Raw genomic sequence first — 56,157 nt, 5'->3', positions numbered from 1 at the left:
CCGTACTCCTTCGGCCAGCCGACGCAGGTCCAGCCGTGGGCGGCCATGTGCCTTTCCCAGGCGAGGCGTTCGGCGAAGGCCTCGTGTTCGCGGCCGGGTCCGCCGCGGCCCTTGAGGTCGGCGAAGGAGCCGCTGAGGTGGGTCCTCAGCCAGCCCCGTGCCGCGGCCCGGAACTCCTCGACGCTGCTCATGGCCGTACGTTAACCTACCAAACACTTGTTAGGGAACGGGTGAGGGCGGGGTGACCGATGGATCTCTCGTACACACGGACCGAGGAGGCCTTCCGGGCGGAGGCGCGCGCCTGGCTGCGCGCCCACGTCCCCCCGGCGCCGCTGCCCTCCCTGGAGACCGAGCGGGGTTTCGCCGCCCACCGGGCCTGGGAGGCCGAACTCGCCGCCGACCGCTGGTCGGTGGTCTCCTGGCCCGAGCCGTACGGCGGCCGGGGCGTCGACCTCGCCCGCTGGCTGGTCTTCGAGGAGGAGTACTGGGCGGCCGGCGCCCCCGGCCGGGTCTCGCAGAACGGCATCCAGCTCCTCGCCCCCACCCTCTTCGACCACGGCACCGAGGAGCAGCGGGCCCGCGTCCTGCCGTCGATGGCGACCGGCGCGACGATCTGGGCCCAGGCGTGGTCCGAGCCCGAGGCCGGCTCCGACCTGGCCTCCCTCACCTCCCGGGCCGTCCGGACGGACGGCGGCTGGCTGCTCTCCGGGCAGAAGACCTGGTCCTCCCGGGCCGCCTTCGCCGACCGCGCCTTCGGCATCTTCCGCAGCGACCCGGCCGCCGACCGGCCCCACCGCGGCCTCACCTACCTCATGTTCGACCTGCGCGCGCCCGGCGTGACCGTCCGGCCGATCGCCCGCCTCGACGGCAAGCCCGCCTTCGCCGAGCTCTTCCTCGACGAGGTCTTCGTCCCCGACGAGGACGTGATCGGCGAGCCGGGCCAGGGCTGGCGGATCGCCATGTCCACCACCGGCAACGAACGCGGCCTGATGCTCCGCTCCCCCGGCCGGTTCCTCGCCGCCGCCGACCGGCTCGTACGGCTCTGGCGGAGGGAGGGCGACCCCGGGGACACCGCGCTGCGCGACCGGGTGGCGGACGCGGTCATCGGGGCCCGCGCCTACCGCCTCTTCACGGCCGGCGCCGCGGCCCGCCTCGCCGCCGGCACGCCCTCGGGGGCCGAGTCCAGCCTCAACAAGGTCTTCTGGTCGGAGTACGACCTCGCCCTGCACGAGACCGCGCTCGACCTCCTCGGCGCCGACGGCGAGCTGGCGGACACCGACTGGGCCGAGGGACACGTCTTCTCCCTCGCCGGCCCCCTCTACGCGGGCACCAACGAGATCCAGCGCGACATCATCGCCGAGCGGCTGCTCGGCCTCCCGAAGGGCCGCCGCTGATGAGCTTCCTGCCCACCGCCGAACAGCGCGCCTTCGCCGGTTCCCTGGACGCCATGCTCACCGCCGCGGACACCCCGGCGGCCGCCCGCGCCTGGGCCGCCGGCGACCCCGCGCCGGGCCGGGCCGTGTGGGGGCGGCTCGCCGAGGCGGGCGTCTTCGCGCTCGCCGCCCCCGAGGGGTACGACGGACTCGGCCCCCTGCCCGTGGAACTCGCCCACGCCTTCGTCGCGCTGGGCCGCCACGCGGTGCCCGGCCCCGCGGTCGAGACCGTCGCGGCCGCCGCCCTGCTGACCGAGCTCGCCCGCCTCGGCGACGAGGACCCCGCGAAGCGCCTGCTCCCCGCCCTCGCCTCCGGCGCCACCGCGGCCACCCTGGCGCTCGCCGAGTCCCCCGATCCCGCCGGCCGGCCCCCCGTACCGCGGGCGCTCGACGCCGACCGGGCCGACGCCGTCCTCGTCGTCCGCGGCGACCGGCTGTGGCGGACGCCCGGGCACGGGCCCGTCCGCGTCTCCGCCGACCCCGCCCGCCGCCTCGCCCGCCCCGCCCCCGGCGGCGAACTCCTCGCCGCCGGACCCACCGTGGCCGCGGCGGCCGCGCACGCCCGCCGGTGGGCCATGCTCGCGACCGCCGCCCAGTCCCTCGGCGTCGGCCTCGCCCTCCTCGACGCCACCGTCGCCCACGCCCGCCGCCGCAGCCAGTTCGGCACCCCCGTCGGCGCCTTCCAGGCGGTCAAGCACCGGCTCGCCGACACGCTGCTGGGCCTGGAGTTCGCCCGCCCACTCCTCTTCGGCGCCGCCCTCACGCTCACCGACGCCGACGTCGCCGCCGCCAAGGTCGCCACCGGCGAGGCCGCCTACGCCGCCGCCCGCACCGCCCTCCAGATCCACGGCGCCGTCGGCTACACCGACGAACTCCCCCTCGCCCTCTGGCTCCGCAAGGCCCGCCCCCTCCGCGACGCCTGGGGCACCCCCGACCACTGCCGGGCCCTCGTCCTGGCCGCGGAGGACTGAACCCCGGGCCGCGGCGCCGGCCGCGAAGGGCCCGGGACCACGGCCTGGGCCAGGGGTCCGCCGCCAGGGCCTGGGCCGAGGGGGCGCGGCCACGGCCTGGGCCAGGGGCCGTGCCCAGGCCCGGGGGCAGGGGCCCTCAGGGGTCCTGCCGCGGCGGGCTGTCGTCGTTGCCGCGGCGCAGCGTCCGCGCCGGCCGGCCGGGGGACCACGTCCGGAAGACGATCTCGTCGCCCTCCACCCAGGTCCGCACGACCTCGGCCGGCTCCGCCCGGAAGAGGTGGAACGGCTGCGGCGCGCCCGCCTCCTCGGCGTACCGTGCGACCGTCTCCGGGTCGGTCACCTCGACCGCCCGGCCGGAGACCCGGACGTCGCCGCCTCCCATGCCGGTGCCCGCCCCGGGGTTGGCCATCAGCGCGAACCGGGCGTCCCGCCGCAGGTCCAGCGCCTTCCGCGAGTTCGGCATCATGCCGAACCACAGCTCGCCGAAGCGGAAGTCCGCCTCGATGCCGCTGAGCCGCGGCGAGCCGTCCTTCCGCACGGTGGCCAGGGCGTGGTGCGTGTGCTGTCCGAACCGCTCCCGCACGACGGCGGCGAAGTCGGGCTCGGCGGCCTCGAAGGCCGCCCAGGTGTCTCCGGTGTCTCCCATCCGTCCAGGAAACACCGGATACCCGACAGCTACTGTCCGGATTACTCCGGACGCCCGGCGGGTCCGCGCCGGACGCGGGCGCGCGGGCGGACGCGAAGGCGCGGGTGGCTCGACAGTGCGGCGGCCCGGGCCGGCCGGGCTGCTCGGGCGGCGCGGCGGTCACGACGGAGCGCCGGCGCGGGCGGTCACGCGGTCGCGTCGCGCTCCGCCCTGCTGCGCTCGACGCAGAACTCGTTGCCCTCGGGGTCGCCGAGGGTGGCCCAGCCGGTGCCGTCGGCGTTGCGGCGGTCGTCGAGGAGGGTGGCGCCGAGGGCGAGGAGGCGGTCGACCTCCTCGTCACGGGTGCGGTCCTGGGGCTGGAGGTCGAGGTGGACGCGGTTCTTCACGGCCTTGGCCTCGGGGACCTGGATGAAGAGGAGGGAGGCGCCGGGCGACACGACGGTCGCCTCCGGGTCGCCGGGGAAGTCGTCCTCGGCGAGCTTCGCGTCCAGGACCTCGGCCCAGAAGGTCGCGAGGGCGTAGGCGTCGGCGCAGTCGATGGTCACGTGGCGTACGAGAGAACTCATGCCGCCATGATCCGCCCGGCATGCGTCCGGAGGCCACCGCATTGCGGGCCACCGCCCCTTGTCCGGTGGCCGGTTGTCGGCCCCGACGGGGAGGGCGCGGCGGGAGGGCCGGGCCGCGCCCGGCCGCTCCGTCAGGACCGGACGATGCCCTGGGCCCGGGCCGCGGCGAGCCACGCCGGGAACTCGGCGACGATCCGGTCGTACAGCTCCGCGTCCGGCACCCGGCTCGGGTCCTGGCCGGCGTGGAAGAACCCCGCGTTGTCGACCGGGCGCTTCCCCGGCACGTCCAGCTCGTCGAGCTTCCGCAGGAACTCGAACTGGCGGCTCCCCGGGTCGCCGAAGCCGATGAACTGCCAGAAGAGCGGCAGCCGGGCCGCCTTGCACACGTAGCGCTCCGCCGCCGGCTTGTTGATCGGACCGCCGTCGGTCTGGAAGACGACGAGGGCGGGGGCGGTCGCGCCGCTGTCCAGGTAGTGGTCGATGACGGCGTCCATCGCGAGGTGGTAGCTCGTCTTGCCCATGTGCCCCAGGCCCGCCACGATCCGGTCGATCCGCCCGGCGTGGTCGTCCAGCCGGATGTCCGTCTCCGCGTCGATGTCCGTCGAGAAGAACACCACCGGCACCCGTCCGTCGTCGTCGAAGTGCGCCGCCAGCCCCAGCACCCGGTCCGCCAGCGCCTGCACGCTGCCGTCCGCGTAGTAGGGCTTCATCGACCCCGAGTAGTCCACGACCAGGTAGACGGCGACCCGCTGTCCGCTCATGCCGTGCCGGCGGACCGAGTCGCCCGCCGACTTGTACAGGTTCACGAGTGCGGGCGCGGTCTCCTCGACCTTCCGCAGGCTCATCGCCATGGGCGCTTCCCCTCCCCTTCCTCGATGTCCGCGAGCATGGCGTCGGCCAGATCGCGTTCGGCCGCGTGGTACCGCTCCGCCCAGGTCAGGGGGAGCCGCGGGTAGGCCCGTGCCTCGTCGGCGGCCGCGTCCGCCACGTCGGCCTCGGCGCGCAGGCGCATGGTCTCGGCGTACTCCCGGTGTCCGGTGAGGATCTCCCGCATCCGGTCGGGTTCGACGAGGTGGCCGAGCCAGAGCCGCAGCATCGGTCCGTGCTTCAGGACCGGGGGGTCGAGCGGCGTGGTGCGGGCCCAGGTGCGGACGGCGGCGACAGCAGTCCGAGCACCGCCCAGCTGGTCGCGGGTAGGTCCGGCACGGTCTCGTCGTCCACCACGGGGGAAGTCTACGGGCCTCCCCTCCTCTCTTTGTGCCTGCTGGAAGTATTTCGGTGAGGCACATCGTCCTGACCGTTCCGGGAGGGGCTCCCCGTGACGTTCTCGATGATCTTCGAAGCACAGCTCGTCGACGCACAGCTCGTCGACCCCGCGCCCGCCGCCTCTCCGCCGCCGCCCTCAGCAGCGCGGCGGCCTGGCCGACGACCACCACCGGCTGACCTGCTTCACCCCAACTGCCCTTGTGGGCCGGCGCCGTTCTGGGATCATGGCCGCGGGCGGGAAGCGTGCTCCGGACCGGCCCGGGCGGTCCGCCCGACCGCTCGCTCCCGTTCTTCGCCGCGACGGCAGGAGGCCCGCACCCATGAGCCCGACCGTTCCCTACCGCGTCACGGACCGGCCGCTGACCGCGCCCGTCGCCGCCTTCCTCTGGGAGGTCAGGGCGGCCGGCGGAGTGGTGGCCACCGGCGAGTGCCCCGAGTGCCGGTGTGTGACGGCGCGGCTCTGGGAGGACGTGCAGTACGTGACCAAGGGACCCGGCGGGGCGGGACGACGGGTGTTCGACGACGGGGCCCCGAAGTACGCGCGGTGCGCGTGCGGGTCCCGGCACGCGGACCGGCCGGCCGGGGTGGAGCAGGGGTGCGGGGCGTCGTTCTGGATCGCGCTGCCGCCGGGGGGACTGACGCGGTGAACGAGTTCACGCCCGCGGAGCTGCGGGACGCCGACGAGCGGGTGCTGGCCATGGCGCGGCCGCCGGAGCAGCTGCGGGCGGCCCTCCAGCAGGCGGAGGGGTACCGGAACTTCCTCGCCACGCTCACCGGGCTGCTGACGGTGGTCTTCGTGCTGAAGGGCCAGGAGAACCTGAGCCGGATGACCACCGGTCCGCGCTGGTGGGTCATCGGGCTGCTTGCGGGGGCGTTCCTGCTGCTCCTGCTGGCGTCCTGGCTGATGGTGACGGCCGTGCACGAACGGCCGGGACGGACGCTCCCCTCGGGCGCGGAGCACCTGCTGCGCTACGAGCGTGCCCGGGCCGCGAAGGTCCGGCGGACGACCGGCTGGGCGCGGTGGATGGGACTGGTCGGGGTGGTGGCGGTGTCGGCGGCCTCGCTGGTCACGTGGATCTTCCCCGGGCCGGTGGGCTGAGGGGGCGGGGACGCGCATCGGCGCCCTCCCAGTCGTCCGGTCGGGGACATTCGGGGGGCGCCGCGCTCAGTTCCGTACGTCGTTGTACGGGACGTCTTGGGGGTGATCCGGCGGGATCAGACCACGAGGGAGCGGTCCGTCGGGCGGATCGGGGCCGGCAGGGAGCTGGCTCCGGTCAGGAAGCGGTCGACTCCGCGGGCGGCGGAGCGGCCCTCGGCGATGGCCCAGACGATGAGGGACTGGCCGCGGCCGGCGTCGCCGGCGACGAAGACGCCATCGACGTTGGTGGCGAAGTCCGCGTCACGGGCGATGTTACCCCGCTCGTCGAGGTCCAGACCAAACTGGGCGACCAGGCCGTTCTCCACGTCGGTGCCGGTGAAGCCCATGGCGAGGGTGACCAGCTGGGCGGGGATCTTCCGCTCCGTGCCCGGCTTCTGGGTCAGCCTGCCGTCGACGAACTCGACCTCGATGAGGTGGAGGAACTGGACGTTGCCGTCCTCGTCGCCCTCGAAGTGGGTGGTGGAGACGGAGTAGACCCGCTCGCCGCCCTCCTCGTGCGCCGAGGTGACCTTGTAGAGCATGGGGAAGGTCGGCCAGGGCTGGCCCGGGTTCCGCTCCTCGCCCGGCTTGGGCATGATCTCCAGCTGCGTGACCGAGGCCGCGCCCTGGCGGTGGGCCGTGCCGACGCAGTCGGCGCCGGTGTCGCCGCCGCCGATGACCACGACGTGCTTGCCCTCGGCGGTGATCGGCGGGGCCACGAAGTCGCCCTCGACGACCTTGTTGGCGAGCGGCAGGTACTCCATCGCCTGGTGGATGCCGGCCAGCTCGCGGCCCGGGACGGGCAGGTCGCGGGCGGTGGTGGCGCCGGCGGCGATGACGACCGCGTCGTACCGGTTGCGGAGCGCCGTCGCGGGCATGTCGCGGCCGATCTCGACACCGGTGCGGAACTTGGTGCCCTCCGCGCGCATCTGCTCGATGCGGCGGTTGATGTGCCGCTTCTCCATCTTGAACTCGGGGATGCCGTAGCGCAGGAGGCCGCCGATGCGGTCCGCGCGCTCGTAGACGGCGACGGTGTGACCGGCCCGGGTCAGCTGCTGGGCGGCGGCCAGACCGGCCGGACCGGAGCCGATGACGGCGACGGTCTTGCCGGAGAGGCGGTCGGGCGCCTGCGGCGTGACGTCGTTGGCGTCCCACGCCTTGTCGATGATGGAGACTTCGACGTTCTTGATGGTGACGGCCGGCTGGTTGATGCCGAGCACGCACGCGGACTCGCACGGAGCCGGGCACAGGCGGCCGGTGAACTCCGGGAAGTTGTTCGTGGCGTGCAGCCGCTCCGACGCCGCCGCCCAGTCCTCGCGGTAGGCGTAGTCGTTCCACTCGGGGATCAGGTTCCCGAGGGGGCAGCCGTTGTGGCAGAAGGGGATGCCGCAGTCCATGCAGCGTCCGGCCTGCTTGCTGATGATCGGGAGCAGGGAGCCGGGAACGTAGACCTCGTTCCAGTCCCTGACGCGCTCGCCCACCGGCCGGGTCTGGGCGACTTCGCGCCCGGTGGTCAGGAAGCCCTTGGGGTCAGCCATGGGACGCAGCCTCCATCATCTTCTCGGTGGTCTCGGTCTCGGAGAGACCGGCGAGCTCAGCGGCGTCCTTGGCGGCGAGCACGGCCTTGTACGTGGTGGGGATGATCTTGCTGAACCGGGCCGCCGCGGCGTCCCAGTCGGCGAGGAGCTTCTCGGCGACCGTGGAACCGGTCTCCTCGAAGTGACGGCGCACGACGTCGTGCAGCCAGGTCTTGTCGGCGTCCGACGGGGCCTCGATCGCGCCCAGGTTGCCGGAGTTGACGTTGTCCCGGTCGAGGTCGACGACGTAGGCGACGCCACCGGACATGCCGGCCGCGAAGTTGCGGCCCGTCTCGCCGAGGACGACGGCCGTGCCGCCGGTCATGTACTCGCAGCCGTGGTCGCCCACGCCCTCCGAGACGACCAGCGCGCCGGAGTTGCGGACGCAGAAGCGTTCGCCGGTGCGGCCGCGGAGGAAGAGCTCGCCGCCCGTCGCGCCGTAGCCGATGGTGTTGCCCGCGATGGTCGAGTACTCGGCGAGGTGCTCGGCACCCCGGTCCGGGCGGACGACGACGCGGCCGCCGGAGAGGCCCTTGCCGACGTAGTCGTTGGCGTCGCCCTCCAGGCGGAGGGTGACACCGGCCGGCAGGAAGGCGCCGAACGACTGACCCGCGGAGCCGGTGAAGGTGATGTCGATGGTGTCGGCCGGGAGGCCGGCGCCGCCGAACTTCTTCGTGACCTGGTGGCCGAGCATGGTGCCGACCGTGCGGTTGATGTTGCGGATCGCGACCTGGGCGCGGACCGGCTGGGCCTCCTCGGCGGTGGCCGCGTTCAGGGCCTCGGCGGCGAGCTGGATCAGCTCGTTGTCGAGGGCCTTCTCCAGACCGTGGTCCTGCTCGATCCGGGCGTGGCGGACCGCGCCCTCGGGCAGCTCCGGCACGTGGAAGAGCGGCTGCAGGTCGAGACCCTGCGCCTTCCAGTGGGTGACGGCGCGGCTGGTGTCGAGCAGCTCGGCGTGGCCGACGGCCTCTTCGAGGGTGCGGAAGCCCAGCTCGGCGAGGAGCTCGCGGACCTCCTCGGCGATGAACTCGAAGAAGTTGACGACGAACTCGGCCTTGCCGGAGAAGCGGTCGCGCAGGACCGGGTTCTGGGTGGCGATGCCGACGGGGCAGGTGTCCAGGTGGCAGACGCGCATCATGACGCAGCCGGAGACGACGAGCGGCGCGGTCGCGAAACCGAACTCCTCGGCGCCGAGCAGCGCGGCGATGACCACGTCGCGGCCGGTCTTCAGCTGACCGTCGGTCTGGACGACGATGCGGTCGCGCAGGCCGTTGAGCAGCAGGGTCTGCTGGGTCTCGGCGAGGCCGAGCTCCCAGGGGCCGCCCGCGTGCTTGAGCGAGGTGAGCGGCGAGGCGCCCGTTCCGCCGTCGTGGCCGGAGATGAGGACGACGTCCGCGTGGGCCTTGGAGACACCGGCGGCGACCGTGCCGACGCCGACCTCGGAGACCAGCTTCACGTGGATGCGGGCGACCGGGTTGGCGTTCTTGAGGTCGTGGATCAGCTGGGCCAGATCCTCGATGGAGTAGATGTCGTGGTGCGGCGGCGGCGAGATGAGGCCGACGCCGGGCGTCGAGTGACGCGTCTTGGCGACCCACGGGTAGACCTTGTGGCCGGGCAGCTGGCCGCCCTCGCCGGGCTTGGCGCCCTGGGCCATCTTGATCTGGATGTCGTCGGCGTTGACCAGGTACTCGCTGGTGACGCCGAAGCGGCCGGAGGCGACCTGCTTGATCGCGGAGCGGCGCGCCGGGTCGTACAGGCGCTCCGGGTCCTCGCCGCCCTCACCGGTGTTGGACTTGGCGCCCAGCTGGTTCATGGCGACGGCGAGCGTCTCGTGCGCCTCCTTGGAGATGGAGCCGTACGACATGGCGCCGGTGGAGAAGCGCTTGACGATCGCGGAGACCGGCTCGACCTCGTCGAGCGGGATCGCCTCCCGCTCCGTGGAGAAGCCGAAGAGGCCGCGGAGCGTCATGAGGCGCTCGGACTGCTCGTTCACCCGCTCGGTGTACTGCTTGAAGATGTCGTACCGCTTGTTGCGCGTGGCGTGCTGCAGGCGGAAGACGGTCTCCGGGTCGAACAGGTGCGGCTCGCCCTCGCGGCGCCACTGGTACTCGCCGCCGATCTCCAGGGCGCGGTGCGCCGAGGCGACGCCGGAGACGGGGTACGCCTTGGCGTGGCGGGCGGCGACCTCCTTGGCGACGACGTCGAGGCCGGCGCCGCCGATCTTGGTGGCCGTGCCGTTGAAGTAGGTGGCGACGAAGGTCTCGTCGAGGCCGACGGCCTCGAAGACCTGGGCGCCGCGGTAGGAGGCGACGGTGGAGATGCCCATCTTGGACATGACCTTGAGGACGCCCTTGCCGAGCGCGTAGATCAGGTTCCGGATGGCCTGCTCGGGCTCCAGGCCCTCGATGAAGGTGCCGGCGCGGACCAGGTCCTCGACGGACTCCATGGCGAGGTAGGGGTTGACCGCGGCGGCGCCGTAGCCGATGAGCAGGGCGACGTGGTGGACCTCGCGGACGTCGCCGGCCTCGACCAGCAGGCCCACCTTGGTGCGCTGCTTGGTGCGGATGAGGTGGTGGTGGACGGCCGCGGTGAGCAGCAGCGACGGGATCGGCGCGTGCTCGGCGTCGGAGTGCCGGTCGGAGAGCACGATGAGGCGGGCGCCGCCCTCGATGGCGGTGTCGGCCTCGGCGCAGATGGCGTCGATGCGGGCGGCGAGGGACTCGCCGCCGCCGGAGACGCGGTAGAGGCCGGAGAGCGTCGCGGCCTTCATGCCGGGCATGTCGCCGTCGGCGTTGATGTGGATGAGCTTGGCCAGCTCGTCGTTGTCGATCACCGGGAACGGCAGGGTGACGCTGCGACACGACCCGGCGGTGGGGTCGAGCAGGTTGCTGCCGGGGCCGAGGGAGGAGCGCAGCGAGGTGACGAGCTCCTCGCGGATGGCGTCCAGCGGCGGGTTGGTGACCTGCGCGAAGAGCTGGGTGAAGTAGTCGAAGAGCAGCCGCGGGCGGGAGGACAGGGCCGCGATGGGCGAGTCGGTGCCCATGGAGCCGAGGGGCTCGCCGGCGGTGCGGGCCATCGGCGCGAGGATGACGCGGAGCTCTTCCTCGGTGTAGCCGAAGGTCTGCTGGCGGCGGGTGACCGAGGCGTGGGTGTGCACGATGTGCTCGCGCTCGGGGAGGTCGGAGAGCTCGATCTCCCCGGTCTCCAGCCACTCCTCGTAGGGGTTCTCGGCGGCGAGGCCGGCCTTGATCTCGTCGTCCTCGACGATGCGGTGCTCGGCGGTGTCGACGAGGAACATCTTGCCGGGCTGGAGGCGGCCCTTGCGGACGACCTTGGCGGGGTCGATGTCGAGGACGCCGACCTCGGAGGAGAGGACGACGAGGCCCTCGTCGGTGACCCAGTAGCGGCCGGGGCGCAGACCGTTGCGGTCGAGGACCGCGCCGACCTGGACGCCGTCGGTGAAGGTGACGCAGGCCGGGCCGTCCCAGGGCTCCATCAGGGTGGAGTGGTACTGGTAGAAGGCGCGGCGGGACGGGTCCATGGTCTCGTGGTTCTCCCACGCCTCCGGGACCATCATCAGGACCGCGTGCGGCAGCGAGCGGCCGCCGAGGTGGAGCAGCTCCAGGACCTCGTCGAAGGAGGCCGAGTCGGAGGCGTCCGGGGTGCAGATCGGGAAGATCCGGGAGAGGTCCTTGCCCTCGCCGAAGACCTTGGAGTCGAGCTGGGCCTCGCGGGCGGTCATCCAGTTCCGGTTGCCCTTGACGGTGTTGATCTCACCGTTGTGGGCGACGAAGCGGTACGGGTGGGCCAGCGGCCAGCTCGGGAAGGTGTTGGTGGAGAACCGGGAGTGGACGAGGGCCACGGCGGTGGCGCAGCGGCGGTCCGACAGGTCCGGGAAGAAGGGCTCCAGCTGGCCGGTGGTCAGCATGCCCTTGTAGACGAGGGTGCGGGCGGAGAGCGACGGGAAGTACGTCGCGGCCTCGCGCTCGGCGCGCTTGCGCAGCACGAACGCCTTGCGGTCCAGCGCGATGCCCTGGTTCTCGCCGTCGGCCACGAAGAGCTGGCGGAAGACCGGCATGGTGGCGCGGGCGGAGGCGCCGAGCAGCTCGGGGGCGACGGGGACCTCGCGCCAGCCGAGGACGGTGAGGCCCTCTTCGGCGGCGATCGTCTCGATCTTCGCGACGGTCTCGGCCGTGCCGTCCTCGGGGAGGAAGGCGATGCCGACGGCGTACGCGCCGGCCTCGGGGAGCTCGAATCCGGCGACCTCGCGCAGGAAGGCGTCCGGGACCTGGAGCAGGATGCCGGCGCCGTCACCGGAGTCGGGCTCGGAGCCGGTGGCGCCGCGGTGCTCGAGGTTGCGCAGTACGGTCAGCGCCTGCTCGACCAGCGCGTGGCTGGCAACACCGGTGAGGGTGGCCACGAACCCGACACCACAGGCGTCGTGTTCGTTACGGGGGTCGTACATCCCCTGCGGAGCGGGGCGACCGTCCATGGGCGACCAGGCGTCGGAACGCATCGGCTCTCCCGTCGTCGTCGTGGCATATGCAACTGCCGAGGGACGACGTTGGCCCTCCGCGAAATTTCGTGCAGGTTACATGATGGCTGGCTTCTCGCGAAGTGGATAGCTCGTTCCAGCATGCGGACACCGCCGATACGCAGCGGTGGCGTGGGTTCACCTGTGGGGTGCGGTGGCAGAGGCTGCTCCGCGGGGACGGATCCAGGGGTTCCGGACGATCTCCGGAATCCGCCGGTCCGTCGCTGATCGGGCTTCGTTGCCCGTGGCGCTCAGGCCTCATTCCCGTTGGTCACGAGTTCGAAACCGCCGGGTAACCGGCTACATATGTGGCGTCCTGCATAGTGTCTCATCGCCGCGACGAATCCGGTCAGGGATATACGTCACAGCCGATCAGGGCGCTATGCGGGGAAATGTCGCCCCGAAATGACGAGAAGGCCCCTTCTGGGGCCTCTCGGTCTTCTGTGGCGGTACGCAATCCGTTCCGGCGCGGACGCGGATTCCGCACCACCACGGGGCGCGCGACGCCACGGGTCCCGCGGTGCGGGTGGTGCCGTCGGTGCCGCGGACGCGCGCTCCGCTGCCGCCGGTTTCCCGGCGCGGCTAGAGCGCCGCTCCGAGGAGCATGCCGAGCCCGTACGTGACGGCCGCGGCGGCGCCGCCCAGGACGAGCTGGCGCAGGCCGCTGAAGAGCCAGCCTCGGGCGGTCACCCGGGCCACCAGCACACCGCAGGCGAAGAGCCCGACGAGCGCGAGCAGGACGGCCGGCCAGAGCGCGGTCGCGCCGAGCAGGTAGGGCAGGACGGGGAGCAGCGCGCCGAGCGCGAAGGAGCCGAAGGAGGAGACCGCAGCGACCACCGGGGACGGCAGGTCGTCCGGGTCGATGCCCAGCTCCTCGCGGGCGTGGATCTCCAGCGCCTGCTCGGGGTCCTTGGACAGCTGCATCGCGACCTCGCGGGCGAGGGTGGGCTCGACGCCGCGGGAGACGTAGAGCGCGGCGAGCTCCTCCATCTCGTCGATGGGGTGCTTGCGCAACTGGCGTCGCTCGACGTCCAGTTCCGCCTGGACGAGCTCGCGCTGCGAGGCGACGGAGGTGTACTCGCCGGCGGCCATCGAGAAGGCGCCGGCCGCGAGGCCCGCGAGACCGGTGACGACGACGGTCTGGGTGGAGACCGCACCGCCCGCGACACCGGTCATCAGGGCGAGGTTGGAGACGAGGCCGTCCATCGCGCCGAAGACCGCCGGACGCAGCCAACCTCCGTTGACGTCGCGGTGCGTGTGGTTGTCGCGGTGGGCCTCGTGCAGTGGCGCCTGAGCTTCGATGATGGACATGGCTCTCCCCTCGTTCCGGCGGGCCGGGTCGCACCCGCCGCCCCCAACACCCTCGAAAATACAAGCGATGTAAGGGGTCCGCCAGCAAGGCAGGCCGTACTTACTAAGGCCCGCCTCACCGGAGCGCGCGACGCCTGGCGGGGTGTCAGCCGGGTGACAGAGACGTTTCTTCGGCGAGTTCCCGGCGCGCGGTGGCACAGATCCAGGCATCGGGGGCGCCACCGGTGCGCCCCACCCGAGGAAGGGGCCGCGACATGGTGACCACCACGGCACGCGACACGCGTGAACGGGCGAGGGGGGCGCTCCTCGGCCTCGCCGTCGGCGACGCGCTCGGCGCGCCCGCCGAGAACATGCGGCCCTCCGAGATCCGCCGCCGCTGGGGCCGCATCGAGGGGTTCGTGACGGACAGCCCGGCCGGCACGGACGACACCGAGTACGCCGTCTTCTCCGCGCTCCTCCTGGCCCGGCACGGCTCGGCCCTCACCGTCCGGCACGTGGAGCAGGCGTGGCACCACTGGATCGCCGACCTCGACGAAGGACCGTTCCGCGGCGCGGGCTTCTCCGAGCGCGGCACCCTGGAGAACCTCCGCCGCGGACTCGCCGCCCCCATCTCCGCCCAGCACCGGCACGCCTGGAGCGACGGGCTGGCCATGCGCGCCGCGCCGTTCGGGGTCTTCGCCGCGGGCCGGCCGGCCGAGGCCGCCCGGCTGGTGGCGATCGACGGCAGCGTGAGCCACGACGGCGAGGGCATCTACGGCGGCCAGGCGGTCGCGGCGGGCGTCGCCGCGGCGATGGGCGGCGCGGGCGTCACCTCGGTCATCGCGGCGGCCCTCTCCGTCGTCCCGATGGACTCCTGGACCGCCCGGTCGCTGCGCCGCGCGGTCGTCGCCGCCCAGCGCGTCCAGCCCGACCCGCTGACCCGCGAACGGCAGGTCCGCTCCGCCGTGGTCATCGGCGGCTATCCCTGGACGGACCTCGCCCCCGAGGCCGTCGGCCTCGCCTTCGGCGCCTTCGCGGCCGCCCGCGGCGACTTCCGCACGGCCGTCCTCACCGCCGTGAACATGGGCCGCGACGCCGACACCACCGCCGCCGTGGCCGGCGCCCTCGCCGGCGCGATGTCCGGCGTCTCCGCCATCCCCGAGGAGTGGGCCACCGCCATCTCCCCCGTGACGGGCAGCTGCCTCCCCTCGATGCGCGGCTACCACGTCCTCGACATCGCCGACCTGCTCACCCCGGAGGAGAACGCCACATGACCGCCAACCCCACGCCCACGGCCGCCCACGCCTCCACGCCCGCCGCCCCCGACGCGCCGCCCGCGGACGACCGCCCCCCTGTCCCGGACGACCGTCCCCCCGTGCGGGAGGGCCGGAGGCGGCGCCCGGCGCCGGAGACCGCCCGTGTCCTCCTGGACGCCCCGCAGGACCCCCCGCCGCTCCCGGTCCCCGGCGCGCCGGAGCCCGCCCCCGTCCGCGGCACCGGCTCCTGGGGCGGCGAGGCCCCGGAGGCGGACGAGGCGGACGCGCCCCGCAGGGCGGGGCGGGACGCGGTCGAAGGACTGCTGCTCGGCCTCGCCGCGGGCGACGCCGCGGGGTGGCCCGCGGCCCGGCACCGCGCGGCGCGGATGCCGGAGTGGACCCGCCGCCTGACGCGGGAGCTGGACACGTTCGCGGAGCAGAACGCGACGACGACGCTCCCCGTCCCCATCGCCCTCAACCAGCCGCCCGAGCCGCTGCGCCTGGGGCCCTCCGACGACGCGGAGTGGGCGGTGTTCACCGCGGAGGCGGTGCTCGCGGCCTCCGGTCCGGTGTTCGCCGGGCTGCCCCCGGAGCGGCGGCTGCGCGCGGCGGTCGACCTCGCCTGGAACGCCCTCGCGGGGCAGGTGGCCGCCGCGGCGGACCGCGCGCCGGAGATCGAGTCGGCGGTGCTGCCGCTGCGCGCCCGGATCTCGGTCCGGGCCGGTCTGGGCAATCTGGCCACCGGTCTGCGCCCGCCCGCCACGGGCCACGACAACCCGCACTTCTTCGACGACGCCGCCTGTGTGCGGGCGGCCGTCCTGGCGGTGGTCCACCCGGGTGACCCGCGCGCCGCCGCAGGACTCGCCGAGTTCGACGCCCGGTACACACAGGACGGCGACGGGGTGCACGGCGCGCGGGCGACGGCGGCGGCGGTCGCCGCGGCGCTCGGCGGGGCGACGGTGGACGAGGCGGTGGGGGCGGCGCTCGCCGAACTCCCGCCGGCCACCGAGATCGGCCGCAACGCGCGCTACGCGGTGGAGCTGGCGCGGACGGCCGGTTCGGCGTTCGAGCTGGTGCCGCTCCTGGAGCACCGGATCGTGGACCACGTGTACAGCTACGGCATCGCCGCCGCCGAGACCGTCCCGGTCGCGCTGGCCCTCGCGATCGCCGCGCGGGGCGAGATGACGGCCGCGGTGCCGGCCGCCGCCTGTCTCTCCCGGGTCGCCGACTCGGCGCCGGCGCTGGCCGGCGCGCTCACCGGCGCTCTGGGCGGCGGGCGTTCGGTGCCGGGCAGCTGGCGGGACGCCTGCCGGACGCTGGCGGGGTGCGCGCTGCCGCGGCTGGCGGGGACGGACCTGGTGGAACTCGCCGGGCTGCTGGGAGCCACGGAACCGGCCGCCCCAGGTGGACAATTCCGGCATGACTCCCACACTGGACGTCCCCACGGCGAAGCTGCCCCCGCTGGACGTGCCCACACTGGATGACCGGATCACCGGAAGTCTCCTCGGGGCCGCCGTCGGCGACGCGCTGGGCGGCCCCGTCGAGGGCTACACCCCCGAACAGATCCTGGAGCGCCACGGGGGCCGGGTCACCGGCGTCGTCGGCCCCTGGAACGGCGGCGACTGGCGCACCGCCCGCCCCATCGCGCCGTACCACAAGGGCGACGGGCACGTCACCGACGACACCCTGATGACCCACGCCCTGATCAGGGTGTACGAGAAGGTGCGCGGCCACCTCGACGCGTACGCGGTCGCGGACCACCTCGTGCCCGAACTCATGGGCTCCCCCGTCTGGATCCCGGAGCTGGAGGCCGAGGCCCTCCCCCTCCAGCGCCTCTTCCTCGCCGAGAAGTGGATCGTGGCCCGGCTCCACTACGGCCACGTCGACCCCCGCGAGGCGGGCAGCGGGAACATCGTCAACTGCGGTGCGGCGATGTACATGGCGCCGGTCGGCCTGGTCAACGCCGCGCACCCGGCGGCCGCCTACGCCGAGGCGGTCGACGTCGCCGGCGCCCACCAGTCCTCCTACGGCCGGGAGGCCGCGGGCGTCTTCGCGGCGGCGGTCGCGGCGGCCTGCGCGCCGGGGGCGACCCCGGAGTCGGTGGTGGACACGGCCCTGGCGCTGGCGAAGGACGGGACGCGGGCGGCGATCGAGGCGGTCGCCGAAGTCGCTTCCGCGCACACGGACTTCGAGACCGCGCTCGCCCCCCTGCGCCGGGCGGTCGCGCCCTTCGACTCGGTCGGCCCGGACTACCGCTCCCCCTCGCTCGGCGCCCGACGGCCCTCCCGGCTGCACGCGATCGAGGAGCTGCCCGTCGCCCTCGGCATGCTGCTCGTCGGCGGCGGCGACTTCCGGCGTACGGTCCTCGGCGCCGTCAACTACGGCCGGGACTGCGACTCGATCGCCACCATGGCCGGGGCGATCGTGGGCGCCCTGCGCGGCGCGTCCGCCGTGCCCGCCGAGTGGGCGGAGCAGGTCGCCGAGGCCAGCCGCCTCGACCTGCACGCCCCGGCCGCGGCCCTGACCGCCGTCGCCCGGGAGGTCTTCGCCCATGACACCGCGGCGCGCCGGACGCACGAGGCGGCCTTCACGACCCTGACGGGCACGGACCGGTGACCCTCCGCCTCACCTGGGTCCAGCCGGAGGACCTCGTGGGCCACGAACTGCGCCAGGCCGCGGAGGACGGCCGCGACGCCCGCGCCCTCGCGGCCCGCTGGTCGGCGGCGGGCGGCCCGCCCGCCCCGCCGGCCGCGGGCGCCTCCGGCACCCCCCGCCCGGAGCTGCGGGCCCTGGCGGAGGAGCTCCTGGACGCCCTGGCCGCCCTCCCCTCCCCCCTGGCGGAGCGGGAACCGGCCTCCCTCGCCGGCATCCGGGCCCTGACGGAGGCCGACCGCGCCACCGGTGCCGATCGCGGCCCCCGTGCCGACCGCGCCACCGGTGCCGGCCCCCGTCCGGCGGGGAGGGACGCCGGGCTCCTCGACCGGCTGCACGCCGCCTGGCTGGGGCGGGCCGCCGGGTGCCTGCTCGGCAAGCCCGTCGAGAAGCTGCCCCTGCCGGCGATCCGGGCGCTCGCCCGCGCCTCGGGCAACTGGCCGCTCACCGGCTGGTTCACCGCGCGCGGCGTCCCCCGGCAGCTGCTGGACGAGCACCCGTGGAACCGCCGCTCGGCCGCGACCTCGCTCGCCGAGAACATCGACGGGATGCCCGAGGACGACGACCTCAACTACCCCCTCCTCAACCTGCTGCTGCTCCGCCGGTACGGCCGCGGCTTCACCACCGCCGACGTGGCCCGCCTCTGGCTGGACGAACTCCCGGCCGGCCGGACGTTCACGGCCGAGCGCGTCGCCTACCGCAACCTCCTCGACGGCGTCGAACCGCCGCTGACCGCCCTGCGCCGCAACCCGTTCCGGGAGTGGATCGGCGCCCAGATCAGAGCCGACGTGCACGGCTGGACCCACCCGGGCGACCCGGACGGCGCGGCCGCGCAGGCGTACCGGGACGCGGCCCTCACCCACACGGCCAACGGGGTCTACGGCGCCATGTTCGTCGCCGCCGCCGTGGCCGCCGCGGCGGCCGGCAGCGCCGACGTCCACCAGGCGCTCGCCGCCGGCCTCGCCGTGGTCCCCCCGCGCTCGCGCCTCGCCGAGGCCGTCCGGCTGGGCATCGCGGCCGCCCGCGCCACCCCCGACTTCGACGCCGTCGTCGACCGGCTGCACGCCGCACTCGGCGGGTACCACTGGGTCCATGCCGTCCCCAACGCCGCGCTGCTCGCCGCCGCCCTCACCCACGCCGACGGGGACTTCTCCCGCTCGGTGTGCGCAGCGGTCTCGGGCGGCTGGGACACCGACTCCAACGGGGCCACCGCCGGCTCGGTCGCCGGGCTGCTCGCCGGGCACCCCGACCGGCTGCCCGAGCGCTGGACCGCCCCCCTCAAGAACCGCCTGGCGACGTCGGTGCCGTCCTTCGACGGCATCGGCTTCGACACCCTGGCCGAACTGACACACACGGAGGCAGTACGCCCATGACCAGCATCGTCGTGCTCGGCAGCACGAACATGGACCTCGTGGCCTACGTGCCGAGGGCCCCGGCCCTCGGCGAGACGGTCACCGGCCGCTCGTTCCGCACCATCCCGGGCGGCAAGGGCGCCAACCAGGCCGTCGCCGCCGCCCGGGCCGGCGGCGAGGTGGCGATGATCGGCGCGGTCGGCGCGGACGACTTCGGCGGCCGGCTGCGGGCCACGCTGGAGCACTGCGCGGTCGACACCGATCTGCTCCGCACCTCCGAGGGCTCCTCCGGCACCGCCCACATCGTCGTCGACGACGAGGGCGGCAACGCGATCGTCGTCGTCCCCGGCGCCAACGGCACCGTCACCTCCCTCACCCACGGCGACGAGGCCCTCATCGGCACCGCCGACACCCTGCTCCTCCAGCTCGAACTCCCTCTCTCCGTCGTCGTCGAGGGCGCCGAGGCGGCCCGCCGGCTCGGCGTCCGCACGATCCTCACCCCCGCGCCCGCCCAGCCCCTGCCGCCCGCGCTCCTCGCCGCCACCGACCTGCTGGTGCCCAACGAGCACGAGGCCGCCGCCCTCACCGGTCTCACCGACCCCCGCGCGGCCGCCCTGGCCCTCCTGCGCGACGTCCCCGAGGTGGTGATCACCCTGGGGGCCGCCGGCAGCCTGTACGCGGCGCGCGGCGCCGACCCGGTCGCCGTGCCCGCCCCCCGCGTCCGGGCCGTGGACACCACCGGGGCCGGCGACACCCTGGTCGGCGCCCTCGCGGTCGCCCTCGGCGACGGCCGGCCCGCCCCGGAGGCGCTCGCCTGGGCGCACACCGCGGCCGCGCTCTCCGTCCAGCGGGAGGGCGCGTCGACCTCGATGCCGTACCGCGTCGAGATCGAGGCGGCCTTCCACTCCCCCCACACCCTGGAGGCCGACGCCGTATGACCGCCCACGCCCCGGCTCCCGCGCCCACGCCCCCCGCCGCGCCGCTCGACGGGCTGCGCGTCCTGGATCTCGCCACCCTCTTCGCCGGTCCGCTCGCGGCCATGATGCTGGGCGACTTCGGCGCCGACGTCGTCAAGGTCGAGCACCCCCGCAAGCCCGACCCGTCCCGGGGCCACGGGCCCGCCAAGGACGGCGTCGGCCTCTGGTGGAAGGTCCTCGGCCGCAACAAGCGGGCGATCACCCTGGACCTGTCCACGCCGGGCGGCCGCGACACCCTGCTCGCGCTCGCCGCCGAGGCCGACGTGATCGTGGAGAACTTCCGGCCCGGCACCCTCGAACGCTGGGGGCTGGGCTGGGAGGAGCTCTCCGCCGTCAACCCGCGGCTGGTGCTCGCCCGCGTCACCGGCTTCGGCCAGTTCGGCCCGTACGCCCACCGCCCCGGCTTCGGCACCCTCGCCGAGGCGATGAGCGGGTTCGCCGCCATCACCGGCGAGCCCGACGGCCCGCCCACGCTGCCCCCCTTCGGCCTGGCCGACTCGATCGCCGCCCTCGCCACCGCCTACGCCGTGATGACCGCGCTGACCGCCAGGACCACGACCGGCCGCGGCCAGGTCGTCGACATGGCGATCATCGAGCCGATGCTCTCCGTCATCGGCCCCCACGCCCTCTGGTACGACCAGCTCGGCTACGTCCAGCCGAGGACCGGCAACCGCTCCCGCAACAACGCCCCGCGCAACACCTACCGGACGGCCGACGGCTCCTGGGTCGCCGTCTCCACCTCCGCCCAGTCGATCGCCGAGCGGGTCATGACGCTGGTCGGCCGCCCGGAGCTGATCGACGAGCCGTGGTTCGCCGACGGCGCGGGCCGGGCCGCGCACGCGGACGAACTGGACGAGGCGGTCGGCTCCTGGATCGCCCGCCACACGCGCGACGACGCGATGGCCGCGTTCGAGAAGGCGGAGGCCGCGATCGCCCCGGTCTACGACATCCGGGACGTCGTCGCCGATCCGCAGTACCAGGCGCTCGGCACCGTCACCGAGGTGCGGGACCCCGAGCTCGGCCCGATCAGGATGCAGAACGTCCTCTTCCGGCTCTCCGAGACCCCCGGGGCCATCCGCTGGCCCGGCCGCCCCCACGGCGCCGACACCACCGCCGTCCTCACCGAACTCGGCCTCACCCCCGCCGAGATCGAGGACCTGCGCGACCGGGGCGCGGTATGAGCACCCTGACCGGTGCTCCGGGCGCCGTCGGTCTCGTCCCGGCCCGCACCCCCCTCACCTGGCTGTACGCGCCCGGCGACCGGCCCGCGGTCGTCGCCAAGGCCCTGGCCTCGGGGGCCGACGTCGTCATCGTCGACCTGGAGGACGCGGTGGCCCCGCACCGCAAGGCGTACGCCCTCGACGCCACGGCCGATCTGCTCGCCGACGTCCATCCCGTCCCGGTGCACGTCCGCGTCCACTCCCCGCACGACATCCCCGTCCTGGCCCTGCTGCCCGGCCTCCGCGGCCTGCGGGTGCCGAAGGTGACGCACGCCTCCGACATCCACCGGATCTCCGCGATCGCCCCGGGCCTCCCCCTCTACCCGCTCCTGGAGAACGCCCTCGCGGTGGAGCACGCCTTCGCCATCGCCACCGCCGACCCCGCGGTGCGCGGCCTCGCGCTCGGGGAGGCGGACCTCCGCGCCGACCTGGGCGTACGGGAGGACCGGGCGCTCGACTGGCCGCGCAGCCGGGTGGTGGTCGCGGCCCGTGCGGCCGCCCTGCCGCCCCCGGCGCAGTCGGTCCATCCCGACATCGGCGACCTGGAGGCCCTGGCCGCCGGCTGCGCCCGGGGCCGGGCCCTGGGGTTCCTCGGCCGGGCGGCGATCCACCCGCGTCAGTTGCCGGTCATCGAGCGGGCCTATCTGCCGACGGCCGAGGAGGTCGACGCGGCGCGGGAGGTCGTCGAGGCGGCGGCCGGCGAGCCCGGCGCGCTGGCCCTGCCCGACGGCCGTTTCGTCGACGCCGCGGTCGTGGCGGGCGCCCACCGGGTCCTCTCCCTCGCGTCCCGCGCGGTCTGAGCCGGGCGTGGCGGGAGGCCGCGGGCATGCGAAGGGGCCGCCGGCACCTCTCGGTCCCGGCGGCCCCCGACAGCGGCGGATCAGCTCTTGGCGGCCGATCCCGCGCCGTTGTCGGCGCCGTGCTCCTCGTTCCCGGCGGCGTCCTCCGGGCCGGCGTCCCCGGAGGCGGCCGTCGGCTCGTCCCCGTCGGCGTCGTCCTTCCCGGGCGCGTCGTCCTGCGCGGCCCCGTCCTCGGACTTCTCCGTCTTGTCCGCCTCGTCGGCCTTCTCCGACTTCGGCTCGACGATCTCCTCGCGGCCCGGCCGCACCCGCGACGAGACCACGATGTAGACCACCGCGAGCAGGAAGACGACGATCGCCGTCCAGACGTTCAGCCGCAGGCCGAGCACGTGGTGGGCCTCGTCGACCCGCATGTACTCGATCCAGGCGCGGCCGGTGCAGTAGGCGGCGACGTACAGGGCGAAGGCCCGCCCGTGGCCGAGCTTGAAGCGGCGGTCGGCCCAGATGACGAGGAAGCCGACGCCGACGCACCAGAGCGACTCGTAGAGGAAGGTCGGGTGGTACAGCCCGGCCTCGCGGTTGGCGCTCTCGGTGATCTTCAGGGCCCAGGGGACGTCGGTCGGGCGGCCGTAGAGCTCCTGGTTGAACCAGTTGCCCCAGCGGCCGATGGCCTGGGCGAAGGCGATGCCGGGCGCGATGGCGTCCGCGTAGGCCGGGAGCGGGATGCCCCGGCGGCGGCAGCCGATCCAGGCACCGACCGCGCCGAGCGCGATGGCGCCCCAGATGCCGAGGCCGCCCTCCCAGATCTTGAAGGCGTCGACCCAGTTCTCACCCTCGCTGAAGTACAGCTGGTAGTCGGTGATCACGTGGTAGAGGCGTCCGCCGACGAGGCCGAAGGGCACCGCCCAGACGGCGATGTCGGCCACGGTGCCGGCGGTGCCGCCCCGGGCGATCCAGCGCTTGTTGCCGTACCAGACGGCGACGAAGACACCGATGATGATGCAGAAGGCATAGCCGCGCAGCGGGATCGGTCCGAGGTTGATCACGCCGGTCGACGGGCTGGGAATGTAGGCAAGGTCCATGGCAGGACCGACGCTACCCTGCCGGGCGGGCGGGACGGCAGCCCGCCCGGCAACGTCTGGGTAACTAACCCGGCCGGAGGCGGCTCAGCCCGCCGAGGGCGAGGCCGAGCCGGCCGTCCTGCCCTTGCCGGCCTCGGCCACCCACTTCTTCAGGTTCTCCGGGGAGATCTGCTCGTTCCCCTTCGTCGGGAAGATCGACTCGCCGTTGAGGAGGACCGTGGGCGTGCCGCGGAAGCCGCCGTTCTGGAAGGCCTCGTTGGACTTCACGACCCAGCTGTCGTGCGTGCCGTCCTGGACGCAGCTGCGGAAGGCCGGTGTGTCGAGCCCGGGCACCTTCGCCGCCAGCTCGATCAGCTTGTCGTTGTTCCCGAAGGCGTCGTCCGTCTCCGGGGGCTGGTTGGTGTAGAGCGTGTCGTGGTACGCGGTGAACTTCCCGGCGTCCTGGGCGCACGCGGCCGCGTTCGCCGCGCGCAGCGAGCCGCTGCCGCCCATGTTCCCGTCGATGAGGGTGGCGAGGTGGTACTCGGCCTTGAGGGCGCCGGACGCCTCCAGCTCGTGGATGGTGTCCCGCATGACGTTCTCGAACTGGGCGCACGCCGGGCAGCGGAAGTCCTCCCAGATCGCCAGCGTCGACGGGGCGCCGCTCTTCCCCGTCGGGATGGCGGGCTTGTCGCCCTCGATCGATCCGGTGGGCGCGACCACCGGGCCGGCCTTGTCGGAGCCGCCGTCCTTGTCGCCGCTCGCGGCGATCACCCCGACGACCGCGGCGAGGCCGAGGACCCCGACCACCGCCGCCGACACGATCAGGACGCGCCGCTGCTTCTCGCGGGCCTTGTCACGCTCGCGCTGCTGCTGGAGGCGCTCCCGCGCGCTCCGGTTACCGTCACCACGGTTCTTCTCGCTCACGCCTCAGGAACGAACCGGGGAGGCACCTACGTGCCTCCCCGGTCGCAGATCCACCCCAACGGGTTACCGGACGCGCCGGACGCCCTCCGCGAGTTCGCCCGCCAGTTCCCTTACGGCGGCGAGACCGGCGGCCTCGTCGCCGTCGGCGTCGAGGATGCGCTGCACGAAGGCGGAGCCGACGATGACGCCGTCGGCGAAGCCGGCGACCTCCTTGGCCTGGGCGGCGTCGGAGACGCCGAGGCCGACGCAGACCGGCAGCTCGGAGGTGGCCCGGGTGCGGCGGACCAGGTCCGCGGCCTGCTCGCCGACCGACGCGCGGGTGCCGGTGACGCCCATGAGCGAGGCGGCGTAGACGAAGCCGGAGCCGACCGACGTGATGGTCGCGAGCCGCTCGTCCTTGCTGCTGGGGGCGACGACGAAGACGGTGGCGAGACCGCGCTTGTCGGCGTGCTCGCGCCAGACCGCGGACTCCTGGACCGGCAGGTCGGGCAGGATGCAGCCCGCGCCGCCGGCCGCGGCGAGCTCCTCGGTGAAGCGCTCGATGCCGTACCGGTCGATCGGGTTCCAGTACGTCATGACGAGGACCGGCTTCCCGGTGGCCTCGTGGGCCTCGCGGACCGTCCGCATGACGTCGGCGATCTTGACGCCGCCGCGCAGGGCGATGTCGTCGGCGGTCTGGATGACCGGTCCGTCGAGGACGGGGTCGCTGTGCGGGAGACCGACCTCGACCACGTCGGCGCCGCCGTCGAAGACGGCCTTGATCGCCGCGATGCCGCCGTCGACGGTCGGGAACCCGGCCGGCAGGTAGGCGATCAGCGCGGCGCGGTCCTCGGCCTTCGCCTTGGCGAGGGTGTCGCCGAGCAGCTGGATGTTCCCGGTCGTCACTTCGAGCCCTCCCCGTCGTACAGCCCGAAGTAGCGGGCGGCCGTGTCCATGTCCTTGTCCCCGCGCCCCGAGAGGTTGACGAGCAGCAGGGCGTCCTTGCCCAGCTCCTTGCCGACCTCCAGGGCCCCCGCGAGGGCGTGCGCCGACTCGATGGCCGGGATGATGCCCTCGGTACGGGAGAGCAGCCGCAGCGCCTGCATGGCGGCGTCGTCGGTGACGGCGCGGTACTCGCCGCGTCCGCTGTCCTTGAGGTAGGCGTGCTCGGGGCCGATGCCCGGGTAGTCGAGGCCGGCCGAGATCGAGTAGGGCTCGGTGATCTGGCCCTCCTCGTCCTGGAGGACGTAGCTGCGCGAGCCGTGCAGGATGCCGGGCTCGCCCGCGGTCAGGGTGGCCGCGTGCTCGCCGGTCTCGACGCCGTGGCCGGCCGGCTCGCAGCCGATCAGGCGGACGCCCGCGTCGGGGACGAAGGCGTGGAAGAGGCCGATGGCGTTGGAGCCGCCGCCGACGCAGGCGATCGCCGCGTCGGGCAGCCGCCCGGCGCGCTCCAGGAGCTGGCGGCGGGCCTCGACGCCGATGACCCGGTGGAAGTCGCGGACCATGGCCGGGAAGGGGTGCGGGCCGGCCACGGTGCCGAACAGGTAGTGCGTCCGGTCGACGTTCGCGACCCAGTCGCGGAACGCCTCGTTGATGGCGTCCTTGAGGGTGCGGCTGCCGGACGTCACCGCGATGACCTCGGCGCCGAGCATCCGCATCCGGGCCACGTTGAGGGCCTGGCGCTGGGTGTCGACCTCGCCCATGTAGATGGTGCAGTCGAGGCCGAAGAGGGCGCAGGCGGTGGCCGTGGCGACGCCGTGCTGGCCGGCGCCGGTCTCGGCGATGACGCGCGTCTTGCCCATGCGCTTGGTCAGCAGCGCCTGGCCGAGCACGTTGTTGATCTTGTGGGAGCCGGTGTGGTTCAGATCCTCGCGCTTGAGGAAGATCCGGGCGCCGCCCGCGTGCTCGGCGAACCGGGGCACCTCGGTCAGGGCGCTCGGGCGGCCCGTGTAGTTGACCATCAGGTCGTTGAGCTCGCGCGCGAACTCCGGGTCGGCCTTGGCCTTGTCGTACTCGACGGCGACCTCGTCCACGGCGGCGACGAGCGCCTCCGGGATGAACTTGCCGCCGAAATCGCCGAAGTAGCCCTCGACGTCGGGGACCTGGCCCTCCAGGTCGGGAATGAAGAACTCGCTGGACATGCGGATGCTCCTCGCGGGGCGGGTGCCCCGGGTGACGTGTGGTTGATGGTCACGTTATGCGCGCGCCACGCCGACTCACCGCGACACGGACGCCTGTGGCTCCGCCCGTTGGGGGCCATCGTCCGCCAGGGGCGGAACGGGTGGGCACAACGGACGGCGCTCCCTGCCGGGCCCGGGCTTCCGGGCCGGGACCCGAACCCTGAACGCGGCACTGCGTCGGTGCGGGTCGGGGCACGGGGGCGGAGGCACCGCCGAGGGCGCCGTCCCGTGTGCCCACCCGTCCCGCCCCGCGGGACTGCCCCCACGGGGCCCTGCGCGCGACGGGGGTCAGGCGTCGTGTGTGAAGGTGCGCGGCGCGCGCGGGCGCCATCGCATGCCGTTGACCTGGCCCGGCTCGGAACCGATGACGTACCGGACCCGGCGGCCGTGGACTCGGCGGGCGGGCGCGCGGCAGCCGCGCGGCCGGCAGCCCCGGGCGAGCGGGGCGTGCTTGGAGACGGGGGCGGCGGCGGTACGGAGCCGGCCGCGGCGCCCCGAGGTGCCCGCGGTCACGGCCGAGCCGCCCGGGGCGGTGCCCAGGGCGGTCGGCGTGGCGCGGACGGGGGTCACGGCGGGGTCAGCTCCGGCCGTGGCGGAGGGCGGGGTGGGCGCCCGCGGCGACCAGATCGGCGACGGCGGCCTTCGGGTCGCGGCCGGTGACCAGGGACTCGCCGACCAGGACCGCGTCGGCGCCGGCGTTGGCGTACGCGATGAGGTCGTGCGGGCCGCGGACACCGGACTCGGCGACCTTGACGATGTGCGCCGGGATCTCCGGGGCGACGCGCTCGAAGGTGGAGCGGTCGACCTTGAGGGTCTTGAGGTTGCGGGCGTTGACGCCGATGATCCGGGCGCCCGCGTCGACGGCGCGCTCGACCTCCTCCTCGTCGTGGACCTCGACCAGCGGGGTCAGCCCGATGGACTCGGCACGCTCGATGAGGGAGACCAGCGCCTCCTGCTCCAGGGCGGCGACGATGAGGAGCGCGAGGTCCGCTCCGTACGCCCGGGCCTCCCAGAGCTGGTACGCGGTGACGATGAAGTCCTTGCGCAGCACCGGGATGTCGACCCGGGCCCGGACGGCCTCCAGGTCGGCGAGCGAGCCGCCGAAGCGGCGCTGCTCGGTGAGGACGGAGATGACGGCGGCGCCGCCCGCCTCGTAGTCGGCGGCGAGACCGGCCGGATCGGCGATCGCGGCGAGTGCGCCCTTGGACGGGCTGGAGCGCTTGACCTCGCAGATCACCGTGACGCCGTCGCCGCGCAGCGCGGCGACCCCGTCCTTGGCCTGCGGCGCCTTGGCGGCGCGCTCCTTGAGCTCGTCGAGGGTGACCCGCGCCTGTCGCTCTGCGAGGTCGGCGCGCACGCCTTCGATGATCTCGTCGAGCACACTCACGCGAGGGGCCCCCTTCCGGGACGGTGATGAGGAAACAGGTTCAGCCACTTCGATCCTATCCGCAGGACGGCCCCGGACCCGCATCGGCCGGAGCGGCGTCCCATCTGCTGGGACTCCCGTCGGGGTTCCCGCGGGCCCGCATCCGGCCCTCAGGGGGCCAATGCGGAGCCGAAGGGAAGGTTCCGGACCAGGGTGAAGAGGGCGAGGACGGCCCCGATCCCCCACCACCAGACCGGGGAGACCGCGAGGCGCATCGGCGTCCCGCGGGCGGCGCGAATCAGCCAGAGGACGGTGACGACGGCGAAGACGCCGTAGCCGACGACGGCCAGGGCGTTGGCGCCCAGGGCGGCCGCCAGGTCGCCGGTGACGAAGGCGTGGGCGCTGCGCAGGCCGCCGCAGCCGGGGCAGTACAGGCCGGTGAAGCGCAGGAGCGGGCAGACGGGGTAGTGCCCGGGTTCGTTGGGGTCCACGGCGCCCACGTACGCGAACGCGGCGCAGACCCCGGCGAGCGTCGCGACGGGCGCGAGCAGCCGCCGCGCGAGGGGCCGCGGCGGCGGGAGGTGTCCGGGCTGCGGTCCCCACCCCGGCGTGTCGTGCGCGGGCGGGTAGGGGCCCGGCGGGGCGGGTTCACCCGGACGGGTGGGGGGATCGTCGGTCGCGGCTCCGGCCGTCGGGTGCGTGTCCACCCGGTGATTCTCGCCCCTGACGCGCGAGGGCGCAGCCCGGCGTCGCCGGACCGCGCCCTCGGGTGCGTCGGGTCGCGTCAGGAACGGGCCAGCGCGGTCCGGGTCGCGGCGTCGCGGGCGGCGACGACGGCGGCCGACTCCTTCGGCATGCCGAGGCCCGCCACCTTCATCGCGCCGCCGACGATGCCGCCGAGGACGACGACACCCATGCCGGCCCAGAAGCCGGGACCGTTGGCGGCGACCATGAAGACGCCGGCGATGCAGAAGCCGATGAAGGAGATGATGACACCGGTCCAGGCGGCCGGGGTGTGTCCGTGGGCGCTGCCCGCCATGAGTTGCTCCTCGTTGCAGTTGCTCGATGGTGAGGTCTCGCGTGCGCGGACACTCTGCGCTCATTGTCCCGCACGCGGGCGCGCGAGGATGAATCGGGGGTACCCGGACGATCACGCGTCGCGGGCGGCCGCTCCGCTCAGCCCCCGTGCGTGGGGTCCTCGCCGCGGTCCAGGGCCTTCCAGAGGTCCTCGGGCCGGTCGGGGTCGGTGGGGGCGGCCTTGCGGCCGGCGCGCGGGGCTCCGGACCGCTCGTAGCGGCCGCCCATCGCGGGCCATTTCTTGCCGAAGCGGAGGGCGAGGAGGCCGGCGAGCAGGATGAGGACGGCGCCGGCGGCGGTCACGTAGGGCCACGCGGTGTGGGTCAGTCCGGCGACGGCGGCGGCCGTGTCGCCGCTGATGCGGGCGGCCTCGGCGTCGAGGGCGGTGCTGTCGGAGGCGCCGAGGAGCGCGGCCAGCGCGGCGCCCGCGCCGCTGAGCGCGAGGAGCGCGGCGACCAGGGTGCGGCCGGTGCGGCGGACGGCGAAGACCGCGAAGAGCGCGGCGAGGCCGACGATCGCGAGGGCGGTCGGCACACCGGTGACCGCGCCGCCGTCGGCCTCCACGGGGACGCTGCCGCCGCCGACGGACGCGGTGCCCTCGGCCCAGATCTGGCCGGCGGAGAGCAGGACGACGGTGGCGCCGAGGGCGCCGAGGAGGAGGGCCGCGGCCAGGCTGCGGCGGCCGCCGGTGGGGACGGCCGCGCGGGCGGCCCGGGGCTGGGGTACGGGTACGGCACTCACGTACCCCACTATCCCCTACGTGCTCACGAGACGTTCATCCGGTTGGCGGTGTGGACGGCCCGCAGGACGGCCGCGGCCTTGTTCCGGCACTCGTTGTCCTCGGCGACCGGGTCGGAGTCGGCGACGACACCGGCTCCGGCCTGCACGTACGCGGTGCCGTCGCGGAGCAGGGCGGTGCGGATGGCGATGGCGGTGTCGGCGTCGCCGGCGAAATCGAGATAACCGACACATCCGCCGTACAGGCCGCGCCGGGAGGGTTCGAGCTCCTCGATGATCTGCATCGCGCGGGGCTTGGGGGCGCCGGAGAGCGTGCCCGCGGGGAAGCAGGCGGTGAGGACGTCGAAGGCGGTCCGGCCGTCGGCGACCCGGCCGGTGACGGTGGACACGATGTGCATGACGTGTGAGTACCGCTCGATCGACATGAAGTCGACGACCTCCACCGAGCCGGGGGCGCAGACCCGGCCGAGGTCGTTGCGGCCGAGGTCGACGAGCATGAGGTGCTCGGCGCGCTCCTTGGGGTCGGCGAGCAGCTCCTCGGCGAGGTCGTGGTCCTCCTGCGGGGTGGCGCCGCGGTGCCGGGTGCCGGCGATGGGGTGGACCATCGCCCGGCCGTCCTCGACCTTGACGAGGGCCTCGGGGCTGGATCCGACGACGTCGAAGCCGTTCTCGAAGCGGAAGAGGTACATGTACGGCGACGGGTTGGTGGCCCGCAGGACCCGGTAGACGTCGAGCGCGGAGGCGGCGCAGGGGGTCTCGAAGCGCTGCGAGGGGACGACCTGGAAGGCCTCTCCGGCGCGGATGCGCTCCTTGATGTCCTCGACGGCGTCCTGGTAGGCCGGGCCGCCCCAGAGGGCGGAGAACTCGGGGAGCTCGGAGGCCGGGAGGGCGGTGGGGGTGGTGGCGACGGGGCGGGCCAGGTCGGCCTGCATCGCGTCGAGGCGGGCGACGGCGTCCGCGTACGCCTCGTCGACGCCGGTCTCCAGGTCGTTGTGGTTGATCGCGTTGGCGATCAGCAGGACCGAGCCGTCCCAGTGGTCGAGGACCGCGAGGTCGCTGGTGAGGAGCATGGTGAGCTCGGGGAGCTCCAGGTCGTCCCGGCCGTGCTCGCCGATCCGCTCCAGCCGGCGCACGATGTCGTAGCCGAGGTAGCCGACCATGCCGCCGGTGAAGGGGGGCATCCCGGACGCGAGGTCGCGGGGGGTGTGGAGGGCCTCGACGGTGGCGCGCAGGGCCTGGAGGGGGTCACCGTCGGTGGGGACGCCGACGGGCGGGGTGCCGAGCCAGTGGGCCTCGCCGTCCCGCACCGTGAGGGTGGCGTCGCTGCGGACCCCGACGAAGGAGTAGCGCGACCAGGAGCGGCCGTTCTCCGCGGATTCGAGGAGGAAGGTGCCGGGGCGTTCCCCGGCGAGCTTGCGGTAGAGCCCGACCGGGGTGTCGCCGTCCGCGAGGAGCCTGCGGCTGACGGGGATGACGCGGCGGTCGGCCGCCAGCTTGCGGAACGTCTCGAGATCCATGGCGCCAGACCTTACTGGGATACGGGGAGCACGTCGGTGTCGAAGCAGGTGCGGGTGCCGGTGTGGCAGGCGGCGCCGACCTGGTCGACCTTGACGAGGACGGTGTCGGCGTCGCAGTCGAGGGCGACGGCCTTGACGTGCTGGACGTGACCGGAGGTGTCACCCTTGACCCAGTACTCGCCGCGGCTGCGGGACCAGTAGGTGGCGCGGCCGGTGGTGAGGGTGCGGTGCAGGGCCTCGTCGTCCATCCAGCCGAGCATCAGCACCTCGCCGGTGTCGTACTGCTGGGCGATGGCGGGGACGAGCCCGTCGGGGCTGCGCTTGAGCCGGGCGGAGAGGGCCGGGTCGAGATTGCTGCTCATGGCGCCATTGTGCCGTGGTCCGGGACGGTGTCCGGCGGGGCGTCCACTGGGCGGACCGCGCGCGCCGGTCGTACGCTGGCGTGCATGTCGACCCATGCGAAACGCGAACGGCTTCTGCTCGCCGATCTGTTGGAGGCGGCGGGCCCGGACGCGCCGACGCTCTGCGAGGGCTGGCGCACCCGGGACCTGGCCGCCCACGTGGTGGTGCGCGAGCGGCGGCCGGACGCCGCGGCCGGTTCGCTCGTCCCGGTGCTGCGGGACCGGCAGGACCGGGTCCAGGCGGAGTTCGCGGACAAGCCGTACGAGGAGCTGATCCGGCTCATCCGGACGGGTCCCCCGCGGTTCTCGCCGTTCACGATCAAGCAGGTGGACGAGGGGGCGAACGTCGTCGAGTTCTACGTGCACGCCGAGGACGTGCGTCGCGCGCAGCCCGACTGGTCCGCGCGCGAGCTGGACCCGGTGTTCGCCGACGCCCTGTGGTCGCGTCTGGAGCGGATGGCCCGCCTGCTCGGCCGCAAGGCCCCGGTCGGCCTGGTGCTGCGCCGCCCCGACGGCCAGACGGCGGTGGCCCACCGCGGCACCCCGGTCGTGACGGCCTCCGGCGAGCCGGGCGAGCTGGTCATGTACCTGTACGGGCGCCAGGACGCCGCCAAGGTCGCCCTGGAGGGCGAACCGGACGCGATCGAACGCCTGCGGGAGACCCGGCAGCTGGGGATCTAGGCGGCCGTTCAGGGGCCTGCCGAGGCAGACGGAGAAGGAAGGGCCCCCGTGGGGGCCCTTCCCGGATGCGGAACCTCCGGTCAGCGGACCGGGTGGCCCGCTTCCCGCAGTGCTTCCTTGACCTGGGGGATGCGCAGGTCGCCGAAGTGGAAGACGGAGGCGGCGAGCACCGCGTCGGCGCCCGAGGCGACGGCCGGGGCGAAGTCGGCGAGCTTGCCGGCGCCGCCGGAGGCGATCACGGGGACCGTGACGTGCTTGCGCACGGCGGCGATCATCTCGGTGTCGTAGCCGTCCTTCGTGCCGTCCGCGTCCATCGAGTTGAGGAGGATCTCGCCCGCGCCCAGCTCGGCCGCGCGGTGCGCCCACTCGACGGCGTCGATGCCGGTGCCCCGGCGGCCGCCGTGCGTGGTGACCTCGAAGGAGCCGGACTCGGTGCGGCGCGCGTCCACGGACAGGACGAGCACCTGCCGGCCGAACCGCTCCGCGATCTCCCGGATGAGCTCGGGGCGCGCGATGGCGGCGGTGTTGACGCCGACCTTGTCGGCCCCGGCCCGCAGCAGCCGGTCGACGTCCTCCGCCGCGCGGACGCCGCCGCCGACGGTGAGCGGGATGAAGACCTGCTCGGCGGTGCGGCGCACCACGTCGTAGGTGGTCTCCCGGTTGCCCGAGGAGGCGGTGATGTCGAGGAAGGTCAGCTCGTCGGCGCCCTCGGCGTCGTACAGCTTGGCCATCTCGACGGGGTCCCCGGCGTCCCGGAGGTTCTGGAAGTTGACGCCCTTGACGACCCGGCCGTCGTCCACGTCCAGGCAGGGGATCACGCGTACGGCGAGGCTCATGCGGCGCCCTCTCCCCGGCTCTCGGGGCGGAACGCCTCGACCTCGACCTCGACGACCAGACGCGGGTCGACGAAGCCGGACACGATGATCATCGACGCGGCGGGGCGGACGGCGTCGAACAGCTCCTTGTGGGCGCGGCCGACCTCCTCCACGTCCCGGGCGTGGGTGAGGTACATCCGGGTGCGGACGACGTGCTCCGCGTCCAGGCCCAGCTGCCGCAGGGCCGCGAGGGCCACGCCGAAGGAGTTGACGGCCTGGTCGTACGGCCCGCCGTCGGCGATCTGGCCGTCGACGACCGAGGTGCAGCCGGAGACGAGGACCAGACCGTTCGGGAGCTCCACGGCGCGCGAGTAGCCGAACTGCTCCTCCCAGGGAGCGCCGGTGACGACCTTGCGTACGCCGGTCATACGGCCGCCACCGCCGCGATGGCCTCTTCCAGGGTGAACGCCTCGGCGTACAGCGCCTTGCCGACGATCGCGCCCTCGACGCCGAGCGGGACGAGACCGGACAGCGCCCGCAGGTCGTCCAGGGACGAGACGCCGCCGGAGGCGACGACGGGCTTGTCGGTGGCCGCGCAGACGTTCTTCAGGAGCTCCAGGTTGGGGCCCTGGAGGGTGCCGTCCTTGGCGATGTCGGTGACGACGTAGCGGGCGCAGCCCTCGGAGTCGAGGCGGGCGAGCGTCTCGTAGAGGTCGCCGCCGTCGCGGGTCCAGCCGCGGCCGCGCAGGGTGGTGCCGCGCACGTCGAGGCCGACGGCGATCCTGTCGCCGAACTCGGCGATGACCTTGGCGACCCACTCGGGGGTCTCCAGGGCGGCGGTGCCGAGGTTGACGCGGGTGCAGCCGGTGGCGAGGGCGGCGGCGAGCGAGGCGTCGTCGCGGATGCCGCCGGAGAGCTCGACCTTGATGTCCATGGCCTCGGTGACCTGGCGGACCAGGTCGCGGTTGTCGCCGGTGCCGAAGGCGGCGTCCAGGTCGACCAGGTGCAGCCACTCGGCGCCGGACCGCTGCCAGGCGAGGGCCGCTTCGAGCGGGGAGCCGTAGGAGGTCTCGGTGCCGGACTCGCCGTGCACGAGGCGGACGGCCTGGCCGTCGCGGACGTCGACGGCCGGAAGGAGTTCGAGCACGCTGTCAGACGACACAGTCACAGGGTTCCGATCCAGTTGGTGAGGAGCTGGGCTCCGGCGTCGCCGGACTTCTCGGGGTGGAACTGGGTCGCCCAGAGGGCGCCGTTCTCGACCGCCGCGACGAACGGCTCGCCGTGCGTGGCCCAGGTGACCTTGGGGGCGCGGATGTTCTTGTTGCCCACCTCCAGCGTCCACTCGTGCACGGCGTAGGAGTGCACGAAGTAGTACCGGGTGTCGGCGTCGAGCCCCGCGAACAGCTCGCTGCCGGCGGGCGCGTCGACCGTGTTCCAGCCCATGTGGGGGACGACGGGGGCGTTCAGCGGCCCGACCGTGCCGGGCCACTCGTCGAGGCCCTCGGTCTCGACGCCGTGCTCGATGCCCTGGGCGAAGAGGATCTGCATGCCGACGCAGATGCCCATGACCGGGCGGCCGCCGGCGAGTCGGCGGCCGACGATCCAGTCGCCGCGGGCCGCCTTGAGCCCCTGCATGCAGGCGGAGAAGGCGCCGACGCCGGGGACGAGCAGTCCGTCGGCGTTCATGGCGGTCTCGTAGTCGCGGGTGATCTCGACGTCGGCGCCGACCCGGGCGAGGGCGCGCTCGGCGGAGCGCACGTTGCCGAAGCCGTAGTCGAAGACGACGACCTTCTTCGTCGGGGTCGCGGTCATGCCCACACGTCCAGGCGGAGCACGCCCGCGCCGAGGCACATGGCGGCGGCGAGGGCGACGAGCACGATGACGCCCTTGGGCATCTGCTGCTTGACGAAGGAGTAGATGCCGCCGAGCAGGAAGAGACCGACGACGATCAGGATGGTGGAGAGGCCGTTCACGACTAGAGCGCGCCCTTCGTGGAGGGGAGGATCCCGGCGGCGCGCGGGTCGCGCTCGGCGGCGTAGCGGAGCGCGCGGGCCAGGGCCTTGAACTGGCACTCCACGATGTGGTGGGCGTTGCGCCCGTAGGGCACGTGGATGTGCAGGGCGATCTGCGCCTGGGCGACGAAGGACTCGAAGATGTGCCGGGTCATCGTCGTGTCGTACGAGCCGATCATCGGCGCCATGTTCTCGGGCTCGGTGTGCACGAGGTACGGGCGGCCCGAGAGGTCGACGGTCACCTGGGCGAGCGACTCGTCCAGCGGGACGGTGCAGTTGCCGAAGCGGTAGATGCCGACCTTGTCGCCGAGGGCCTGCTTGAAGGCGGCGCCGAGGGCGAGGGCGGTGTCCTCGATGGTGTGGTGCGAGTCGATGTGCAGGTCGCCGTCGGTCTTCACGGTCAGGTCGAACAGACCGTGCCGGCCGAGCTGGTCGAGCATGTGGTCGTAGAAGCCGACCCCGGTCGACACGTCGACCTTGCCGGTGCCGTCGAGGTCGATCTCGACGACGACGGAGGTCTCCTTGGTGGTGCGCTCAACGCGGCCTACGCGGCTCATCGTTCCTGCTCCTTCATCAGTTCACGGACCGCGTCGAGGAACGCGTCGTTCTCTTCGGGGGTGCCGGCGGTGACCCGCAGCCATCCCGGTACGCCGTTGTCCCGGACCAGGACGCCCCGGTCGAGGATCCGCTGCCAGGCCGCGTGCGTGTCGGCGAACCTGCCGAACTGCACGAAGTTGGCGTCGGACTCGGTGACCTCGTAGCCGATCGCCCGCAGCTCGGCGACCAGCCGGTCGCGCTCGGCCTTGAGCTGCTCGACGTAGCCGAGGAGCGTGTCGGTGTGCTCCAGGGCGGCGAGCGCGGTGGCCTGGGTGACGGCCGAGAGGTGGTACGGGAGGCGGACCAGCTGGACGGCGTCGACCACGGCCGGGTGGGCGGCGAGGTAGCCGAGGCGGAGTCCGGCGGCCCCGAACGCCTTGGACATCGTCCGGGAGACCACCAGGTGGGGGCGGCCCTCCAGGAGCGGCAGCAGCGACTCCCGGTGGCTGAACTCCACGTACGCCTCGTCCACGACGACGATCGAGGGCCGGGCCGCCTGGGCCGCCTCGTAGAGGGCGACGACGGTGTCGGCGTCGACCGCGGTGCCGGTGGGGTTGTTGGGCGAGGTGATGAAGACGACGTCGGGCCGGTGCTCGGCGATCGCCTTCTCGGCGGCCGCCACGTCGACGGTGAAGTCGTCGTCGCGGGGGCCGGAGATCCAACCGGTGCCGGTGCCGCGGGCGATCAGGGCGTGCATCGAGTACGAGGGCTCGAAGCCGATCGCGGTGCGGCCCGGGCCGCCGAAGGTCTGCAGCAGCTGCTGGAGGACCTCGTTGGAGCCGTTGGCCGCCCACACGTTCTCCACGGCGACCGGGTGTCCGGCGGTGCGGGTGAGGTAGCGGGCGAGCTCGGTGCGCAGCTCGACCGCGTCGCGGTCGGGGTAGCGGTTGAGGCCGCGGGCGGCCTCGGCGACCCGCTCCGCGATCCGGGCCACCAGGGGCTCGGGCAGCGGGTAGGGGTTCTCGTTCGTGTTCAGCTGGACGGGGACGTCGAGCTGGGGCGCCCCGTAGGGGGACTGGCCGCGCAGCTCGTCCCGGACGGGGAGGTCGTCGATTCCGGTCACTTGGACTCCGGCACCTTCCATCCGAACCTGGCCTTGATCGCGGCGCCGTGGGCCGGGAGGTCCTCGGCCTCGGCGAGGGTCACCACGTGGTGGGCGACGTCGGCGAGCGCGTCGCGCGTGTAGTCCACGATGTGCACCCCGCGCAGGAAGGACTGCACGGAGAGGCCCGAGGAGTGGCAGGCGCAGCCGCCGGTGGGCAGGACGTGGTTGGAGCCGGCGCAGTAGTCGCCGAGGGAGACCGGCGCCCAGGGGCCGATGAAGATCGCGCCGGCGTTGCGGACGCGGTCGGCGACGGCGGCGGCGTCGGCGGTCTGGATCTCCAGGTGCTCGGCGCCGTACGCGTCGACGACCTTGAGGCCGTCGGCGAGGTCGCGGACGAGGACGATCGCGGACTGGCGGCCGGCCAGTGCCGGGACGATCCGGTCGTCGACGTGCTTGGAGGCGGCGACCTGGGTCTTCAGCTCGGCCTCGGTGGCGGTGGCCAGCTCGTCGGAGTCGGTGACGAGGACGGAGGCGGCCATGGGGTCGTGCTCGGCCTGGCTGATGAGGTCGGCGGCGACGTGCACCGGGTCGGCGGTGGCGTCCGCGAGGACCGCGATCTCGGTGGGGCCGGCCTCGGCGTCGATGCCGATGCGGCCCTTGAGGAGGCGCTTGGCGGCGGCCACGTAGATGTTGCCGGGGCCGGTGACCAGGTTGACGGGGGCGCAGCCGGGTTCGCCGGCGGTGCCCTCGGTGCCGTACGCGAACATGGCGACGGCCTGGGCGCCGCCGGCGGCGTACACCTCGTCGACGCCGAGGAGGGCGCAGGCGGCGAGGATGGTCGGGTGCGGGAGTCCGCCGAAGTCCTTCTGCGGGGGCGAGGCGACGGCGACGCCCTCGACGCCGGCCTCCTGGGCCGGGACGACGTTCATCACGACGGAGGACGGGTAGACGGAGCGTCCGCCCGGCACGTACAGGCCGACGCGCTCGACCGGGATCCACTTCTCGGTGACCGTGCCGCCGGGGACGACCTGGGTGGTGTGGGTGGTGCGGCGCTGCTCGCGGTGGACGAGGCGGGCGCGGCGGATGGACTCCTCGAGGGCGGCGCGGACGGCCGGGTCGAGCTCGTCGAGCGCGCGGGCGATCGCCTCGGCGGGGACGCGCAGGCTCGGGACGCGGACGCCGTCGAATTTCTCGCCGTAGTCGATCACCGCTGCGGCGCCATGATGCCGGACGTCCTCGCAGATGGGCCGCACCTTCTCCAGGGCGGCTTCCACGTCGAACTCGGCACGGGGCAGCAGGTCGCGCAGGGCGGAACCCTCGGGCAGGGTCTCGCCGCGCAGATCGATTCGAGAGATCACGGGTCAATTCTCTCAGACGGCCCACGGCGTCGGACGCCCGTCCCACTGGCTGATACACGCCACAGTGGCGTCTTGTCGCCACAGCTGACCGTTAGCGTTCAGCCCGTCACTCAGCGGGAAGAACGGCTGTACGAATCCACGAACCGCCGGTGGCGGAGTCGTGGGAGCGGATCGTGGAAAGCGAGGGGGCGGCAGTGACCGAGCCGCACGAGGACGGGATGCCGGACGGTCTCACGGGCCCGGAGCGGGCCGTGTGGCGGGCGTTCCGGATCGGCAGGACCTGCGATCTGACGGAGGGGAGCGCGGAGCGGGACGACCCGTTCAGGGAGCGGGAGTGGGAGTGGGGGGAGGAGCGCAGCGTCCGCGCCGACGTGGTGGCGCTGCTGCTGCTCGCGGGGCCGCCGGCCCGGTCGGGGAGGGTGGCCGCGCTGAAGCTCCGCGGGGTGCGGATCACCGGCGTGCTGAACCTGGCGGGCGGGACGATAGCGCCCTACGTGGAGCTGCACGGCTGCCGTTTCGACGGCGAGGTGGTGCTGCCCGAGGCGCGCTTCGGGACGCTGCGGATGGTGGGGTGCTCGCTGCCGCGCCTGGAGGCGGCCCGGCTGCACACGGAGGGCGACCTGCACCTGCCGCGCTGCCGGGTGCGGCACGGCATCCGGCTGACGGACGCCCAGATCGGCACGGACCTGCTGGTCAACCAGATCCAGGTGTGGCCGGACCGGCGGGGCCGGGCGATCACCGCGGACGGCATGGTGGTCGCGCAGGACCTCCAGGCCGAGCTGATCGAGACGCACGGGGAGCTGAGCCTGCGCGGGGCGAAGATCGGGGTCTCGCTCAGCCTGCGGGGCAGCGTGCTGCGCGGCGCCCAGGGCCGCCGCGCGCTGAACGCGCCGCAGCTGACGGTGGAGCGCTCGCTCTATCTGAACGCGGCCTGGGTGTACGACGACGCGACGGCCTACTCCACCGCCACGCCGCCCTACGGGGTGACGCCCGTGCAGGGCGCCCGTCGCAAGCCCGTCGAGTGCCACGGCGGGGTGCGCCTCGACGACGGCCGGTTCGGCGACGCGGTCGACCTGCACCACGCCCGGTTCGTGCTGAGCGGCGCGCGGCGCGAGGAGGTGTCGCTGCGCCGGATAGTCACCCCCGAGCTGCGGTTCAACGGCGAGCGGCCGGAGGAGGGCCGGGTCGTGCTGAACGGCGCCAAGGTCGTCACGCTGATCGACCTCTCCACCAGCTGGCCGGGCCCGGGCGGCCTGGCCATGGGCGGCTTCGCCTACGAGAACCTCGTGCCCTACGGCCCCTTCCCGCTGGCCCGGCGCCTGGAGTGGGTCGCCGCCGCGACCCCGGAGTACGCCCCCGAGCCGTACGAGCGGCTGGCGACGGTCCTGCGCAACAGCGGCGAGGACGCCGACGCCCGCGAGGTGCTGCTCGCCAAGCAGCGGCGAAGACGGGAGACGCTCCCCGTCGCGGGGAAGCTGTGGGGGTACCTCCAGGACTGGACGGTGGCCTACGGCTACCGGCCGGGCCGGGCGGCGCTCTGGATGGCGGTCCTGTGGGCGGCGGGCACGGTGGCCTTCTCGCACTACCGCCCGACCGCGCTGAAGGGCGACGAGGCGCCCGAGTGGAACGGCCCGCTGTACGCGCTGGACCTGCTGCTCCCGGTGATCAATCTCGGCCAGGACGGCTACTGGCGGCTGGAGGGGCTGTGGCAGTGGGCGGCGGCGGTGCTCATCCTGCTCGGCTGGATCCTGGCGACGACGGTGGCGGCGGGCGCCACCCGGCTGCTGCGGCGCGGCTGACCGTGGGGGCCCCGTGAGGTGAGGGTGAAAGGGCTGGGCAGGCGGGCGCGGGGCAAGGTGTCGCGGTGGGAAAATAAGTCCCACGATGTCCTTGCTCCGCGCCCTGGTCGGCGCCGTCCGCTCGGCTCGGCACGCCCCGCGGCTGGCCTCGGGGTTCGTGCCGGACGACGACGTGCTCCTCGACGCCCCGGACGAGCGGCTCGCCCCCGCTCTGGTGGCGGCCGCCCTCGCCGATCCGGAACCCGCGGCGAAGCTCCTCGCCACCACCCGGGACGGCGGGGAGTGGGAGGACCGCGACCGGTACGTCACCCGGCTCGCCGCCTTCGCCTACCACCGCGACGACTGGCTGACCCACTGGCTCGCCGTCGCACCCCGGGACCCCGACGCCCTGCTCGTCACGGCGCAACTGGCCGTCCGCCGGGCCTGGGAGTCGCCCGCGCGGGCCGAGCGGCTGCGCGAGCTCGGCCCGCTGATCCGGTCGGTCGCCGAGGAGGCGCCGCAGGACCCGGTGCCGTGGCGGCTGGCCCTGGACCACGCGCGGGGGGCGCACGCCGGTCCCGCGGTCTTCGAGTCGCTCTGGGAGCAGGCCGTGCGCCGCTCCCCGCACCACTACGGCTGCCACGTCGCCGCGCTCAAGTACCTGTCCGCGCAGTGGTACGGCTCGCACCGCGCGGCCTTCGACTTCGCCGGGCAGGCCGCGGACGACGCCGCCCCCGGCTCCCTCGTCCGCGCGCTGCCGGTCCGGGCGGCCTACGACCGGCTGCGGACGGAGCCGGCGGAGGACCCGGCCGTGCCCCTGGCGCGGGTCGACCGGGCCGTGGACCGGGCGCTGACCCTGTCGGAGCGCTTCCCGGCGGGCGATCCGTGGCCGGCGGAGGTCCGCAACCTGCTGGCGTACGTGCTGGTCCAGCGGGGGCGGTGGGAGGAGGCGCGGGGGGAGTTCGGCCGGATCGGCCCGTACGCGACCTCGTTCCCGTGGCGGGGCGGTCGGGCGGCCGGGACGGAGGATCCGCTGCGCGGTTTCCTCGCCGCGCGCGACCGCGTCCGGTTCGAGCTGGCCCGCCGGACGCCCCTGTGGGGCACCGGAGTCGGACGGGCCGGACGGGGCGGGCCCGAAGGCCATTAGGCTTGGCGGCTGTGACCACCGCTCGCCTGCCTCTCTTCCCGCTCAACGCGGTGCTGTTCCCTGGCCTCGTGCTGCCGCTGAACGTCTTCGAGGAGCGTTATCGCGCCATGATGCGCGAGCTGCTCACGATCGACGACTCGGAGCCGCGCCGCTTCGCCGTCGTCGCCATCCGCGACGGCCGGGAGGTGGCGCCGACCGCCCCGGGCATGCCGGACCAGACGGCGCTGCCGGAGAAGGGCCCGGCCGCGGGGTTCGGGTCCGACCCGATCCAGTCCTTCCACCGGGTCGGCTGCGTCGCCGACGCGGCCTCGATCCGCGAGCGCGGCGACGGCAGCTTCGAGGTGATGGCCACCGGGACGACCCGGGTGAAGCTGCTGTCGGTCGACGCCGCCGGGCCGTTCCTGACCGCCGAGGTCGAGGAGATCCCCGAGGAGCGGGGCGAGGAGGCCGGTCCCCTCTCCGAGGGGGTGCTGCGGGCCTTCCGGAGCTACCAGAAGCGGCTGGCGGGGGCGCGCGAGCGTTCCCTGACGACGAGTGAGCTGCCCGACGACCCGTCCGTGGTGTCGTACCTGGTCGCGGCGGCGGCGGTGCTGGACACCCCGTCGAAGCAGCGGCTGCTCCAGGCGCCGGACACCGCGACGCGGCTGCGCGAGGAGCTGACGCTGCTGCGCGCGGAGACCGCGGTGCTGCGGCATCTGCCGTCGCTGCCGGCGGTGGACCTGACGCAGGGCCCGACGTACCCGAACTGAGCCGTCCCCCGCCGGACGGACCGAGCCGAGGAAGAGCGCGTGGCGAAGAAGCCGAAGAAGAACACCGGGGGCACCCCGGCCACGGTGGCGCTGACGGCGGCCGGCACCGCGTTCACCCTGCACGCCTACGAGCACGATCCGGCCTCCCCGTCGTACGGCGAGGAGGCGGCGGAGGCGCTCGGGGTCTCCCCCGGCCGGGTCTTCAAGACGCTGGTGGCGGACGTCGACGGCGAGCTGACGGTGGCGGTGGTGCCGGTCGCCGGCCAGCTGGACCTGAAGGCGCTGGCCTCGGCGGTCGGCGGCAAGCGGGCGGCGATGGCGGACCCGGCGGCGGCGGAGCGCACCACCGGCTACGTCCGGGGCGGCATCTCGCCGCTGGGCCAGCGCAAGCGGCTGCGGACCGTCCTCGACTCCTCGGCCTCGGACCACGCGACGGTCTGCGTCTCGGCCGGCCGCCGCGGCCTGGAGGTGGAGCTCTCCCCCGCCGACCTGGCGGCCCTCACCTCGGCCGTGGTCGCCCCGATCGGCCGCGCCTGACGCACGGAGCCCGCGAGGCCGCCGGGGGCGTCAGCTCCGGGTGGGGCCCGTGGTGTAGGGCTTCGGCTGGTCCCACGGCTCCGGTTCCGGGTCGCGGGGGCCGAAGACGGCCGTGAGGGCGAGGTGCACGATCATCGCCGCCAGCGGCCAGGCCAGCAGCGCGGCGGCGCCCAGGTTCAGTTCCAGCGGCGCGTCGAAGACGACGTTGGGGCCGACCGCCTTGGCGTGCGCGACGACGTCGTCCGTGGGACCGAAGCGGGTGCCGATGCCCCAGGCGAGGAGCGAGCCGAGGACGCCGCCCGCGGCGAGGCCGAGGATCAGCGGCACCCCGCCCTTGCGGCGCAGCAGGAAGACCACGAGGGCGGCGACCGCGCCGAAGGCCAGGGCGAGCAGGACGAAGGTGCCGTCGGTGCCGATCGCCGACTCCCCCTCGGAGTCGCGGAGGTAGACCCCCTTGCCGTCCGAGATCAGCTGGACGCGCGGGGCCAGGGTCAGCCACAGGACTCCGAGCAGCGCGCCCGCGACCGCCGAGACGAGGGTCACCGCGGCGCCCTGCTTGACCTCGGCCGCCGTGATCGGGTCGCCGGCCGGTCCCGCGGGCGGCGGGGGCGGCGGGGGCCAGTCCGGGTCGTGGTCGTGCGGCGGCTGGTGGGGCGGCGTCAGAGGTGCGGTCACTCCGCCATCGTGCCAGGTGTGTCCGTGGCCCGCCTCAGCGGACGGCGGCCCGCCGGTACGCCCGGGTGGCGACCGCGAGGGAGAGGACGCCCACAGCCGCGCACACGCCGAGGTCCAGGGCGACGACCGCCCAGTCCGGGTGGGGGTCGAAGGTGCGGGCCAGCGCCTCCACGCCGTAGGTCGACGGCAGCAGGTCCCGGGCCCAGCCGACCGGCCCGGGCAGCCGCTCCGCCGGGAGGACGCCGAGGAGCAGGGCCGCGGACATGCCGAGCTGGCCGAGGAGGGTGGCGAGCTCGGGCCGGGGCGCGAGGAGTCCCAGGGCCGCGCCGAGACCGGCGAGCGCCGCCCCGGAGAGCGGGACGACGGCGGCGAGGATCCACAGGTTGCCCAGCGGGAGCCCGAAGAGCACGGAGCCGGCGACGGCGGTCACGATCGTGCCGGGCACCGTGAAGGAGGCGTACGCCCCGGCCGCCCCGAGGACGACCGCGGCGGGCGGCACCGGCAGGGTGGCGTAGTGGTCGAGGCCGCCGCCGGCCCGCAGCTGTCCGAAGTACTGGGCCAGCAGGTTGAGCGCGACGAAGGCGACGACGAGGACGGTGGAGCCGGCCACGACGGCGCGGGCCTCGGAGCCGCCGTCGACGACCCCGCGCATCAGGACCATGATCCCGATCGACTGGAAGGTGGCGACGAAGAGCAGCGGGATGCGGGCGACCCGGGCCCGGGAGAGCTGGGCGCGGTAGACGGCGCCCAGGGCGGGCAGCAGCCGGGCGCGGGGGGCGAGGGGCGCGGCGGCGTCCTCGCCGCCGTGGGTCCGGGCGGTCGGCGCGACGGTCGGCAGAGCCTCGGCGGGCACGGTGCTCACGGCGTACGGCTCCTGACGGTCACGTGCGGAACGCGGGGGGCATGGGGGTCGGGGGACGGCCGGCGGCGGCTCGCGGCTCGGGCGGCGCCTCGCGCGCGGGGCGGGGTCACGCCTTCACCAGTCCCTCGGTCGCGCCGCCCAGCGCGAGGTACACGTCCTCCAGGCTGGGCGTGGCCAGGGTGAAGTCGTCCAGCGCGGCGAAGGCGGCCCCGCCGGTGACGGTGGCGACGGCCGCGCGGGCGGCGTCGGGGGCGAGCCGGAGGGTCCAGCGCCGGCCGGTCTCCTGGGCGAGCTCGCGCAGGGCGGCGACCTCGGGCAGGTGGAGGGGGGCGGATTCGCGCCACACCAGCTCGACGCGCACCTCTCCGGCGACGCGCTCCTTGAGCCCCGCGGGCGTGTCGCACGCGATGACCCGGCCGTGGTCGAGGACCGCGACCCGGTCGAGCACGGTCTCGGCCTCGATGACGTTGTGGGTGACGAGGAGCACGGTCGTGCCGTGCTCGGCGCGGCGCCGGTCGACGGCGGCCCAGACGGCGCGCCGGGCGACGGGGTCCATGCCGGTGGTGGGTTCGTCGAGGACGAGGACGGGCCGCCGGCCGACGAGGGCGGCGGCGACGCAGGCGAGCCGCCGTTGTCCGCCGGAGAGCTTCTTCAGGGGACGGGAGGCGAGCGCGGTGAGGCCGAGCTCCGCCAGCACGGCGTCGCGCTCGGCGCGCGCGTCGGGGGCGGAGAGGCCGCGCAGCCGTCCGGTGGTCTCGGCGGCGAGGGCGACGGTCAGCTCGTCGAGGGCGGTGGACTCCTGGCCGAGGTGGGCGAGGAGCCGGGACGCCCGCTCGGGGTGCCGGACGAGGTCGTGGCCGAGCAGCCGGACGGTGCCGGAGTCGGGCCGCATCAGCCCGGTGAGCTGGCGGACGAGGGTGGACTTGCCGGCGCCGTTGGGGCCGAGCAGGCCGAAGATCTCACCGCCGCGCACGTCCAGGCTGACCCCGTCGGTGGCCCGCACCTCGGGGGTCGCGGGTGCACCCCGCCTGCCGCGCGTGGCGGGGTACGTCTTGACCAGATCCCGCACCACGCACACCGTACTCACGGGGGAAGAGCCTACGGGGTCGCCGGGCCCGGTCCGGGCGCGGGGGCGTGTTCGGCGGCGGCCCGGACGTCGATCTCGCGCCAGAATCCGGCCCGGATGGCGTACCGGTCGTGCTCGTCGATCTGGTCGTCCTTGTGGGCCAGCAGTCCGAAACGGGCCGCGTAGCGGAGGAGTTCGCCGTCGATGCGGTGCGGGATGCGCGGGTAGAGGGCGGACAGCCGCTGTACGTGGCTCTGCTCCGGGAGCCGTTCCATCCACCGGCGGGCGAACACCTGTCCGACCTCGAAGGGGTCGCCGCCGACGGTGGTGATGTCCTCCTCGCGGTCCGCCCAGCGCTGCTCGGCGCTGGTGAGGGTGGCGAGGGTGGGCAGGGAGGCGGTCTCGGCCGGCTCGCCGAGGGAGGGCGCGGGGCGCTCGACCCAGCCGCGGTCGGAGGACCAGCGCAGGGCGCTGGCGCCCTGCGGGACGGCCGCGGGGGCGGGGGCCGACGCCGGGCCGCCGGGGCCGCGCAGCCCCGCCAGGTCCTTGGGGGTGGGGACACCCCTGCCGGGGGCCGGGGCGGCGAGGCCGGCGCCGTCGAGGTGCCCGTCGTCCCCCGGTCGGCGCTCGCCCCCCGGGCGGCCTTCGTCCCGGAGGTGCCGGTCGTCCCTGAGGTGCCCGTCGTCCCTCAGATGGCCGTTGGCGTGGACCCGCTCGGCGTCGCGGAGGTGGCCGTCGGCGCCGTGGCCGTGGGCGCCCGCTGGGGCGCCGGCCCCGTCGGCGGGAGCGGGTACGCCGCCGCGCGCCGCGGCGGCCTCCGCCGCCCGTTCGGCCGAGGCGGCGAGCGCGGCTTCGGGCAGCGGCGCGGAGAGGATGGCGGCGATCTCGGGGCGCGGGGCGGGCGGGGGTGCGCAGAGGCCGCTGAGGTCCTTGGCGCGGACCGCCCGGGTGATCCAGGCGCGGTCGAGGACGCGCCGCTCGTCGGCCTCGGCGACGAGGTCCTCCGACTGGTTGTAGTCGCCGTCGGCGGCCTGGACGGCCCAGAGGTGGACGGCGACGCCGTGCTCCTTGGCCGACATGAGGCCGGGCAGCAGGTCGCCGTCGCCGGTGACGAGGACGATGTCGGAGCAGGCCCGGTTCCTGGCGAGCTCGGTCAGCTCGGTGTGCATGGCCGCGTCGACGCCCTTCTGCGCCCAGCGCCCGTCGCTCCTGGTCAGGGCGCCGAGCCGGACGGTGACCCGGGGCATCACGCGCAGTCTGCGGTGCTCGGGCTGGGGCACCCGGTCGGGTGCGCCGTCGAACCAGTAGATCCGCAGCAGGGGCAGGGCGGTCTCGGCCTCGGCGCGCTCGCGCAGCTGCCGGATGAGCGCGGCGTGGTCGACGGTGATCCGGGAGCGGGCCGGTTCCCCGGCGAGAAGGCTGGCGGCGGCGCCCAGGAGGTAGCCGGCGTCCACCAGGACGACGCAGCGGTCCACGTGTTCCACCCTCTTTCAGAGAGCCTCGGGGGTCGGGCTCGGTGTGGGACGGGATCGGAAGGGTGCTCCGGGTTTCCTTCGAGTCTGCCCGACGGCCGGGTGCTTGACGGCCGGAACTCGATCATCGGCGTGGCGAACATCACCTCCACTCGTCCCTTACGCGCCGTAATGATCCAACATGCGGCGGTTCATGCCGTATGTGAGTCTGACAGCGGCCCTGGCCCCTAGGTCCCTTTGAGGAGGCATCCCCATGGCCAAGAACCGCAACCAGAACCGCAGTCAGAAGCAGCAGTCGCCGGCCGAGCGCGGCGCCCAGCAGGCGCAGCAGTCGGCCATGGAATCCCAGGCCGAACAGCGCGCCGGTCAGGTCACCCCCGGTGACATGGCGCGCAAGGGCCGTCAGAAGCGCTTCGGGCACAACTGACGCGTTCCACGGCAAAGGGGCGCGCCCGTGACGACGGGCGCGCCCCTTGCGCGTGCGGGCGGAGCCGGCCCGCGCCGGGGGCCCGGGGTCCGGGTCCGGCGGCGCGAGGGCGGTCGGGCGGGCTCAGCCCGCCAGGCAGGACGGGCCGAGCAGCACCTTCAGGTCGCCGAAGAGCGCCGGGTCGGCGGTGACCCGGTGGCGGTCGAGCCGGAGCACGGTCGTGGTCCGGGGTCCCTGGAGCTTGATCCGCACCTCGGTGTTGCCCTTGTGGTGCTTGAGGATCTCGCCCAGGCGGGTGACCATCGGCGGGGTCACCTTCACCGTCGGGATGGTGAGGATCACCGGCGCGTTGGTCCCGGCGTTCGACAGGTCGGGGACCATCAGCTCCATGGCGACGAGGCGGGGGACGTCCTCGCGCTTGTCGAGCCGCCCCTTGACAAAGACGACCGTGTCCTCGACGAGCTGGGTGGAGACCAGCTGGTAGGTGGCCGGGAAGAACATGCACTCGATGGAGCCGGCGAGGTCCTCGACGGTGGCGATGGCCCAGGCGTTGCCCTGCTTGGTCATCTTGCGCTGCAGGCCGGAGATGATGCCGCCGATGGTGACGACCGCGCCGTCGCCGTGCTCGCCGCCGGTGAGCTGGGAGATCGCCGCGTCCGTCTTGTCGGACAGCACGTGCTCGATGCCGAAGAGCGGGTGGTCGGAGACGTAGAGGCCGAGCATCTCGCGCTCCTGGGCGAGCAGGTAGGACTTCTCCCACTCCAGGTCGGAGAACTCGACGTCGAGGCCGAAGCCGGGCTCGTCGCCGGCGTCGTCGCCCATGCCGCCGAAGAGGTCGAACTGTCCCTCGGCCTCCTTGCGCTTGACCGCCACCACGTTGTCGATCATGGGCTCGTGGTGGGCGACCAGCCCCTTGCGGGTGTGGCCCATCTCGTCGAAGGCGCCGGCCTTGATCAGCGACTCGACGGTCCGCTTGTTGCAGACGACGGCCTCGACCTTGTCGAGGAAGTCCGGGAAGGTGGAGTACTTCCCCTTGGCCTTGCGCGACTTGATGATCGACTCGACGACGTTGGTGCCGACGTTGCGGACGGCGGAGAGGCCGAAGAGGATCACGTCGTCGCCCTGGGCGGCGAAGTTCGACTCCGACTCGTTCACGTTGGGCGGCAGGACCTTGATGCCCATGCGGCGGCACTCGTTCAGGTAGACCGCGGACTTGTCCTTGTCGTCCTTGACCGAGGTGAGCAGACCCGCCATGTACTCGGCCGGGAAGTTGGCCTTGAGGTAGGCGGTCCAGTAGGAGACCAGGCCGTACGCGGCCGAGTGCGCCTTGTTGAAGGCGTAGCCGGCGAAGGGGACCAGGACGTCCCAGAGCGCCTTGATGGCCGCGTCGCTGAAGCCCTTGCCCTTGGCCCCGGCCTCGAAGATGACGAAGTTCTTGGCCAGCTCCTCGGGCTTCTTCTTGCCCATCACGCGGCGGAGGATGTCGGCCTCGCCGAGCGAGTAGCCCGCGATGATCTGGGCGGCCTTCTGCACCTGCTCCTGGTAGACGATGAGGCCGTAGGTGACCGCGAGCACCTCTTCGAGCGGCTTCTCCAGCTCGGGGTGGATCGGTGTGATCTCCTGCTGGCCGTTCTTGCGCAGCGCGTAGTTCGTGTGCGAGTTCATGCCCATCGGGCCCGGCCGGTAGAGGGCCGAGACGGCGGAGATGTCCTCGAAGTTGTCGGGCTTCATCAGGCGCAGCAGCGACCGCATGGGTCCGCCGTCGAACTGGAAGACGCCGAGGGTGTCGCCGCGCTGGAGCAGCTCGAAGGTCTTGGGGTCGTCCAGCGGCAGGGCGAGGAGATCGATGTCGATCCCCTTGTTGGACTTCACCATCTTGACGGCGTCGTCCATGATCGTCAGGTTGCGCAGGCCGAGGAAGTCCATCTTCAGCAGGCCGAGCGACTCGCACTGCGGGTAGTCCCACTGCGTGATGGTCACGCCGTCGGTGTGCCGCACCCAGATCGGGGCGTGGTCGACGATCGGCTCGCTGGACATGATGACGCCGGCGGCGTGCACGCCCATCTGGCGGACCAGGCCCTCGACGCCCCGGGCGGTGTCGATCACCTTCTTGACGTCCGGCTCGTTCTCGTACATCGCCCGGATCTCGCCGGCCTCGCCGTACCGCGGGTGCGAGGGGTCGGTGATGCCGTTGAGGTCGATGCCCTTGCCGAGGACGTCGGCGGGCATGGCCTTGGTGAGGCGGTCGCCCATGGCGTACGGGTAGCCGAGGACGCGCGCGGAGTCCTTGATGGCGTTCTTGGCCTTGATCTTGCCGTAGGTGCCGATCATGGCGACCTTGTCCGAGCCGTACTTCTCCGTCACGTACCGGATGACCTCGACGCGCCTGCGCTCGTCGAAGTCGATGTCGACGTCGGGCATGGAGATGCGCTCGGGGTTGAGGAAGCGCTCGAAGATCAGACCGTGCGGGATCGGGTCGAGGTCGGTGATGCCCATGGCGTACGCGACGATCGAGCCGGCCGCGGAGCCCCGGCCGGGGCCGACGGCGATGCCCTGCTTCTTCGCCCACATGATGAAGTCGGCGACGACGAGGAAGTAGCCGGGGAAGCCCATCGAGATGATGGTGTCCATCTCGTACTCGACCTGCTTCATGCGGTCGTCCGGGATGCCTCCGGGGAAGCGGCGGTGCATGCCGCGCATGGTCTCCTCGCGGAACCAGCTGACCTCGGTGTAGCCCTCGGGGATGTCGAACCTCGGCATGAGGTTCTTCTCGACGAACATGCCCTCGGTGCTGACCTGCTCCGCGACCAGGAGGGTGTTGCGGCAGCCCTCCTGCCAGGCGTCCGAGGAGTCCACGGCGTACATCTCGTCGGTGGACTTCAGGTAGTAGCCGGTGCCGTCGAACTTGAAGCGGTCGGGGTCGGAGAGGTTCTTGCCCGTCTGGATGCAGAGCAGGGCGTCGTGGGCGACGGCCTCGTGCGCGTACGTGTAGTGCGAGTCGTTGGTGACCAGCGGCGGGATGCCGAGCTTCTTGCCGATCTCCAGGAGTCCGTCGCGGACCCGGCGCTCGATCTCGATGCCGTGGTCCATCAGCTCCAGGAAGTACCGCTCCTTGCCGAAGATGTCCTGGTACTCGGAGGCCGACTTCAGGGCCTCGTCGAACTGGCCGAGGCGCAGGCGGGTCTGCAGCTCGCCGGAGGGACAGCCGGTGGAGGCGATGAGCCCCTCCGACCACTGGGAGATCGTCTCCTTGTCCATCCGGGGCCACTTCTGCAGCCACCCCTCCGCGTAGGCGTCGGAGGAGAGCCGGAAGAGGTTGTGCAGTCCGGTGGCGTTCGCCGCCCAGATCGTCTTGTGGGTGTAGCCGCCGGAGCCGGAGACGTCGTCGCGCTTCTGGTGCGGCTGGCCCCACTGGATCTTGCGCTTGTTGCGCCGGGACTCGGGGGCCACGTACGCCTCGATGCCGATGATCGGCGTGACCCCGGCCTTCTTCGCGGAGTGGAAGAAGTCGTACGCCCCGTGGAGGTTGCCGTGGTCGGACATGGCGATGTGGGTCATGCCCATCTCGTTGCACGCCTCGAACATGTCCTTGAGCCGCGCGGCACCGTCCAGCAGCGAGTACTGGGTGTGGACGTGGAGGTGCGTGAAGGGCGGCTTGGTCACGGCGGGGGGCCTCCGGGAAACGGCGGACGTCAGGCTGCGCGGCAGTCTGGGGGGACAGCGTGGAAGTCTACGTCGGCCGAGTGACGGACGACGGGCACTCGGGGCTAGGGTCGCGCGTTGAGAGGCAGGGAACACCTGTCCCAATTGTCATGAACGTCCTCGCAACACGCCCGGTACCAGGAGGCACCTCGATGTCGGTCCCCCAGCCCACCGCAACGGAGCGCGGTGAGCACATCCTCGCCGTCTTCGACACCGCCTTCGGCGAGCTCCTCGCCGCCGACCCCGCCGCCTTCCGCGTCAAGTTCCGGAAGATGGCCGGCTCCGCCTTCGCGTTCTACCGCGGCACGGCCTGCCTCTTCTACGCGGACCTGGAGCACGAGGCGCACGGCGGCCCGTACCTGGACGAGCGCACCGGCCGGGTGTGGATCCACGGCGACCTGCACGCCGAGAACTTCGGCACCTACATGGACGCCAACGGCCGGCTGATCTTCAACGTCAACGACTTCGACGAGGCGTACGTCGGCCCCTTCACCTGGGACCTGAAGCGGCTCGCCGCCTCCCTCGCGCTGATCGGCTACACCAAGGCGCTCAGCGACGGGCAGATCACCGAGCTGGTCCGGATCTACGCCGCCGCCTACCGGGAGCGCATCCACGCCCTCGCCACCGGCGCCAAGGGCGACGAGGTCCCCTCCTTCACGCTGGAGACGGCCGAGGGGGCGCTGCTCGGCGCGCTGCGCGCGGCGCGGTCGCTGACCCGCTTCGGGCTGCTCGACTCGATGACCGAGATCCGGGACTACGAGCGCCGCTTCTCGGCGGGCGGCGGCACGATCGAGCTGGACGCGGCCACCCGGTACAAGGTCCTGGCCGCGTTCGACGGCTACCTGGAGACGCTGCCGGAGTCCAGCCTGGCCCGTCCCGACTCCTACCGGGTCAAGGACGTGGTGGGGCGGCGCGGCATCGGCATCGGCTCGGCCGGCCTGCCCTCGTACAACATCCTCCTGGAGGGCAACAGCGACGCCCTGGAGAACGACGTGGTGATCTACCTCAAGCAGGCGCAGACCCCGGCGGTCTCGCGGCACGTCACGGACGCGGCGGTGCGCGGCTACTTCCACCACGAGGGCCACCGCACGGTGATCTCGCAGCGGGCGCTGCAGGCGCACGCCGACCCGTGGCTGGGGTGGACGGAGCTGGACGGCGCCGGTCAGCTGGTCGCCGAGGTCTCGCCGTACGCGGTGGACCTGGACTGGTCGGACATCGACGACCCGGAGGAGATCGCGGCGACCGTCGCGGACCTGGGGCGGGCGACGGCGACCATGCACGCGGCGGCGGACGACTCCAGCGGCCACTCCCTGGTCCCCTTCTCCACGGAGCGGGCCATCGACGCGGCGATCGCGGCCGACGAGGAGGGCTTCGCCGAACTCCTGGTGGACTTCGCGCACACGTACGGCGCCCGCGCGCGGGCCGACCACCAGATCTTCGTGGACCTCTACCGCAACGGCCGGATCCCCGGCCTGTAGCGGGCGGGCCGGGAGGGTCCCGCGGGGCGGTCCACAGCCTTCCTTTAGGGACCTCTTACGGGCACCCGTGACAGACTCCAGGACGATGGACATGGCAGGGACGCAGCTGAGGGCGCTGCGGGCGGCGTTCTTCACGACCCTGGTCGTGACGCTGTCCGTGGCGTCCCACGTGCTGCTCTCGGGCGTGCCGCTGCCGCTCGGGACGGTGGTCCCGGTCGCGGCCGGCGTCTTCGCCGTGGCGTACGCGCTGGCCGGCCGCGAGCGGGGCCTCGGCCCGATCGCCGGGCTCCTCGTCCCGCTGGAACTGGCCGCCGACACGCTCTTCACCAGCGGCCAGGCCGTCTGCTACGGCCCCGCCGGCGGCCCGGTCGCCGGTTCGCTGCGCGCGGTGGGCGTGGAGGTGTTCTGCGGCGGCGCCGTCGGGACGCCGCTGCCCGGCGTGGTGAGCCCCGAGGGCGGTGGCGCCGCCGCCCTGCTCGACTCCCCCGACCCGTCGCTGCCGTGGCTGCTGCTCCTGGCCCATGTGGGCGTGGGGCTGGCGGCGGCGTGCTGGCTGCGCGGCGGGGAGCGGGCACTGGCCCGGCTGGCCGGCGCCGTGGAGGCGTTCGCCTTCCGTCCGCTGCTCCTGGTGGCGGCGTTCTTCCGGACGGCCGGACCGGCGCCGCGGCGCGCCGGGCGGCCCGCGGGACGGCCGCGGGCCTCCCGCACCCGGCTTCTCGTGCACTCCGTGGGACGGCGGGGACCGCCGGACCCGGGCTTCGCCCTCGTCTGAGCGCGACCCGCGGTTCCCCTGCCTTCCCTCTCTCACGGAGATCACGATCATGAGTGCACGCAACAGCCAGTCCCAGAAGGCCGCCGCCCGCGAGCGGCTGCGCGTCGAGCGCGAACGCCAGGCGAAGAAGGAGCGCGTCCGCCGGCAGCTCGTCGTCGGCGTCTCGGCCGTCGCGGTCCTGGCCGCCGCCGGCGGCATCGGCTACGCGGTGGTGCAGTCCAACCAGCCGACCCGGTGGGAGACGGCGGCGGACGCGAAGACCGTGACGGCCCCGAAGAACACCACGGGCACGAACGGCACGACGGTCGTCATCGGCGCGTCGTCCGCGAAGAAGACCCTGGAGCTGTACGAGGACTCGCGCTGCCCGGTCTGCGCGACCTTCGAGCAGTCCGTGGGCTCCACGGTCGAGAAGGACGTGGCGGCCGGCAAGTACAAGATCAAGTACGTCGGTGCCACCTTCATCGACGACGGCATCCCGGGGGAGGGCTCGAAGAACGCGCTGTCGGCGCTGGGCGCGGCCCTGGACGTGAGCCCCGAGGCCTTCCTGACGTACAAGTCGGCCCTCTACTCGACGCAGTTCCACCCCGAGGAGCGCGACGACAAGTTCGCCGAGGACTCCTACCTCGTGAAGGTGGCGGACTCGGTGCCGGCGCTGAAGGGCAACGCCGCCTTCCGGAAGAACGTGGAGGAGGGCACCTTCGACGCCTGGGCGATGAAGATGTCCGCGGCCTTCGACGCGAGCGGGGTGACGGGCACCCCCACCCTGAAGATGGACGGCAAGCCGGTGACGGCGGCCGGCAGCGACAGTCCGCCGATGACGGTGGCCGAGTTCGAGACGGCGATCGCCGCGGCCCTCAAGGCCTGACGCCCGCCCCTTTCCCCCGCCCCCGCGCCGTCTCGGCCGGGGGCGGGGGCGTCCGGGGGGCGACGAGTCGGCGAACTTCCGGATTTCGCCTGCCCAACGGCCGTACTCGTCAGTAATCTGACTGGCCGTGACCAGTCGTTTCATACCCTCTGCCCCCACGCGCCGGACGGTCGTCAAGGCCGCCGCCGTCACCGCCGTCGCGGCACCCGCCCTGCTCGGCGCGGCCGCCCCGGCCCTCGCCGGCACCGGGGCGCCCGCCTTCCTCCACGGCGTCGCCTCGGGCGACCCGCTGCCCGACGGCGTCCTGCTCTGGACGCGCGTCACCCCCGCCCCCGAGGCCGTCCCCGGATCGGGCCTCGGCCCGGACGTCCAGGTCGGCTGGGAGCTCGCCGAGGACCGCTCCTTCGCCCGGGTCGTCGCCTCCGGCACGACCACGGCGAGCGCCGCCTCCGACCACACCGTCAAGGCCGACGTCCGGGGCCTGCGCCCGGCGACCTCCTACTGGTTCCGCTTCACCGCGGGCGCCGCCGTCTCGCCGGCCGCCCGCACCCGGACGGCGCCGGCCGCCGACGCCGCCGCACCCGGCGTCCGCTTCGGCGTGGTCTCCTGCGCGAACTGGGAGGCCGGTCACTTCTCGGCCTACCGCCACCTCGCCGGCCGCGCGGACCTGGACGCGGTCCTCCACCTCGGCGACTACGTCTACGAGTACGCCAGCGGCGCCTACCCGGAGGCGAAGTACGTCGTGCGGCAGCACGAACCGCGCCACGAGATCGTCTCGCTCGCCGACTACCGCACCCGGCACGGCACGTACAAGACGGACCCCGACCTCCAGGCGCTGCACGCCGCCCATCCGGTGATCGCCATCTGGGACGACCACGAGTTCGCCAACGACGCCTGGTCCGGGGGCGCCGAGAACCACACCCCCGGCGCCGAGGGCGAGTGGGCGGCACGGGTGGCCGCCGCCAAGCAGGCGTACTTCGAGTGGATGCCGGTCCGCGCCTCCACGGAGGGCACGGTCTTCCGGCGGCTGCGCTTCGGCCGGCTGGCCGATCTGCACCTGCTCGACCTGCGCTCGTTCCGCTCGGCGCCGGCGAAGGCGGCCAGCGGCGCGGTCGACGACCCGGAGCGCAGCATCACCGGCCGCGCCCAGCTCGACTGGCTCAAGGCCGGGCTCGCCGGGTCGGACGCGACCTGGCAGCTGGTCGGCACCTCGGTGATGATCTCGCCGGTCGCCTTCGGCTCCCTGCCGGCGTACCTCCTGGAGCCGCTGGCCGGGCTGCTCGGGCTGCCGAAGGAGGGGCTCGCGGTCAACGTCGACCAGTGGGACGGCTACACCGACGACCGCAAGGAGCTGCTGGGCCACCTGACCTCGCGGGCGATCCGCAACACGGTCTTCCTGACCGGCGACATCCACATGGCCTGGGCCAACGACGTGCCGGCGAAGGCGGCGACGTACCCCCTGTCGGCCTCGGCGGCGACGGAGTTCGTGGTCACCTCGGTGACCTCGGACAACCTGGACGACCTGCTGCACGTGGCGCCGGGGACGCTGTCGGTGGTGGCCGCGGGCGCGGTGAAGGCGGCCAACCGGCACGTGAAGTGGGTGGACATGGACCACCACGGCTACGGGGTGCTCGACGTGACGTCCGAGCGCTCGCAGATGGACTACTACACGGTCTCCGACAAGACGGACCCGGACGCGACGACGGCCTGGGCGCGCTCCTACCGGACGCTGAGCGGAACGCAGCGTGTCGAGCGGGTGTACCAGCCGGTGCGCTAACCGACCCCTGGACGGCGATTTTCAGCCATGATCCTCCGTGTTAACGGGAGATCACATGGCTACGGCGGGTGGTGATTTCCGGCGATCGAATCCGGACACACCACCCGCCTCTGTCCCGTGGCTCGTTACGTCGATGTCTCAAACTCCGGAAGCCACACAAGAATTTCTTCCCGATGCCCCGAATTGCCGCACGAATGATTGGGCTTGATCAGCGCTCCTCGACGTCTGACATGGACGCGTAATCTCCCCGCCGTGGCGGAGGAAGTTCCTCCCCACCACCCCCCGCGAGGAGTCACCGTGCGTGCTCTTGTCCGTATATCGCCGCGTATGTCACGTCGTATGCTCGGCACCGCCGTCATGGCCGGAACCCTGGCCCTGGCCCCGCTGTCCGCCCCCGTCGCCACCGGCGCCGCCACCACCCTGGCCGGCGCCTCCGCCGAGGAGTGCGCGGACGGCACCTCGGCCCTCTCCGGCGCCCGCAAGGCGCGCGGCGCCGACACCCACGCCGCCGAGCCGAACGACGTCACGGCCGCCAAGGCCAAGGCGATGGACGACGACCTGAAGAAGAAGCTCGCCGCGGCCCGCTCGGAGGGCCGCCTCAGCGCCGCCGCCGGCGCGGCCGCCGTGGTGAACATCCCCGTCTACTTCCACGTCATCCACTCCGGCACCACCGGCAAGCTCTCCTCGGCCGCCATCACCAGCCAGATGAACGTCCTGAACGCGGCCTACGCCGGCCAGGGCACCGGCAACGTGAACACCAACTTCCAGTTCACCCTGGCCGGCACCGACTACACGGACAACGCCACCTGGTACAACCTGTCCTCCGGCTCCACCGCCGAGAAGCAGATGAAGCAGACCCTCCGCAAGGGCGGCGCCGGCGCGCTGAACTTCTACACCGCCAACCTCGGCGGCGGCCTGCTCGGCTGGGCGACCTTCCCGTCCTCGTACACCTCCAGCCCGTCCATGGACGGCGTCGTCGTCCTCGACGCCTCGCTCCCGGGCGGCTCGGCCGCCAACTACAACCAGGGCGACACGGCCACGCACGAGGTCGGCCACTGGATGGGCCTGTACCACACCTTCCAGGGCGGCTGCACGGGCAACGGCGACTACGTCTCCGACACCCCGGCCGAGAAGAGCCCGGCCTACGAGTGCCCGACCGGCCGCGACTCCTGCACCTCCAAGGCGGGCGTGGACCCGATCCACAACTTCATGGACTACACGTACGACTCCTGCATGTACCAGTTCACCGCGGGCCAGGTGGCCCGGATGAGCAGCTCCTGGACCGCGTACCGCGCCTGACGCGCCGCCCGGACACGGGTGTGGGGGGGGGGGGGGGGGGGGGGGGGGGGGGGGGGGGGGGGGGGGGGGGTAGGGGGGGGGGGGGGGGGGGAGGGGCCCACGCGCTGACGAAAAAAAGC

At 73.7% G+C, this 56,157-nt stretch carries 53 protein-coding genes and 1 pseudogene (1 of these 54 only partly in view); 22 read left to right on the top strand and 32 right to left on the bottom strand.

Annotation, left to right across the window (positions count from 1 at the left end; translation table 11 throughout):
* Positions 1-191, bottom strand: the 5' end (the start) of a protein-coding gene (locus ACZ60W_RS26300) for an acyl-CoA dehydrogenase family protein (protein WP_469757836.1). 946 nt of this gene lie to the left of the window's left edge; 191 of the gene's 1,137 nt are visible here — the first part of the coding sequence; the start codon lies at positions 189-191; its stop codon lies beyond the left edge, outside the window.
* A 57-nt stretch (positions 192-248) separates the two neighbouring features.
* Here ACZ60W_RS26300 and ACZ60W_RS26295 point away from each other — a divergent pair, with 57 nt between their 5' ends.
* Together ACZ60W_RS26295 and ACZ60W_RS26290 are read left to right on the top strand one after the other, a co-directional pair.
* Complete coding sequence (locus ACZ60W_RS26295) at positions 249-1,394, top strand: acyl-CoA dehydrogenase family protein (protein ID WP_469757835.1); 1,146 nt, start codon at positions 249-251, stop codon at positions 1,392-1,394.
* Positions 1,394-2,404 carry an acyl-CoA dehydrogenase family protein gene (locus ACZ60W_RS26290; protein WP_469757834.1) on the top strand — a complete coding sequence of 337 codons (1,011 nt, stop codon included), beginning with the start codon at positions 1,394-1,396 and terminating at the stop codon, positions 2,402-2,404. The genes ACZ60W_RS26295 and ACZ60W_RS26290 overlap by 1 nt, the downstream gene beginning before the upstream one ends.
* 136 nt (positions 2,405-2,540) lie before the next feature.
* Here ACZ60W_RS26290 and ACZ60W_RS26285 read toward each other — a convergent pair whose 3' ends face one another.
* From ACZ60W_RS26285 to ACZ60W_RS26270, 4 genes and pseudogenes are all read right to left on the bottom strand, one after another.
* A complete protein-coding gene (locus ACZ60W_RS26285; RefSeq protein WP_469757833.1) occupies positions 2,541-3,050 on the bottom strand; it encodes a pyridoxamine 5'-phosphate oxidase family protein in 510 nt (169 codons plus the stop codon).
* Between the two features lie 185 nt (positions 3,051-3,235).
* Positions 3,236-3,616, bottom strand: coding sequence for a VOC family protein (locus tag ACZ60W_RS26280; protein ID WP_469757832.1), 381 nt, complete (start codon positions 3,614-3,616; stop codon positions 3,236-3,238).
* Between the two features lie 131 nt (positions 3,617-3,747).
* Positions 3,748-4,467, bottom strand: a complete 720-nt coding sequence (locus ACZ60W_RS26275) for a vWA domain-containing protein (RefSeq protein ID WP_469757831.1) — start codon at positions 4,465-4,467, stop codon at positions 3,748-3,750.
* Positions 4,458-4,778 (bottom strand): annotated as a pseudogene (locus ACZ60W_RS26270) (PadR family transcriptional regulator); the annotation flags it as partial. The gene ACZ60W_RS26275 and the pseudogene ACZ60W_RS26270, both read right to left, overlap by 10 nt.
* A gap of 424 nt (positions 4,779-5,202) precedes the next feature.
* On the opposite strand from ACZ60W_RS26270, the gene ACZ60W_RS26265 reads away from it, so the two are divergent.
* Both ACZ60W_RS26265 and ACZ60W_RS26260 read left to right on the top strand, forming a co-directional pair.
* On the top strand, positions 5,203-5,529 hold the full coding sequence (locus ACZ60W_RS26265) for a hypothetical protein (RefSeq protein ID WP_469757830.1): 327 nt from the start codon (positions 5,203-5,205) through the stop codon (positions 5,527-5,529).
* Positions 5,526-5,981 (top strand): hypothetical protein, encoded by a 456-nt coding sequence (locus tag ACZ60W_RS26260; protein WP_469757829.1) that lies wholly within the window; start codon positions 5,526-5,528, stop codon positions 5,979-5,981. The genes ACZ60W_RS26265 and ACZ60W_RS26260 overlap by 4 nt, the downstream gene beginning before the upstream one ends.
* A gap of 116 nt (positions 5,982-6,097) precedes the next feature.
* On the opposite strand, the gene ACZ60W_RS26255 is transcribed toward ACZ60W_RS26260, so the two are convergent.
* The 3 genes from ACZ60W_RS26255 to ACZ60W_RS26245 all read right to left on the bottom strand — a co-directional run bounded on the left by ACZ60W_RS26255 (position 6,098) and on the right by ACZ60W_RS26245 (position 13,442).
* Positions 6,098-7,558: a glutamate synthase subunit beta gene (locus tag ACZ60W_RS26255; protein WP_469757828.1), complete on the bottom strand. Its 1,461-nt coding sequence runs from the start codon at positions 7,556-7,558 to the stop codon at positions 6,098-6,100.
* Positions 7,551-12,113 (bottom strand): glutamate synthase large subunit, encoded by a 4,563-nt coding sequence (gltB, locus tag ACZ60W_RS26250; protein ID WP_469757827.1) that lies wholly within the window; start codon positions 12,111-12,113, stop codon positions 7,551-7,553. The genes ACZ60W_RS26255 and gltB overlap by 8 nt, the downstream gene beginning before the upstream one ends.
* Before the next feature lie 600 nt (positions 12,114-12,713).
* Positions 12,714-13,442: a VIT1/CCC1 transporter family protein gene (locus ACZ60W_RS26245; RefSeq protein WP_469757826.1), complete on the bottom strand. Its 729-nt coding sequence runs from the start codon at positions 13,440-13,442 to the stop codon at positions 12,714-12,716.
* 254 nt (positions 13,443-13,696) lie between these two features.
* Here ACZ60W_RS26245 and ACZ60W_RS26240 point away from each other — a divergent pair, with 254 nt between their 5' ends.
* From ACZ60W_RS26240 to ACZ60W_RS26210, 7 genes are read left to right on the top strand one after another with little or no spacing between them, the layout of a single operon-like run.
* Positions 13,697-14,695 (top strand): ADP-ribosylglycohydrolase family protein, encoded by a 999-nt coding sequence (locus tag ACZ60W_RS26240; RefSeq protein WP_469757825.1) that lies wholly within the window; start codon positions 13,697-13,699, stop codon positions 14,693-14,695.
* The gene (locus tag ACZ60W_RS26235) at positions 14,692-16,161 is read left to right on the top strand and encodes an ADP-ribosylglycohydrolase family protein (protein WP_469757824.1); all 1,470 of its coding nucleotides are present in this window, start codon (positions 14,692-14,694) and stop codon (positions 16,159-16,161) included. The genes ACZ60W_RS26240 and ACZ60W_RS26235 overlap by 4 nt, the downstream gene beginning before the upstream one ends.
* Positions 16,097-17,293: an ADP-ribosylglycohydrolase family protein gene (locus ACZ60W_RS26230; RefSeq protein ID WP_469757823.1), complete on the top strand. Its 1,197-nt coding sequence runs from the start codon at positions 16,097-16,099 to the stop codon at positions 17,291-17,293. Before ACZ60W_RS26235 ends, ACZ60W_RS26230 begins: the two co-directional genes overlap by 65 nt.
* On the top strand, positions 17,290-18,702 hold the full coding sequence (locus ACZ60W_RS26225) for an ADP-ribosylglycohydrolase family protein (protein WP_469757822.1): 1,413 nt from the start codon (positions 17,290-17,292) through the stop codon (positions 18,700-18,702). The genes ACZ60W_RS26230 and ACZ60W_RS26225 overlap by 4 nt, the downstream gene beginning before the upstream one ends.
* Complete coding sequence (rbsK, locus tag ACZ60W_RS26220) at positions 18,699-19,619, top strand: ribokinase (protein ID WP_469757821.1); 921 nt, start codon at positions 18,699-18,701, stop codon at positions 19,617-19,619. The genes ACZ60W_RS26225 and rbsK overlap by 4 nt, the downstream gene beginning before the upstream one ends.
* The gene (locus tag ACZ60W_RS26215; RefSeq protein ID WP_469757820.1) at positions 19,616-20,839 is read left to right on the top strand and encodes a CaiB/BaiF CoA transferase family protein; all 1,224 of its coding nucleotides are present in this window, start codon (positions 19,616-19,618) and stop codon (positions 20,837-20,839) included. The genes rbsK and ACZ60W_RS26215 overlap by 4 nt, the downstream gene beginning before the upstream one ends.
* Complete coding sequence (locus ACZ60W_RS26210) at positions 20,836-21,678, top strand: HpcH/HpaI aldolase/citrate lyase family protein (protein ID WP_469757819.1); 843 nt, start codon at positions 20,836-20,838, stop codon at positions 21,676-21,678. The genes ACZ60W_RS26215 and ACZ60W_RS26210 overlap by 4 nt, the downstream gene beginning before the upstream one ends.
* Positions 21,679-21,758: 80 nt before the next feature.
* Here the strand turns inward: ACZ60W_RS26210 and lgt are convergent, their stop codons facing one another.
* From lgt to hisI, 11 genes are all read right to left on the bottom strand, one after another.
* Entirely contained in the window at positions 21,759-22,760 is a 1,002-nt protein-coding gene (lgt, locus tag ACZ60W_RS26205; protein WP_469757818.1) for a prolipoprotein diacylglyceryl transferase, read from the bottom strand.
* Between the two features lie 84 nt (positions 22,761-22,844).
* Entirely contained in the window at positions 22,845-23,666 is an 822-nt protein-coding gene (locus ACZ60W_RS26200) for a DsbA family protein (protein ID WP_469757817.1), read from the bottom strand.
* 63 nt (positions 23,667-23,729) lie between these two features.
* Positions 23,730-24,551 carry a tryptophan synthase subunit alpha gene (gene trpA, locus ACZ60W_RS26195; RefSeq protein ID WP_469757816.1) on the bottom strand — a complete coding sequence of 274 codons (822 nt, stop codon included), beginning with the start codon at positions 24,549-24,551 and terminating at the stop codon, positions 23,730-23,732.
* A complete protein-coding gene (gene trpB / locus ACZ60W_RS26190) occupies positions 24,548-25,786 on the bottom strand; it encodes a tryptophan synthase subunit beta (protein ID WP_469757815.1) in 1,239 nt (412 codons plus the stop codon). Before trpB ends, trpA begins: the two co-directional genes overlap by 4 nt.
* A gap of 327 nt (positions 25,787-26,113) precedes the next feature.
* Positions 26,114-26,338: a tryptophan biosynthesis modulator TrpM gene (gene trpM / locus ACZ60W_RS26185; protein WP_469757850.1), complete on the bottom strand. Its 225-nt coding sequence runs from the start codon at positions 26,336-26,338 to the stop codon at positions 26,114-26,116.
* Between the two features lie 64 nt (positions 26,339-26,402).
* Positions 26,403-27,212 carry an indole-3-glycerol phosphate synthase TrpC gene (gene trpC, locus ACZ60W_RS26180; RefSeq protein ID WP_469757814.1) on the bottom strand — a complete coding sequence of 270 codons (810 nt, stop codon included), beginning with the start codon at positions 27,210-27,212 and terminating at the stop codon, positions 26,403-26,405.
* A 149-nt stretch (positions 27,213-27,361) separates the two neighbouring features.
* On the bottom strand, positions 27,362-27,898 hold the full coding sequence (locus ACZ60W_RS26175) for a DUF2752 domain-containing protein (protein WP_469757813.1): 537 nt from the start codon (positions 27,896-27,898) through the stop codon (positions 27,362-27,364).
* Positions 27,899-27,975: 77 nt separating this feature from the next.
* Positions 27,976-28,230, bottom strand: coding sequence for an HGxxPAAW family protein (locus tag ACZ60W_RS26170; RefSeq protein ID WP_469757812.1), 255 nt, complete (start codon positions 28,228-28,230; stop codon positions 27,976-27,978).
* A gap of 137 nt (positions 28,231-28,367) precedes the next feature.
* A complete protein-coding gene (locus ACZ60W_RS26165) occupies positions 28,368-29,018 on the bottom strand; it encodes a TIGR02234 family membrane protein (protein ID WP_469757811.1) in 651 nt (216 codons plus the stop codon).
* Positions 29,019-29,032: 14 nt separating this feature from the next.
* Positions 29,033-30,523 (bottom strand): anthranilate synthase component I, encoded by a 1,491-nt coding sequence (locus tag ACZ60W_RS26160; RefSeq protein WP_469757810.1) that lies wholly within the window; start codon positions 30,521-30,523, stop codon positions 29,033-29,035.
* Between the two features lie 11 nt (positions 30,524-30,534).
* On the bottom strand, positions 30,535-30,885 hold the full coding sequence (gene hisI / locus ACZ60W_RS26155; RefSeq protein WP_469757809.1) for a phosphoribosyl-AMP cyclohydrolase: 351 nt from the start codon (positions 30,883-30,885) through the stop codon (positions 30,535-30,537).
* Positions 30,886-30,969: 84 nt separating this feature from the next.
* On the opposite strand from hisI, the gene ACZ60W_RS26150 reads away from it, so the two are divergent.
* Positions 30,970-31,605 carry a TIGR03085 family metal-binding protein gene (locus ACZ60W_RS26150; RefSeq protein ID WP_469757808.1) on the top strand — a complete coding sequence of 212 codons (636 nt, stop codon included), beginning with the start codon at positions 30,970-30,972 and terminating at the stop codon, positions 31,603-31,605.
* Between the two features lie 80 nt (positions 31,606-31,685).
* Here the strand turns inward: ACZ60W_RS26150 and hisF are convergent, their stop codons facing one another.
* Genes hisF through hisD form a run of 8 tightly spaced genes read right to left on the bottom strand, consistent with a single transcriptional unit; the run spans position 31,686 to position 37,432 of the window.
* Positions 31,686-32,441, bottom strand: coding sequence for an imidazole glycerol phosphate synthase subunit HisF (gene hisF, locus ACZ60W_RS26145; protein ID WP_469757807.1), 756 nt, complete (start codon positions 32,439-32,441; stop codon positions 31,686-31,688).
* Entirely contained in the window at positions 32,438-32,848 is a 411-nt protein-coding gene (locus tag ACZ60W_RS26140; protein ID WP_469757806.1) for a RidA family protein, read from the bottom strand. The genes hisF and ACZ60W_RS26140 overlap by 4 nt, the downstream gene beginning before the upstream one ends.
* Positions 32,845-33,582: a bifunctional 1-(5-phosphoribosyl)-5-((5-phosphoribosylamino)methylideneamino)imidazole-4-carboxamide isomerase/phosphoribosylanthranilate isomerase PriA gene (priA, locus tag ACZ60W_RS26135; protein ID WP_469757805.1), complete on the bottom strand. Its 738-nt coding sequence runs from the start codon at positions 33,580-33,582 to the stop codon at positions 32,845-32,847. The genes ACZ60W_RS26140 and priA overlap by 4 nt, the downstream gene beginning before the upstream one ends.
* Positions 33,583-33,584: 2 nt before the next feature.
* Positions 33,585-34,232: an imidazole glycerol phosphate synthase subunit HisH gene (hisH, locus tag ACZ60W_RS26130; protein WP_469757804.1), complete on the bottom strand. Its 648-nt coding sequence runs from the start codon at positions 34,230-34,232 to the stop codon at positions 33,585-33,587.
* Positions 34,229-34,393, bottom strand: a complete 165-nt coding sequence (locus ACZ60W_RS26125) for a hypothetical protein (RefSeq protein ID WP_017238763.1) — start codon at positions 34,391-34,393, stop codon at positions 34,229-34,231. The genes hisH and ACZ60W_RS26125 overlap by 4 nt, the downstream gene beginning before the upstream one ends.
* Positions 34,394-34,395: 2 nt before the next feature.
* Complete coding sequence (gene hisB, locus ACZ60W_RS26120; protein ID WP_017238764.1) at positions 34,396-34,989, bottom strand: imidazoleglycerol-phosphate dehydratase HisB; 594 nt, start codon at positions 34,987-34,989, stop codon at positions 34,396-34,398.
* A complete protein-coding gene (locus tag ACZ60W_RS26115; RefSeq protein ID WP_469757803.1) occupies positions 34,986-36,113 on the bottom strand; it encodes a histidinol-phosphate transaminase in 1,128 nt (375 codons plus the stop codon). The genes hisB and ACZ60W_RS26115 overlap by 4 nt, the downstream gene beginning before the upstream one ends.
* The gene (gene hisD / locus ACZ60W_RS26110; protein ID WP_469757802.1) at positions 36,089-37,432 is read right to left on the bottom strand and encodes a histidinol dehydrogenase; all 1,344 of its coding nucleotides are present in this window, start codon (positions 37,430-37,432) and stop codon (positions 36,089-36,091) included. The genes ACZ60W_RS26115 and hisD overlap by 25 nt, the downstream gene beginning before the upstream one ends.
* Before the next feature lie 194 nt (positions 37,433-37,626).
* On the opposite strand from hisD, the gene ACZ60W_RS26105 reads away from it, so the two are divergent.
* The 4 genes from ACZ60W_RS26105 to ybaK all read left to right on the top strand — a co-directional run bounded on the left by ACZ60W_RS26105 (position 37,627) and on the right by ybaK (position 41,643).
* Positions 37,627-39,231: an oxidoreductase gene (locus tag ACZ60W_RS26105; protein WP_366302299.1), complete on the top strand. Its 1,605-nt coding sequence runs from the start codon at positions 37,627-37,629 to the stop codon at positions 39,229-39,231.
* Positions 39,232-39,316: 85 nt separating this feature from the next.
* Positions 39,317-40,357, top strand: a complete 1,041-nt coding sequence (locus ACZ60W_RS26100; protein WP_469757801.1) for a hypothetical protein — start codon at positions 39,317-39,319, stop codon at positions 40,355-40,357.
* An 11-nt stretch (positions 40,358-40,368) separates the two neighbouring features.
* A complete protein-coding gene (locus tag ACZ60W_RS26095; RefSeq protein WP_469757800.1) occupies positions 40,369-41,106 on the top strand; it encodes an LON peptidase substrate-binding domain-containing protein in 738 nt (245 codons plus the stop codon).
* A 39-nt stretch (positions 41,107-41,145) separates the two neighbouring features.
* Positions 41,146-41,643, top strand: a complete 498-nt coding sequence (gene ybaK / locus ACZ60W_RS26090; RefSeq protein WP_469757799.1) for a Cys-tRNA(Pro) deacylase — start codon at positions 41,146-41,148, stop codon at positions 41,641-41,643.
* A gap of 30 nt (positions 41,644-41,673) precedes the next feature.
* Here ybaK and ACZ60W_RS26085 read toward each other — a convergent pair whose 3' ends face one another.
* The 4 genes from ACZ60W_RS26085 to ACZ60W_RS26070 all read right to left on the bottom strand — a co-directional run bounded on the left by ACZ60W_RS26085 (position 41,674) and on the right by ACZ60W_RS26070 (position 45,730).
* Positions 41,674-42,318: a DUF2567 domain-containing protein gene (locus tag ACZ60W_RS26085; RefSeq protein WP_469757798.1), complete on the bottom strand. Its 645-nt coding sequence runs from the start codon at positions 42,316-42,318 to the stop codon at positions 41,674-41,676.
* A gap of 34 nt (positions 42,319-42,352) precedes the next feature.
* Positions 42,353-43,180 (bottom strand): ABC transporter permease, encoded by an 828-nt coding sequence (locus ACZ60W_RS26080; RefSeq protein ID WP_469757797.1) that lies wholly within the window; start codon positions 43,178-43,180, stop codon positions 42,353-42,355.
* A gap of 106 nt (positions 43,181-43,286) precedes the next feature.
* The gene (locus ACZ60W_RS26075) at positions 43,287-44,258 is read right to left on the bottom strand and encodes an ABC transporter ATP-binding protein (protein WP_469757849.1); all 972 of its coding nucleotides are present in this window, start codon (positions 44,256-44,258) and stop codon (positions 43,287-43,289) included.
* Positions 44,259-44,278: 20 nt separating this feature from the next.
* The gene (locus ACZ60W_RS26070; protein ID WP_469757796.1) at positions 44,279-45,730 is read right to left on the bottom strand and encodes an NYN domain-containing protein; all 1,452 of its coding nucleotides are present in this window, start codon (positions 45,728-45,730) and stop codon (positions 44,279-44,281) included.
* Between the two features lie 241 nt (positions 45,731-45,971).
* On the opposite strand from ACZ60W_RS26070, the gene ACZ60W_RS26065 reads away from it, so the two are divergent.
* On the top strand, positions 45,972-46,145 hold the full coding sequence (locus tag ACZ60W_RS26065) for a hypothetical protein (protein WP_015032922.1): 174 nt from the start codon (positions 45,972-45,974) through the stop codon (positions 46,143-46,145).
* A 123-nt stretch (positions 46,146-46,268) separates the two neighbouring features.
* Here ACZ60W_RS26065 and dnaE read toward each other — a convergent pair whose 3' ends face one another.
* A complete protein-coding gene (gene dnaE, locus ACZ60W_RS26060; protein ID WP_469757795.1) occupies positions 46,269-49,808 on the bottom strand; it encodes a DNA polymerase III subunit alpha in 3,540 nt (1,179 codons plus the stop codon).
* Between the two features lie 191 nt (positions 49,809-49,999).
* Here dnaE and ACZ60W_RS26055 point away from each other — a divergent pair, with 191 nt between their 5' ends.
* The 5 genes from ACZ60W_RS26055 (at position 50,000) to ACZ60W_RS26035 (ending at position 56,038) form a co-directional block, all read left to right on the top strand.
* Positions 50,000-51,325, top strand: coding sequence for a DUF2252 domain-containing protein (locus tag ACZ60W_RS26055; protein ID WP_469757794.1), 1,326 nt, complete (start codon positions 50,000-50,002; stop codon positions 51,323-51,325).
* A gap of 85 nt (positions 51,326-51,410) precedes the next feature.
* A complete protein-coding gene (locus ACZ60W_RS26050; protein WP_469757793.1) occupies positions 51,411-52,097 on the top strand; it encodes a hypothetical protein in 687 nt (228 codons plus the stop codon).
* 49 nt (positions 52,098-52,146) lie between these two features.
* Positions 52,147-52,962, top strand: a complete 816-nt coding sequence (locus ACZ60W_RS26045) for a thioredoxin domain-containing protein (protein WP_469757792.1) — start codon at positions 52,147-52,149, stop codon at positions 52,960-52,962.
* A 127-nt stretch (positions 52,963-53,089) separates the two neighbouring features.
* Positions 53,090-54,739 (top strand): alkaline phosphatase D family protein, encoded by a 1,650-nt coding sequence (locus tag ACZ60W_RS26040; protein ID WP_469757791.1) that lies wholly within the window; start codon positions 53,090-53,092, stop codon positions 54,737-54,739.
* A gap of 327 nt (positions 54,740-55,066) precedes the next feature.
* Positions 55,067-56,038, top strand: coding sequence for a zinc metalloprotease (locus ACZ60W_RS26035; protein ID WP_469757790.1), 972 nt, complete (start codon positions 55,067-55,069; stop codon positions 56,036-56,038).
* Positions 56,039-56,157: the final 119 nt, after the last annotated feature.

The sequence above is a fragment of the Streptomyces sp. NPDC104202 genome (genome assembly GCF_055584185.1).
This window is presented reverse-complemented; position numbering and strand designations above follow the sequence as displayed.

Coding starts and splice junctions, on each gene's coding strand:
- ACZ60W_RS26295 (WP_469757835.1), top strand. CDS start 249: ATGGATCTCTCGTACACACGGACCGAGGAGGCCTTCCGGGCGGAGGCG.
- ACZ60W_RS26290 (WP_469757834.1), top strand. CDS start 1,394: ATGAGCTTCCTGCCCACCGCCGAACAGCGCGCCTTCGCCGGTTCCCTG.
- ACZ60W_RS26285 (WP_469757833.1), bottom strand. CDS start 3,050: ATGGGAGACACCGGAGACACCTGGGCGGCCTTCGAGGCCGCCGAGCCC.
- ACZ60W_RS26280 (WP_469757832.1), bottom strand. CDS start 3,616: ATGAGTTCTCTCGTACGCCACGTGACCATCGACTGCGCCGACGCCTAC.
- ACZ60W_RS26275 (WP_469757831.1), bottom strand. CDS start 4,467: ATGGCGATGAGCCTGCGGAAGGTCGAGGAGACCGCGCCCGCACTCGTG.
- ACZ60W_RS26265 (WP_469757830.1), top strand. CDS start 5,203: ATGAGCCCGACCGTTCCCTACCGCGTCACGGACCGGCCGCTGACCGCG.
- ACZ60W_RS26255 (WP_469757828.1), bottom strand. CDS start 7,558: ATGGCTGACCCCAAGGGCTTCCTGACCACCGGGCGCGAAGTCGCCCAG.
- gltB (WP_469757827.1), bottom strand. CDS start 12,113: ATGCGTTCCGACGCCTGGTCGCCCATGGACGGTCGCCCCGCTCCGCAG.
- ACZ60W_RS26245 (WP_469757826.1), bottom strand. CDS start 13,442: ATGTCCATCATCGAAGCTCAGGCGCCACTGCACGAGGCCCACCGCGAC.
- ACZ60W_RS26240 (WP_469757825.1), top strand. CDS start 13,697: ATGGTGACCACCACGGCACGCGACACGCGTGAACGGGCGAGGGGGGCG.
- ACZ60W_RS26235 (WP_469757824.1), top strand. CDS start 14,692: ATGACCGCCAACCCCACGCCCACGGCCGCCCACGCCTCCACGCCCGCC.
- ACZ60W_RS26230 (WP_469757823.1), top strand. CDS start 16,097: ATGACTCCCACACTGGACGTCCCCACGGCGAAGCTGCCCCCGCTGGAC.
- rbsK (WP_469757821.1), top strand. CDS start 18,699: ATGACCAGCATCGTCGTGCTCGGCAGCACGAACATGGACCTCGTGGCC.
- ACZ60W_RS26215 (WP_469757820.1), top strand. CDS start 19,616: ATGACCGCCCACGCCCCGGCTCCCGCGCCCACGCCCCCCGCCGCGCCG.
- ACZ60W_RS26210 (WP_469757819.1), top strand. CDS start 20,836: ATGAGCACCCTGACCGGTGCTCCGGGCGCCGTCGGTCTCGTCCCGGCC.
- lgt (WP_469757818.1), bottom strand. CDS start 22,760: ATGGACCTTGCCTACATTCCCAGCCCGTCGACCGGCGTGATCAACCTC.
- trpB (WP_469757815.1), bottom strand. CDS start 25,786: ATGTCCAGCGAGTTCTTCATTCCCGACCTGGAGGGCCAGGTCCCCGAC.
- ACZ60W_RS26170 (WP_469757812.1), bottom strand. CDS start 28,230: ATGGCGGGCAGCGCCCACGGACACACCCCGGCCGCCTGGACCGGTGTC.
- ACZ60W_RS26160 (WP_469757810.1), bottom strand. CDS start 30,523: ATGGATCTCGAGACGTTCCGCAAGCTGGCGGCCGACCGCCGCGTCATC.
- hisI (WP_469757809.1), bottom strand. CDS start 30,885: ATGAGCAGCAATCTCGACCCGGCCCTCTCCGCCCGGCTCAAGCGCAGC.
- ACZ60W_RS26150 (WP_469757808.1), top strand. CDS start 30,970: ATGTCGACCCATGCGAAACGCGAACGGCTTCTGCTCGCCGATCTGTTG.
- hisF (WP_469757807.1), bottom strand. CDS start 32,441: ATGAGCCTCGCCGTACGCGTGATCCCCTGCCTGGACGTGGACGACGGC.
- ACZ60W_RS26140 (WP_469757806.1), bottom strand. CDS start 32,848: ATGACCGGCGTACGCAAGGTCGTCACCGGCGCTCCCTGGGAGGAGCAG.
- hisH (WP_469757804.1), bottom strand. CDS start 34,232: ATGACCGCGACCCCGACGAAGAAGGTCGTCGTCTTCGACTACGGCTTC.
- hisB (WP_017238764.1), bottom strand. CDS start 34,989: ATGAGCCGCGTAGGCCGCGTTGAGCGCACCACCAAGGAGACCTCCGTC.
- ACZ60W_RS26115 (WP_469757803.1), bottom strand. CDS start 36,113: ATGGAAGGTGCCGGAGTCCAAGTGACCGGAATCGACGACCTCCCCGTC.
- ACZ60W_RS26100 (WP_469757801.1), top strand. CDS start 39,317: ATGTCCTTGCTCCGCGCCCTGGTCGGCGCCGTCCGCTCGGCTCGGCAC.
- ACZ60W_RS26065 (WP_015032922.1), top strand. CDS start 45,972: ATGGCCAAGAACCGCAACCAGAACCGCAGTCAGAAGCAGCAGTCGCCG.
- ACZ60W_RS26055 (WP_469757794.1), top strand. CDS start 50,000: ATGTCGGTCCCCCAGCCCACCGCAACGGAGCGCGGTGAGCACATCCTC.
- ACZ60W_RS26050 (WP_469757793.1), top strand. CDS start 51,411: ATGGACATGGCAGGGACGCAGCTGAGGGCGCTGCGGGCGGCGTTCTTC.
- ACZ60W_RS26045 (WP_469757792.1), top strand. CDS start 52,147: ATGAGTGCACGCAACAGCCAGTCCCAGAAGGCCGCCGCCCGCGAGCGG.
- ACZ60W_RS26035 (WP_469757790.1), top strand. CDS start 55,067: ATGTCACGTCGTATGCTCGGCACCGCCGTCATGGCCGGAACCCTGGCC.